The following is a 57,671-nucleotide window of genomic DNA, read 5'->3' as shown; positions in this document are numbered from 1 at the left end:
AACATGGTAGCCCTTCTTGATCGCCTTATCGGTCACTTTCTTTACTTCCGAATACATATCCTCATTGGTCTTTTTCAAATCGTAGGCCACAACCATGACCAACTTAGGTTCTTGCAATAAGGAATCAGCGTAATTAACGCCCGCTTGTTCTATGGTAAAATCATGGATCGGCGGCTCGTAACCGGCCTGTACCTCCGTAGTCTCAACATCAACAAAATCACCATCGACCTGCGGATAGTCACCTTGCGTAACGATTACCTTGTCTTCACCATTGACCTTAAAACGCCAGGCATAGTCATAAATAGGCTTAGGGGCATCTTCGGGCACCGTCATACCCTCAACAATATTGGCCCCGATCTTATAAGGTCTAAAATCGACGACCGGCAAGTGATTGAGTACATAATTACAGTACAAGCCACAGATGACTACCGACGTCAAGGTAACCACGCGTAAGGTATTGGCGCCAAAAATTGGTTTTATATATTTTCTACCTACGAAAAGAACCACGATAAGTACCAAAAGAACAATGTCTTTGGTAAACGATTCCCAAGGTGTCAGTTTAATGGCATCGCCAAAACAGCCGCAATCGGTAACCTTGTTGAAATAAGCCGAATAAAAGGTAAGAAAGGTAAAGCCGATAATCATAAGCAGTAAGCTCCATACCGTAAATTTCACCCTAAAACCCACCAAGAGCATAACCCCCAACAACACTTCAAAGATTACTACAAAAATAGAAATGGCCAAAGCATGTGGCTCAAAGAACGGAAGATCCAAAACCCCCTGACTAAAATATTCCTCCAACTTAAATGAGAAACCTACGGGATCGTTCAACTTGATAAAACCACTGATAATGAATAAGACACCAACAAGTATTCGGCAAAGGCCCACTATATATTTCATACTATCCTTTTGTATTTTCGTCGAGATGAATCATGGCAAAAACGGCATAATTGACCATATCTTGGTAATTGGCATCAATGCCTTCGCTCACCAAGGTTTCCCCCTTATTGTCCTCTATCTGCTTTACACGCAATAATTTTTGCAGAATAAGATCGGTCAAGGAGCTCACCCTCATATCGCGCCAAGCCTCACCATAATCATGGTTTTTGTTTTCCATCAAGGTTTTGGTAATGCCGGCATGCTTATCAAAAAGCGCCACCGCCTCTTCGGTAGTTAGATCGGGTTGGTCTACCACTCCCCTTTCCAATTGAATCAGGGCCATAATCGAATAGTTGATAATACCGATGAACTCTGAGCGCTCGCCTTCATCAACTTTGCGCACTTCATTTTCTTGAAGGCTTCGGATGCGCTGTGCCTTAATAAAAATCTGATCGGTCAAGGAAGGTAATCTTAAGATACGCCAAGCACTACCGTAATCTTTCATTTTCTTTTCAAAGAGGTCTCTACAGGTTTGAATTACCCCATCATATTGTTCGGAAGTCTTTTGCATGGCTATCCTTTCTAATTTGCGTAAATTTCACTCAAAATTTTGAATTGTTCAAAGTTCGTGTTTTAAACTTGGTTAATCAAGGGATACCGCTTCAACTTTATCATATATGACCCTAAATTGCAAAGGCCGCTTAATCGACCTCTCTAGCCCAAAAATAATGGGCATTCTAAACCATACACCCGATTCGTTTTACGATGGTGGAAAATATCGCGATGCGAAAGCCATTCTAAAACAGACTGAAAAGATGCTGAACGACGGTGCCACCTTCATCGACGTCGGCGGTTACAGTTCGCGCCCCGGGGCCGATTACGTAAGCGAAGAGGAGGAACTTAAACGCATGCTTCCGCTGACCCGACTCCTGTTAGACCACTTTCCTGAAATCATCTTATCGATAGACACGTTCAGGAGCAAGGTGGCATCAGCATGTCTCGATTCCGGTGCGGCCATCATAAATGACATCTCGGCAGGCAAGCTCGACCCCAACATGCTACAAACGGTAGCCGAGCGCCGCGCCCCCTACATCATGATGCACATGCGAGGCAATCCGCAAACCATGCAAGAACAAACGGCGTATGACAATCTTTTAGTCGATATCATCGCCTATTTTTCGGAACGAATTGCCGCTGCAAAAGCCTTGAGCATGATCGACCTTATTATCGACCCCGGTTTCGGTTTTGCCAAAACCCTATCTCAGAATTATGAAATCCTCCGGAAGCTGCCCCTTTTCCAGACCCTAGAACGCCCATTGTTAATAGGGATCAGCAGAAAGTCGATGATTTACAAAGCACTTGAAACCGATGCAAAGAACGCACTCAATGGCACAACCGCCCTTCATATGGCCTCATTATTGGCCGGTGCCAATATTTTAAGGGTTCATGACGTTAAAGAAGCCTATGAATGTGTTAAACTTGCAGAACGATTAAAACCTGAATAAAAATTTAAGGGATTTTGCTAATTTTACAAAAACACCTCCGATATTGGATTTTCTAGATTTTTTAGAATTTAAGGTTACCGACGTTCTCGATATTTTTCTGGTAGCGGTGCTGTTGTACTACATATACAAGTTGGTACGGGGCTCCGTGGCCATCAATATTTTTATTGGCATCGTAATCGTTTGGGGTTTTTGGAAACTCACCGAACTTCTCGGCATGGAAATGATCAGCAGTATGGTCGGTGCCTTTATGCAAGTAGGGTTGATTGCCTTGATCATCGTGTTCCAGCAAGAAATACGAAAATTTCTTTTGATGATCGGTTCGACCAATTTCGCCAACAAGCGAAACTTTATCAAACATTTTAAATTTTTACGCCAAGACGGTGCCAGCGTTAGCGTAGACGTCGATGCCATTCTTGCCGCATGCAAAAAAATGAGCTCTACCAAAACAGGGGCCTTGATTATTATAGAACGGAACAACTCCCTTGATTTCGTAAAATCGTCAGGAGACAAAATGTACCTAGAAGTCAACAAGCCCATTCTAGAGAGCATCTTTTACAAAAACAGTCCGCTCCACGATGGTGCCGCCGTCATTGAGAACAACTATATTGTAGCTACCCGGGTTATTCTACCCGTCTCGAACGAAAGAAACATTCCACTTCGTTTCGGTCTTCGCCATAGGGCCGCTGTCGGCATTACCGAAAAAACCGATGCCCTGGCCCTGGTTGTAAGTGAGGAGACCGGAAACATATCTTACATAAAGAATGGGAAATTCACCGATTACGGCAGTATAGACGAACTCATCGGAATCATTAAAGACGACCTGATAGAATAACTAGGCCACTTCTTCGGCAAGAAACTGGGCTTCATAAAGGTTTTTGTAGTATCCGCCTTTCTTCAGCAATTGTCTGTGCGTACCCGTTTCCACAATCTTACCCTCATCCATTACAATTATCTTATCGGCCTTTTTGATCGTAGCCAAACGGTGTGCAATAATGATCGAAGTCCTTCCCTCCGTTATTTTTTCCGTAGCTCTTTGTATCAATTGCTCAGAATAGGTATCTACCGAAGAGGTGGCCTCGTCCAAGACCAAAATACTGGGATTGCTTACATAGGCTCTCAAAAAGGCTATCAATTGACGTTGTCCGCTCGACAGCATAGTCCCCCTTTCCTTTACATTATAGTTATAACCACCTGGAAGACTGGTTATAAATTCGTCTACCCCGATTTGTTTGGCCGCCGCCATTATACGGTCAAGGCCGATCGACTCGTTCTTGAGCGATATATTATTCTCAATAGTATCCGCAAACAGGAACACATCTTGAAGTACAACGGCAATTTTCCCCCTTAAGGAAGCAAGACTAAAATCCTTTATATCGATCCCATCTATCCGGATCGTTCCGGAGTTGATCTCATAAAAGCGATTCAACAGGTTGATAATGGTCGATTTCCCGGCTCCCGTAGCCCCTACAATGGCCACTGTCTCCCCTACTTCGACCTCAAAGGAAATACCATGTAAAACTTCCTCATCCTCCAAATATCCGAAATGTACATTCTCAAACTTGATATTGCCGCGTACATCATCTTTGACAATGGTACCGACATCTTGAATATTGCTTTGGGTATCCAATATCTTGAACACCCTATTGGCCGCTACCATACCCATTTGTAGGGTATTGAACTTATCGGCGATTTGCCGCAACGGACGAAAAAGCATATCGATCAACAGAATAAAGGCGAACAAGGTACCGAGTTCTTCCTTGGAAAGATTGGATACATTTTGGAGCCCCCCGTACCAAACAATGAGTCCCACTGCAATAGACGAAACGATTTCCGCAATCGGAAAAAAGATGGAGTTGTACCAAACGGTCTTCAACCAAGCATTTTTATGTTTTTCGTTGATGACCCTAAATTTTTCACTTTCGATTTTTTCACGGGTAAAGAGCTGAACGATTTTCATACCCGTAATCCGCTCCTGCACAAAAGAATTGAGGTTGGAAACCTGTAATCTTACCTCGGCAAAAGCCACCTTCATAGCCTTCTGAAACAGACGTGTCGCATAAAGGATCAAGGGCAAGATGGCAAAAACTATGAGGGCCAGCCTCCAGTTCATTATCAGCATTACCACTGCGGCCACCAACATTTTCAACAAATCGGCTACGATTACAAAAAATCCTTGGCTAAAAATTTCACCGATCCGCTGCATATCGGCAACGGCACGGGTAACCAAGACCCCTAGGGAAGAGCTATCGAAATACTTCATCCGAAACCCCAACATATGTTTGAAAAGGTTGATCCGAATATCTTTGATAACCGATTCTCCCAGCCAGTTGGCATAATAGTTAAAGGCAAGTTGACAGCTTACTTGGCCGAGCAAGACAACGCCCATAGCAATGGTCAACCACATTAATTTTTCTTGATCGCCCACCTTAATGGCATCGTCGACAATCTTTTGTACGATAATCGGTGTCATTACCGCAAAGGCAGAAAGTAAAATAGCCGCAAGGGCCACCCCGTAAAAGGTCAACCGATAAGGTCGGGTATGCGCCAATAAGCGTCTGAACAACCGAATATCAAATGCTTTTCCCGAATTTTTATCCATGCTTTTTCGTAATCTTTTTGGGGTATAAAACAGAGGTCAAATATAGCCCTTTTGCCGGTACCGATGGGCCGGCATTACTTCTGTTCCTGCTATTTATGATTGATTTAACATCGCTTAGGTCGATTTTTCCCATCCCTACTTCCAAGAGCGTCCCCACGACCGCACGCACCATATTTCTCAAAAATCGATCAGCGGTTATGGTAAAGACGAGCCGGTCGCCCTTCATTTCCCAAACCGCTTTTTTAACATCGCACAAATAGGTTTTTACATCGGTATTCGATTTTGAAAAGCATTCAAAATCTTCAAACTGCAAGAGAAGTTCGGCAGCTCGGTTCATACGATCTATATCCAACCGATGTTTTACGTAGTACGCAAAGTCGGTATAAAAGGGGTTCTTCCCCTGCACCACCCAATACTCATAGGTTCGTTCCTCGGCATCAAAACGCGCATGTGCCTCGGCAGGCACCTTAAAAACATCGTGTACGGCAATGGCTTCGGGAAGAAAAGCGTTCAACCGATATACCAACCGTTGTAGATCGGCAATCCCCTCAACGTCAAAATGGGCATACATTTGTTTGGCGTGCACCCCAGCATCGGTCCTTCCGGCACCGACCAAGGCCACAGGCTCTCGCAACAGGGTAGAAAATGCTTTTTCAAGAACTTCTTGCACCGTTATGGCGTTCGGTTGGTTTTGCCAACCGTGATAGTCCCTGCCCAAGTATGAAAATTCAACGAAATATCTCAACCGAAACCTTTAATTTTGTGAGCCTCAAAGATACTTTTCTTTGACCAAACAGAACAATGCCACTAAAAATATTGACAAGGCCGAAGTCCTATCACCTAATTTTCACGAGACCACATGACCAAAATTCTATTGCTTTCCGACACGCATTCACATATTGACGACACCATTTTAAAATATGCCCGTCAAGCGGATGAAATATGGCACGCAGGCGATATCGGTAGTTTAAAGGTAACCGACACCTTGCGGAGCATTAAACCGCTAAGGGCCGTTTACGGAAATATTGACGACCACATCATTCAAAAGGAATTTCCGTTGAACGACCGTTTTTTCTGCGAAGGTGTAGAGGTGCTTATGACCCATATCGGCGGTTACCCCCCGAAATACAACGGCAGGACCCGCGACATCATCAAGGCCAAGCCTCCCAAGCTGTTCATTTGCGGGCATTCGCACATCCTTAAGGTTATGATGGACCAAAAGCTTGGCGTACTCCATATGAACCCAGGCGCCTGTGGCAAACACGGCTTTCACCAGGTTCGCACCATGTTACGGTTTGTTATTGATGGAACGGATATAAAGGACCTAGAAGTAGTAGAACTCGGAAAACGATAAATAAAAAAAACCCGGTAACTACTCCGGGTTTTACGCACTAATACTACTAAGATGTTAGGTTTATCGTAGACGATCAACAGATTTTACAAGATCCTCATCCTTCTTGATGGCCCTATTGGCAAGAACCAGAAAAACGATAGAAATAATAGGAATCAGCATCCCAATACCCTTCTCCGAGACCGAAATCTCTCCGGATAAATTTAGCGACCGGTAAACGAAAAATCCTAGTAAAAAAAGATTCAATATCATGTTCAATCTGTTCATCACAAATTGATTTTTCCTGTTTTTGAACATCACTATGGCAATAAGCGCCAATAATGATGAAATATAAAATGTAAGCGAAATAAAGATTTCATGGCTCGCAAAAATCTCGTTTCCTTCCGCATCAGACCAGAGATTCACCCAGAACGGCAGTACTCCCGCTACTAATACAACTATGAGCAAATAAACTGTTTGTATTCTTTGAATCATTGCCTAAACTCCATTTTACTCCACAAAAATACACGTCTTTTTGAAAAAAATCGATGTCACAAGCAAAATAATTCGTAATATTGTGAGATTATTAGTTATTACACTTACCTATTGGGAAATCTTTCCCTCGTAATACTCAGATAACAATTCACTTCTTATCAATACAAGAGACGTATAATTTATATCCTACTTAATGTTTGAAATTTCAGATTTAAAAGCAAAAAAACTGCCTGAATTGCAGGAAATTGCCAAAGGCCTTAACGTGCCAAAGTTCAAAACCCTAAAAAAGTTGGACCTTGTTTATCAAATCTTAGATGTACAAGCAGCCAATCCTAAAGTTGTAGCAGAAGTAACCGCTACAAAAACAGAGGAAAAACCCAAACCTAGAGCACGTAAACCAAGAACGGCAACCGAGACCAAAAAACCGACAACCAAAGCTTCCGCTCCCGAGAAAAAGGAAAAAGTAGAAGCCCCGGAAAAATCGGAAACTCCGGAAGGGACACCAGCGGCACCAGCGGCAAAGGCAACACCTACCGAAGTCAAAAAACCTCGCCCAAGACCGGTAAAGACCAATTCCGGCCCTGCAAAAAGGGAAGCCAAGGGCAACCCACAGCACAAGAATCAAAATACCCCCAGCGGTAACTCCAACAACCCCAATAACAACAAGAACCAACGTCACCAAAAAACGACCTATGACAAAAGCAATTTTGACAAGGATCTAAAAAACAGGTACAAAGAGCCCGAGTTTGAATTTGACAGCATCATAGAAAGCGAAGGCGTTCTAGATATCATGCAAGACGGTTACGGGTTTTTACGCTCTTCAGATTACAATTACCTATCATCTCCCGATGATATCTATGTATCACAATCACAGATCAGGTTATTCGGACTTAAAACAGGGGATACCGTTTTAGGAAACGTAAGACCTCCTAAAGAAGGTGAAAAATATTTCCCTTTGATCAAAGTCAATAAAATTAACGGAATCGACCCCCAAGTGGTGAGAGACCGGGTATCTTTCGAGCATTTGACCCCACTTTTCCCCCAAGAAAAATTCAACTTGGCGGACAGACAAAGTAATATCTCTACCAGAATCATAGATTTATTCTCCCCTATCGGAAAGGGACAAAGAGGTATGATCGTATCCCAACCAAAAACGGGTAAGACCATGCTATTGAAAGCGATTGCCAATGCAATTGCCGCCAACCACCCAGAGGTATACCAAATCATCTTGCTGATAGACGAACGTCCTGAAGAGGTTACCGACATGCAACGTAACGTACGTGGCGAAGTCGTTGCCTCTACTTTTGACAAAGAGGCTACCGAACATGTGCGCGTAGCGAACATTGTTCTGGAAAAAGCGAAGCGTCTAGTAGAATGCGGCCATGATGTCGTTATTCTTTTAGACTCCATTACCCGTCTGGCCAGGGCCTACAACACGGTACAACCTGCTTCCGGTAAAGTATTGAGTGGTGGTGTAGACGCCAATGCCCTTCACAAGCCCAAACGTTTCTTTGGAGCTGCCCGAAACATTGAAAACGGCGGTTCACTCTCTATCATCGCGACCGCCCTTACGGAGACCGGTTCAAAAATGGACGAGGTGATTTTTGAAGAATTCAAAGGAACAGGTAACATGGAACTTCAATTGGATCGTAAGATTTCAAACAGAAGGATTTTCCCCGCTATCGACCTTACCTCTTCAAGTACAAGACGCGACGACCTGTTATTGGACGAAAGCACTATTCAGCGCATGTGGATCCTAAGAAAATACTTGGCGGATATGAATCCTGTCGAAGCCATGGAATTCATTGAGCAACGCATCAAACAGACCAAAAACAATGAAGAGTTTTTGCTGACTATGAATCAATAAGTTTTTATTGATTTAAGTAAGATATCAAATTTACAGCATCCCGAATTCCAGTCTACAATCTGGTGTTCGGGATTTTTTTTGATTACCCGCCTTTCCCTTAAAACAAAGCGGAAATTACTACTTTTCCCACCTATTTATAGTTCAAAGATTACGGAATTCCATAAATGAAGATTCAATTATCCGTTTTTTCGGATATCTTTATAGCACAAAAATTTTCTTCCCCCGAATTTTATGTAAAAAAGTAGAACTTAAAAAACTTACATTATGAAAAATTCAAAACAAACTGCGCTTACCTGCGCCACATTCCTTCTTTTCTTGATTTTTACGGGATGCCGGCTAGACGAAAAAGCACAACCCTGCCCCGATTGTCCTTGTGAGACCGTTTTAAACGACAATTACAACAACGGAATCATTCTTCCCACCAAAGCCCACAAGCTCTATGAAAACTACAAAAGCAGACGCGTAGGCCTCATAGAAAACTACGAACGGGCTATGGAAGAAAAAGACAAAGACCCCAAAAAGCCTTCCAAAGAGAAAGCACAGGCACAACATGCCGCAACGGAAAGCAGCAGCGACGATTCCAAACCCGGAAAGTTCAAAGCGGCCCGTTACGTATCTTACGATTACAAAGACATTAAAGCATACTTGGCCTACATCGAGAACGAAGCCAAACTCTCAGGTGAAGAATTGACCACGCTAAGGTTCTATTTTGCCAATTATGCGGATGAAAAAAAATACAATGATGGCAAACCCGTAGTACACCCCAAACAAAATACGATCATAATGTCACCTACCATCAACAAAAATGGAGGCGACCATATGTTCTTTACCATTGACGGCACCGACGGCAAACGGGAAGTGGTACTTTTAGACGACGAATTCAACCCTATAGGACCACGAAAGAGCACAGGGCAAACACCTAATACAAAAAATGAAGCTTCATTTTTACCCGGTTTTTTCTCCGCTTCAAGCGCACCTTTCTACGCAGAGCGAAGTACCACCAAAAATGAAGGCCACTCTCAACCATAAACCCACACATACATTCTTAAATAAAAAACTTACCCTTTGGTAGATTTCGATTTTATTTTACTGAACTCGCTCATCCCCATGTACGCAGTTACTGTGGGCTTGGCATTGCTTAAGTATCCCAAATATTACGAATCAAAGCTTACGTATCTGCCTATTATTTTCATTTACACCTTGCTAAATGAATTATTAGGATACCTAATAAACAATTACCAAGACGAGTTCAGTTTAATTTCAATCGAGACCTATCGCAATTACAATTGGTTTATATACAACACCTACATGTTGGTATTTTACCTATATTTCTATTATATATTCAGGTTCTATATCGATGACCCAAAACACAAAAGGAATATATATTATGGAGGTATTTTCTTTTTAGTTGTCTGCTTGATAAATGCATTCGTCGACAACTTCAGTAAATTGCCGCAAGTATACGCCTATGTTTTCGGGGGAATTATACTCGTTTACAGTACTTTAATGTATTTAAGAAAGTTTTTCTCCATCGATTTACTTTTTAAAACAAAGGAGAACCTTTTATTTTGGTTAAGCAGCGGACTTTTCATTTTTTACGCTGGCTACCTTCCTATCAAAGTCATAAGGTATATCCATACCATTCACGAAACACCGACCCCACCAATCATCAGAAGGATCCATTGGTCGTTGATCATTATAAGCTATCTATTCTTTGTTATCGGTTTTTTAAGAATGAAACGGAGGATGCCCAAATAGAACAAAGGCGATACATAGAAACAAAAAAGCCCTGTCGTAAAGTTTACGACAGGGCTTTTTTTAATAACTTTTAAATCTTACAAAGCAGCTACGTGCTTGGCCAATTTACTTTTTAAGTTAGCCGCTTTGTTATCATGAATGATATTGCGCTTCGCCAATCTATCGATCATACTAACAACGCTAGGCAACAAAGCTTCAGCTTCCTTCTTACTTTCTTCACCACGCAATTTTTTGATTGCGTTACGTGTAGTTTTGTGCTGATAGCGATTACGAAGACGTACTGCTTCGTTTCTTCTGATTCTTTTTAATGCTGACTTGTGATTTGCCATCTTTTTCTAACTTGTTATAATTTTTTAAAATTCCTCTTCCCCAATCCTCATCGAACCTTTTGTAGCCCGTAGGGGAATCGAACCCCTGTTACCAGGATGAAAACCTGGCGTCCTAACCCCTAGACGAACGGGCCAATACATACTCTCTAAATAAGCTCCTGAACTTTAGACTTTACAAACCCTTATTTAGGGGTTTTACCTATCGTTCATTTGCATTTTGTAGCCCGTAGGGGAATCGAACCCCTGTTACCAGGATGAAAACCTGGCGTCCTAACCCCTAGACGAACGGGCCATTGCCTTACGCAATTGCGGATGCAAAAATACAATTATTTTTAACTAACGCAATAGCTAACATAATTTTTTTAATATGCTTTAGCAAAAAGTACTCTTTTTGATGATAATTTTCCCGTCACCATGCACTTTCCCTCCTTGTTTTCAGTACCTAAGGGGATACATCTAATAGTTGCCTTGGTCTCTTCTTTTATTTTCTCCTCGGTTTCCTTGGTTCCGTCCCAATGCGCGGAAATAAATCCTCCTTTTTCTTCCAAGACCTTCTTAAACTCCTCGTAGGTATCGACTTCGGTAATATTATCTTCCCTAAAGGAATGTGCTTTTTGATATATGTTCTTTTGAATATCCTCTAAGAGAAATTCAATTTTAGCTACAACATCGTCCATAGGAACAATCTCTTTCGTCAACGTATCCCTTCGGGCCACCTCGTAGGTACCGTTCTCTAGATCACGCTTCCCTATGGCCAAACGAATCGGAACCCCTTTCAATTCATATTCGTTGAATTTAAAGCCAGGCTTATGGGTATCCCTATTATCGAATTTTACCGAAATACCTTTGGCCCTTAATTCTTTTACCAAGGGAGCGACCTTTTCAGAAATGGCGTCCAATTGTTCCATTCCCTTGTAAATAGGAACGATAACCACTTGTATAGGAGCCAATTTTGGAGGCAAGACCAAACCGTTATCATCACTATGGCTCATGATCAAGGCCCCTACCAATCTGGTTGAAACTCCCCAAGAAGTAGCCCAAACATGTTCTTGCTTCCCTTCCTTATTCGCGAACTTAACATCGAAGGCCTTGGCAAAATTCTGTCCCAAAAAGTGAGAGGTACCGGCCTGCAGTGCCTTTCCGTCCTGCATCAAAGCCTCGATACAGTAGGTCTCTATGGCTCCCGCAAAACGCTCGCTTTCCGTTTTCACCCCTTGAATGACCGGCACGGCCATATGTTCTTCGGCAAATTCGGCATAGACCCGCATCATTTTTTCGGCCTCCTCTATTGCTTCGGCTTCGGTAGCGTGCGCAGTATGCCCTTCTTGCCATAAAAATTCGGCAGTTCTAAGAAACAAACGCGTACGCATTTCCCAACGTACCACATTGGCCCACTGGTTGATCAACAAGGGAAGGTCTCGATACGATTGTATCCATCGCCTATACGTATCCCAAATAATGGTTTCAGAGGTAGGCCTTACAATAAGCTCTTCTTCCAATTTGGCATCGGGATCCACTATAATACCGCTACCGTCCTCGGCATTCTTCAAGCGGTAGTGGGTCACTACGGCGCATTCTTTGGCAAAACCTTCAACGTGGCTCGCCTCCTTACTCAAGTACGATTTGGGTATGAACAGCGGAAAATAAGCATTTTCATGCCCCGTCTCCTTGAACATCTTATCAAGAGCGGCCTGCATCTTCTCCCAAATGGCAAAACCGTAAGGTTTGATTACCATACAACCACGAACACCTGAATTTTCGGCCAAGTCGGCCTTCACTACGAGCTCGTTATACCATTTGGAATAATCCTCGCTGCGCTTTGTCAAATTCTTACCCATTATATTTAGTTTGGCACAAAACTTGTGCTTATGTTAGCAAAATAATTGGGTAAAACTACTTATTTTTACTATGTTCAACAATAAAAAATTGCACCCATGATACATTTACCATCCCGCAGTAAAATCCATCACATTGCACTTTGCACCGTAATCGGCATTGTTGCAGCATCTTGCGGGTCGTACCAATCGGCCTCGTACTATGACAACGACGGAATTTATTCCAGCGACACCCAAGTCAGTGTAGAGCGCCGATCTAGGCCTCAACAGCAACAAGAACAGAATGAGGACAATGTGTATTCCGAATATTTCGGGCAGCAAGCCGACCAATTCGATCAAATGCTCGAAGGTGAAATTTTCACCGACATCGACTCTTATTCCAGTGAATCGGCCCAAGACAGTGTTTCGCAAGGCCAGTTGACCGATTATTACAAAAACGACAATGATTATGCAGGTTATGCAGGATGGGGTGACAATGCGACCAGTGTAAACATCAACATTTACGACAGCGGATGGGGTTACGCCGGATACGGATGGGCTTCGCCATGGATCGGATGGGGGGGCTACTATGGCTATGGTGGTTATTACAACCCTTGGAGATACCGATACAGTCCTTGGGGATGGGGAGGTTACGGATATGGATACGGCGGATTCTACGGTGGCTACTACGGTTACCGATGGGGCGGCTATGGCACTTGGTGTCCTCCTTACGGATACTACAGTGGATACAACAATTATTCGTACAGAAACCGACACTACGCATATAACCGCGGCAGAAGAGGTTACTACAGCAATACCAATGCCATTTCAGGAAACAGTTCAAGATATACAAGAACCGCGGCGACAAGCCGTAGTAGCAGGGCCACACCTAGATACTCCGCCAATGGTTCGTCTAGCAGAACAAGCAGAAGCTCGGCAACGGGCACTTCTAGAAGCTATAGCAGCAGCCGATCCTCAGCAGCTTCAAGAAGAAGCGTAGGTGTCGACCAAAACCGTTCGTACAGAACGAGCCGAAGCACCAGGGCCACCCCTACGTACAATTCTTCATCTAGAAGCAGTACCTACAGACGCAGCACCTCTTCCACACCCCGTACCTCTACCTATAGGAGTTCGGGCACAAGATCGAGCAGTGGCAGCACCTACAAGCGCAGCTCAACGCCCAGAACCAGCACGTACAGGTCGTCAGGCTCAAGTAGAAGCAGCTCGAGCAGCGGAACCTACAGAAGCTCTAGCAGCTCTTCAAGAAGTTCAGGAAGTACAAGATCTTCTTCCGGATCAAGCTCTAGATCATCTTCAAGTCGTAGAAACTAAGTCCAAAATCAGAATAAACTTACTCTAAATTTGCTAGGAATGAGAAAATACATAACATTCATAGGGCTGTTGGCATGTGTTGTCGCAAGCGCCCAAAACATTGACGACGTCTTACGTTACAGTTCCGAAAACATTCAGGGCTCGGCCCGATTTCAGGCTATGGGAGGCGCATTTGGATCTCTGGGAGGCGATTTATCGGCCCTCAACATCAATCCCGCAGGTAGCGCCGTGTTCAACAACGGCCTATTCTCCGTATCGGGAACGAATTATTCCAATAAAATCGATTCCGATCTTAACGGTAGCCTAAATTCAACATCTTCCAACAATTTCGACATCAACCAAATCGGTGGGGCTTTTGTATTCAAGTCTACCGATGCCGACAGCCCATGGAAAAAACTGACTTTGGCGCTTAACTATGACTTGGTTCAAAATTTTGATTCCCGTTCGGTTACCCAGGGAAGAAGCAACCAAGGTGTAGATAATTACTTTTTAGATTTTGCCGAAGGTATCGAATTGGACCCCCTAAAGTTAAAAGCAAACGAAACCCTCGGTGATGCCTATTTAGCCATAGGCGCCACGAACGGACTCAACTTTGCCGGCCAACAGGCATTTTTAGGTTTTCAGGCAGGTATTATCGACCCGGTTTCCGATACCGAGGACAACACCAGCTATTTTTCAAATGCCGATTACGACGATGTCAACCACGATTTCCGTCAAGATATCACAGGATACAACAGCAAGTTCACCATAAACGGGGCAACACAATACGGACAGAACCTTTACTTTGGTGCGTCATTGAACTTTCACACCCTCCGTTACGAAAGACTGAACAGGTATAGCGAAACTTTCAATGAAAGAGGAAGTGGCACAGCTAGGTACATCGATTTTGACAACCTCCTCATAACCGAAGGTTCCGGCTTTTCCCTAAGTTTGGGTGCTATTGCCAAAGTCAACGATTTCCTACGGGTGGGAGCCAGTTATCAATCCCCTACTTGGTATCGCCTAACGGATAATTTCTCTCAGGGAATAGATTCAAATTTCCCCAATAAAGAGAGCAGTTTTCAATTTTTCAACCTGAATTACATCAACATATTCGATTATCAGATCAAGACTCCCGGAAAACTTACCGGAAGTATTTCCGCCGTATTTGGTAAAAGCGGACTTATAAGCTTTGATTACGGATACCAAGATATGTCTAACGCCCAACTAAGACCTACCAGCGACGCAGGTTTCGCCAATGAGAACACTTATATTTCGGAAACCTTGGGTGCCGTTTCAACCATTAGGGTCGGTGGAGAATACCGAATTCAACGCGTAAGCCTTAGGGCCGGATACCGCTATGAGCAAAGCCCTTACGAAAGTGGTGACATCATAGGCGACCTTACAGGAATCTCTGGAGGCATTGGATACAGCTTTAGAAGAAGCCGATTAGATTTGGCCGTAAGCCGAAGCGAACAAGATAGGTTACAGTACTTTTTCGATACCGGAATCAATACCGCCGCATTGTTAAACAACGTAAATACAAACGTTACCTTGGGCTATACCCTAAATTTCTAAGGAAAGTATTACTATATCGATTTGAAAGTCCGGCCGATGTCGGACTTTTATCGTTTTAGGGCAAAATAAGACTTGGTCAATTTAGCCACTTCTATACCGTTTTCCGGTTCTGAATATTCAAGCCTGAACCAGTATGTAGACGAGGGCAAGGGTCTTCCGTTCAGTGTTCCGTCCCATTCCGAATTGGTATCCAACTGAGCCAAGAGCTTGCCAAAACGGTCAAAAATAAACACCATCGGATTAGCCAACTCCTCTATCCCCTTAATATTCCAGGTATCGTTGGCCCCGTCATTGTTAGGAGTAAAAAACTTAGGATAGCCTATCACCAAAAACTCGGTAGGTTCACTTGTGCCACATCCGTTCTTATCGTTGATTACCACGGTATTTACTCCAGGCGGAACATCATTAAAAACCGGGTCATCTTGAAATTCCCCCTCATTAATGGAGTATTCATAATCCCCATCACCATCAACGAATATTTCAATATTGTTCATATCGGGATCCAACGATAGGTTCGAGTTCAATGTTTCAACACGATCAAGCACGGGTATTCCGTAGAAAGTAATCAGAATATCATCATAAATATGACCTCCCGCGGTGGTTGTAATATCGACAAAGTATCTACCTGAATTCGGACTTGACACGTTTATCTCCGTCGCCGAAGGACCCGAGCCCAAGGTACCATCTACCGTACCATCATCATCGTAGTCAACAGACCAGGCTACATTGGTAAAATCAGGACCTGCCGGGGAATTCAACATACTCAAGGTAATATCTGGGTCACCTTCACATGCAATAATATCCAAGCCCAAAAACTCATCACGCAACGTACAATCCAAAGCCGTATCCTTATCGGACTGAACCGAGCTACCCGTAAAGGTGAGCATAAAAGGCTCTGGATCGCCATCAAAATTGGTGTTGAAATTATTAATCAAGATATAGTACATCTCACCTGCCCTCACATCTAAGTACTCATCGTAGGTATTTAGGTTCTGGGTGGTAGAAGGCACCCCTTGCTGTCCGTTTTCAGGGTTGACGCCCAATCCTGTGAATCGGGTATTGTTAACCTCATAATTACAGCGAATAGGGTCGACCGCTCCGGTAGTAATATCGGTACAATCGACATCGGGCCCATAAACGGCAAAATCCCATTCGGCCGTAGGCGATCCCGAACCACTGACCGGCAACGCCTCAATATCAAAACCCACTTGGCCATCGGTGCCCGCCCTAAAGACAAACCACGAGGTATTATGTTCGATATTGGCTTCGCTAATGCTTCCTTTTTCGAGACATCCGCTTTCGGTAATGACCTCTGGATCGAAATCATCTATAGCTCCCGTGCCATCGGCGTACCCCATAATTGGGGCATCGGCACATACAGGAATAGCGGTTCTGCAGTCAGCTGAATTTTGTGCTTGAATTTCTGTGGCATAAAAAAACGCAACACAGAGTACTGATAGTAAAAAGCGCATAGGTAAAGGGGCTAAAACAATATAACTAGATAACTCAGGAACATTGATTTTAGTATGTTTAAACAGAAAAAACAGGTAGTTTATCGATAAAATGTCGCTTGCCCCCACAAAAAAATACGGCTAGCGTTTCAATGAAAAATGGTTGTTGATATACTTGGCCGTTACCGTCTGGCCCCTAGCATCAACATAGGTAAGTTTAAACCAATAATCCGATTCGGGCAAGGGCCTACCTTGCCAATAACCGTCCCATTCAAGATTTGACGGCTCCAACTGGGCCAAGAGTTTGCCCATGCGGTCAAAAATAGAGATTAAGGGCGAATTCAATGTTTCAACCCCGACAATACCCCAGAGATCGTTGACACCGTCTCCATTGGGGGTGAAAAATTTAGGAAAGCCCACAACCACAATTTGCTCGCTTACGGCCCCGCATCCTTTGGGGTCATTCACACTTACCGTATGCATGCCCGGGCTCACCTGGTAAAAGGTGTTGCCGGTCTGATACGCCCCTTCGTCTAATCGATATTCATAATCGTCCGATGTATCGACCAAGACCGTAACGGTATTATTGTTTTGAAGGTCGTTGATTTCCATTCCCGTAATTTGGGGCGGCCGTGAGATATAAACCGTTACATTTTGGGCCCGACTGCAACTCAAGCCCGATTGCGTATGGGTGACAGTCAGTTTATATTCGCCCGCTTCGGAAACCGTAAGATTCGGTGTAGTCTCCCCCGTACTCCAGAAATAGCTATAATTGGCATTCGGTGAAGACGGACCGATAACGACCCCAGTATTGGACTGACACAAAAATACTTCCGATGGAAAATCGATGTCGGGGGTCTGTAAATTGACCAGTTCGAATTGCTCCGTCACATCAAAGCACTTTGAATTCCCCACAGATGTAAGTCGCACATAAATCGTTTGGGAACCCGTTGGCACCCCGTATTGTTTAGGCAAGGCATTTACCCCGTTCATCGCGTCGGGGAAAGAAGCGTGATAACTTACTACAAAATCGTCTGGAGATTGTCCGCCAAGGGCCTCCACGTCCTTTTGAGACAGATCGTAGACGGATAGGGACGAACAAGAAGCATCATCGGAAACCGCTCCAGTAACGGGACGTTCGGAAAAATGCACTTGAACTTCACTAATAATCGTTTCACTAGGTCGTACGACCTCCACCCTATAGGTCGCAGAGGCATCAACACGGTACTCGGGATCGTGTTCCCCTGCAATCTGGGTAAAACCGCTGCCCGTATCTACGTACCAATTATAGGCAGTCGCTCCTGAGGTCGTAGCGTTCAAATCGACGATATCGCCCTCACAAACCGATTGTGGCGGCCCTAGAAGGTTATTTATTATGGAACAATCCAAAGCGTCATAAGGGTTTGTAACAAATATGTGTCCTGAAAACTGAATTGAAAAGCCCGAATTATTGTTGCTGAAATTGTTAATCATAAGATAGTAATCTTCCCCTGCGGTAACCTCAAGCCAATCTTCATATTGTACGTTTTGGGTATCGCCGGTAGGATCCTCCCCCACCCCTACAAATCGATTTTTATCTTGATTGTCAAAAAAATTACATCGTATGGGTTCCCCTAAGTTATTGCAGTCATTGGATTTGTACAGGGCAAAATCCCAATCTTCAAGTGTATCGATTCCTATATCGAATCCTAATTGTCCGGAGGCCCCGGTTCTAAAACGATACCAAGCCGAGTTCGATTCAATGGCCCCGCTCAAGGTTTGCTCTAGACACCCAGTGGTAACCGCGCTGTTAAAGTCATCTATTCCAAACCCCGTGGTCCCCCCATTGACGGGAGTATTGCTGCAAATAGGAACGGCATTGCCACAATCTGGGGAAACTTGTGCCCTTACGACGCTCGTACCCAAAAAGAACAACACAGACCACAAGATAATAAAACGACTCATTTCAACAGGTTATACCTTAATAGTATAAAAGTACCTTGTTGATTTTCTTAACACCAATTTATGTTGTGTATCAGGACATATAGAACGTAAAGTGCCATATTATGTATATCTTTGCACCTCGTTTTACTTAGCACGAAGTGTAATGTATCGAAACTTTTTAAGACGAATTGGGCATTAGAAATGCCAATAGATATAAGCAGATGAAAATTGACAGTACTTTGGAAAAGCAATTTGAAGATATGGGAAACGACCACGTTTCCGCATCGGAAGATACACCTCTACGTGAAGACGCGTTCGTGTTGAGCGATGATGAGAAGATCAAAAGAATACAAGGAAGCATACGCGAAGTAATGCTGACTTTAGGCCTAGACCTTGATGACGACAGCCTCAAAGGCACCCCGAACAGGGTTGCCAAGATGTTCGTAAAGGAAATTTTTGGCGGACTCCACCCCGACCGAAAGCCCAAATCATCAACTTTTAGTAACAAATATAAATACGGTGAAATGTTGGTGGAGAAGAACATAACGCTCTACTCTACATGTGAACACCACCTTTTGCCCATAGTAGGCCGCGCGCATATCGCATACATCTCAAACGGAACGGTAGTGGGCCTCTCTAAAATGAACCGAGTTGTCGATTATTTTGCCAAAAGACCGCAAGTTCAGGAACGATTGACCATACAGGTCGTTAGGGAGCTACAAAATGTTTTGGGAACCGAAGATGTTGCCTGTGTGATCGACGCCAAGCACCTTTGTGTGAACTCCCGTGGCATACGCGATATCGAAAGTAGTACGGTAACCGCTGAATACGGCGGCAAATTCAAGAATGAAGCCGTACGCCGCGAATTTTTAGACTACCTTAACCTGGATACCACTTTTTAATAGCGCAAGCCTAACATGCAATTGTACCAGCAACAAACGTTAAAGATTTACAATTCCCTCTCCGGTAAAAAAGAAGTTTTCAAACCTTTAAACGAAGGCCATATCGGCATGTATGTCTGCGGTCCAACGGTCTACAGCAATGTTCACCTGGGCAACTGCCGTACCTTTATGTCGTTCGATATGATCTTTAGGTACCTGAGACATTTGGGGTACAAGGTGCGCTATGTACGTAATATAACCGATGCCGGCCACTTAGTCGACGACGCCGAAGACGGGGAGGATAAAATTGCAAAAAAAGCAAGATTAGAGCAGTTGGAACCTATGGAAGTCGTACAACGCTACACCATAGATTTCCACAATATTTTAGAACAGTTCAATTTTTTACCGCCCAGCATAGAGCCCACGGCTACCGGGCACATCATCGAACAGATAGAGATCATTAAGGAGATTCTTGAAAAAGGACTTGCGTATGAGGTAAACGGTTCGGTCTACTTTGATGTCAATAAGTTCAACGAGAGCCACGATTACGGCAAATTAAGCGGCCGGAAATTGGAAGATATGATTGCCAACACCCGTGAATTGGCCGGTCAAGATGAGAAAAAGAGTCCGCAAGACTTTGCACTCTGGAAAAAAGCCGAGCCACAGCACATTATGCGCTGGCCTTCGCCATGGGGAGATGGTTTCCCCGGCTGGCACCTTGAGTGCACGGCAATGAGCACCAAGTATTTAGGCGAGACCTTTGATATTCACGGTGGTGGTATGGACCTGAAATTCCCGCATCACGAATGTGAAATAGCACAGGCGGAAGCCTGTTATGGCCACTCGCCCGTTCGATATTGGATGCATGCCAACATGTTGACCATGAACGGCAAGAAAATGGCAAAATCGACAGGGAACAATATTTTACCGGGTGAAATATTTACCGGAGAGAACAACATCCTTAGCAAGGCCTTTTCCCCTTCCGTAGTTCGCTTCTTTATGATGCAGGCGCATTATACCAGCATATTAGACTTGAGCAACGATGCCCTTTTGGCATCGGAAAAAGGGTTCAACCGCCTAATGGACACCCTTTCCGCCTTGAAAGGATTGGAAACCGGATCAAGCAGTGATTTTGACGTAGAAGCGTGGAAGCAGCAATGCTACGACGCCATGAACGACGATTTCAACACACCTATACTTATCGCCAACCTTTTTGAAGCGGTCAAGCATGTAAACTTGATCAAGGAGGGAAAAGAAAGCATTACCGCAAACGACAAGGAAACCCTTGCCCACACCTTGAACGCATTCGTTTTCGATATTTTGGGACTGGAACAAAAAGGAGGAAGCACCGAAGATGCAGGAAAGCTTTCCGGCGTGGTAGAACTATTGATCGAACTACGAAAAGAAGCTCGTGAAAATAAAGATTTTGCGACCTCGGATAAAATCCGTGACCAATTGGCAGAACTTGGTATCCAACTAAAAGACGGTAAGGAAGGCACCACTTTTAGCCTCTAAAATTTTACTGCACTACAATGGTTCGCTCTGTGCTTTTGCTTGGTAATCACTAGGCGAAAGATGCTGTCGTGCCTTGAATACGCGGTTAAAATACGAGCGGCTTTCAAAACCACATTCCAAATAAACGTTTTTAATGCTTCGTTTCTTGTCTTGCAGAAGGCCTACGGCCAGTTTAATCCTTTCGTTATTGATAAACTCTATAGGCGAAATGCCCAGTTCGGTCTTGAATACCCTATAGAAGTGAGAGGGACTAAAACAGGCCTTACTACTCAGATCTTCCACATTTAATGGCTCGTGAAGATGTTCCCTTATATAGCGTATGACCGAAGCCAACCTACTATTGCTACTGAGCTGCAAGGTCGAATTTGAATAGATCTTACGCTCATTGGTCTGTAATATACGTATGATCAACTCACGCAGCATATTGTCAACAAAAAAATCTTTGGAAGGGTGATTTTCGGTAAACAAAAACAGAAGCCGCTGTAAAATCTGAAAAATACCCATGTCATTTACAAAATGGAAATTGTAATCCATCAGTCCCCATTCGCTTTTATCGTGCTTAGGCATGTTTTCGTTCATCAGTTGCAACACCTTGTTTATTTTATCCTCGGAAATGGCCAAGGCCAGGCAACGGGTGGGGTTTTTACGCATTGCTTCCGGAAAATCGATGCACATGGTTTCATTAGAAGGAAGCACCAAGGATTCCCCTGGTAAAAAATCGAAAGATTCATAGTCCCTTAGATGCATTATTTTCTTCCCCTCGACCATACTCGCCAATACCGGCTGATCAAACTTCAACAACACCCTTTCGGCCTGCTGATGTGTCTCAAACACATGTAAGGCGGCATTATTGAGCGTATAGGAGGTTTGGTTCTCGACCAATGATTCCAGCTTTCGGTTCGAAAGAAATTTATCCGACAATCCTATCATAACAGAACAAGTATCAATTTTCCCCATTAAACACTAAGAAATATACAAAATAAGAGCCAACAATGTATCAATTTAACAAAGAATGATAGAATCCGTCACATCAAAGGTAGAATCGGTCAGACAATTGGCCCTTAACTCCACTACATTTAGAAAACTATTTCTATACACCTGATAAACAGGTATATAATCAAAGAACATACGTATTAACTTAATCCTTTAACCATGAGCACACAAACAGTAGAACACAATCTTCTTCAAAAGCCAAAGTTCAAAGACCAATATGAAAATTACATTGGCGGAAAATGGACTGCACCAGTAAAAGGCGAGTATTTTGACAACCTTTCGCCTGTTGACGGCAAGGTATACACCAAAGTAGCACGCTCTACTTCGGAAGATATTGAATTGGCCATCGATGCCGCATGGAAAGCCGCCCCCGAATGGAACACTTCCTCGGCCACTACAAGAAGTAATATGTTACTAAAGATTGCCGACGTTATGGAGCGCAACCTTGAAACCCTAGCAAGAGCGGAAACCTGGGACAATGGAAAAGCTATTCGCGAAACCACTGCGGCCGATATTCCTTTGGCCATAGACCACTTTCGTTATTTTGCAGGAGTCATACGTGCCGAAGAAGGTTCGGTAAGCGAATTAGACTCCAACACCGTAGCCTTGAACGTTACCGAACCCTTAGGTGTGGTAGGTCAGATTATCCCTTGGAACTTCCCTCTACTTATGGCCACCTGGAAGTTGGCCCCGGCCTTGGCGGCAGGTAACTGCGTTGTTTTAAAACCTGCGGAACAGACCCCTGCTGGAATTATGATCTTAATGGAGCTCATTGACGGCATCCTTCCCGCGGGCGTCTTGAACGTTGTGAACGGTTTTGGAGCCGAAGCGGGGAAACCCTTGGCCTCAAGCCCAAGAATAAGCAAAATTGCATTCACCGGAGAGACTACCACAGGTCAGCTCATAATGCAGTACGCCTCTAAAAACATCACGCCCGTTACCCTAGAACTGGGAGGAAAATCACCTAATATCTTCTTTGAAAGCATTATCGATGCCGACGACGACTTCTTCGACAAATGTTTGGAAGGTGCGGTAATGTTCGCATTGAACCAAGGGGAAGTATGCACCTGTCCCTCAAGAATGTTAGTACAAGAAAGCATTTACGACCGCTTTATGGAAAGGGTCATCGAACGTACCAAGGCCATTAAACTAGGGCATCCCTTAGACCCAACGACCATGATGGGAGCACAGGCCTCAAACGACCAGTACGAAAAAATATTGAACTATATCAACATAGGCAAAGACGAGGGCTGCGAAGTATTGACCGGTGGCGAAGCCGCATATAACGAAGGCCTTGAGGGCGGCTATTACATTCAACCTACCATTCTTAAGGGCAACAATAAGATGCGGGTGTTTCAAGAGGAAATTTTCGGACCCGTCGTCTGTGTCACTACCTTTAAAGACGAAGCAGAGGCCATAGAAATCGCCAATGACACCTTATACGGCCTTGGCGCGGGAGTCTGGACACGTGACACCCATCAGGCCTATCAAATATCAAGGGCGGTGCAAGCCGGACGCGTATGGGTCAATTGCTACCACTTGTATCCTGCACACGCTCCTTTTGGCGGATACAAAAAATCGGGTATCGGTAGGGAAAACCACAAAATGATGTTGGCCCACTACAGACAGACCAAGAACATGTTGATTTCATACGACAAAAAGGCCATGGGCTTCTTTTAAGATGAAAACACAACGCGTTTTAGTTTCGGATGAAGCCAAAGAGGTCATTGAAAAATTGAAGCAAACCCACGGTAAGCTCATGTTCCACCAAAGCGGTGGATGTTGTGACGGGTCTTCCCCCATGTGTTTTAGCGAAGGTGAACTCATACTCAACGAAACCGATATTTGGCTTGGCAATATCGCCGATTGCGACTTTTACATGGCCAAAGACCAGTTCGAGTATTGGAAACACACGCAATTGACCATTGACATCACCGAAGGAAGGGGAGCCAGTTTCTCTTTGGAAATCCCCTTAGGTGTGCGTTTTGTGGTAAAGTCACGATTGTTCTCGGAACAGGAAGCCCTTGACCTTCAACCCGTGCACCACGCTTAAACCCCATAACACGGTTCAGTGTCACTAAAATCCGCATTTAAAAATGCGGATTTTTTTTTATGGACCAGTTCCGGGCTTCCGGATAAGGGTATTGGTTAAATTGTTGTATTTTTATATCCTTAAAACCCATCGTCTTGGCATTATCCCTAAAAAAAATAATGATAACCCCTTTCGTCTTTTTGGTCAGGTTCTATCAAGTCGCCATCTCCCCATACACCCCGGCAAGTTGCCGTTACTCCCCAACATGCTCACAGTATACCCTCGAGGCCTTAAAAAAACACGGACTTTTTAAAGGAGGATGGTTGGCCATTAAACGAATTTTGAGCTGCAACCCTTGGGGAGGAAAAGGCTATGACCCAGTGCCTTAATAATTTAAAAATAAACTAGGGGCAATTGACGGGCAAGAATCCCTGACCGCTTTCCCTCCTTTGATATCAATTTTAAGGACAGCAAGGCATATCGGCTATCTATTTTATTATCTTAGTGCTCTTAAAACTACTTCTCATGTACTTTTTAGGAATCATTTGGAATCCGAACGAAACACTTTTCACCCTCGGTCCGTTACAGATAAAATATTACAATTTACTTTGGATTACCGCCTTCGGTTTAGGCTGGTATATCATGAAGCGTATTTTTACCAACGAGAACAAAACGGTAGAGCAGCTAGATTCGCTCTTTATCTACACGGTTCTTGCCACTATGTTGGGAGCGCGGCTTGGCCACGTATTTTTTTACGATTGGCCGTATTACCAAAACCACTTGCTCGAAATACTTCTTCCTATTCGCGAGAATGCCTCAGGTCAGCTTTTCGGCTTCATCAATGGTTATGAATTTACTGGTTTTACCGGCCTTGCCAGCCATGGTGCCATCATAGGTGTGCTGATCGGAACCTATCTTTACCAAAAGAAATTCCCCGATATGAAAACCCTTTGGCTACTGGACCGTATGGTCATACCGTTTGCCATTGGCGCCTTTTGTGTACGATTGGGCAACTTTTTCAATTCAGAGATCAATGGTAAAATCACCGATGAATCTTTTGTTTTTGCTACAAAGTTCATTCGCGATTCCGATGATATGCACCCCTCCAAAGCCTTGGCCATTACGCAGGAAAAAACGGTAAATGCCGCTTATGCCGCACTGGAGAACAACCCGAAATTTGCCGAACAATTGGCGCAGATCCCGTACCGCCATCCGGCACAATTGTATGAAGGGGTTGCCTATATCTTTGTTTTTATCCTTCTCTACTACCTCTACTGGAAGACCGATAAAAGAAATCGCACTGGATATCTTTTTGGCCTATTTTTAGTTTTGCTTTGGACGATTCGTTTCTTCGTAGAATATGTAAAGAAAAGTCAGGGTGGTTTCGAAGAGAGCCTCGGACTACTATCGACGGGACAATGGTTGAGTATTCCGTTTATTTTTATCGGACTCTACTTTATGTTCCGACCGACAAACAGCAAATCGTAACCCATATTAATTATCCATACCCCCGAAACATCGGATCGAGGTTTTACTAAAATAGCCTCCTTCCCCAACTATCGAATTTAAGCGCTACCAAAATGAAGCACATTAAAATCAGTTTGTACCTTATCTTAACGGTATTTGTTTTTCATTCCTGTAAAGAAGAAACTAAAAAAGTCGTCAAAGCAGAGCCTGTAGTCTTTAAAAAAGAAGGCGAGCTATCTATTTTCAAACAAAAAACGGATAGTTTGATCGCTTCCTTCGATATAGAAATTGCGGAGAGCGAATACGAAACCCAAACCGGTTTAATGTACCGCAAAAGCATGAAGCCCGACCGTGGCATGTTGTTTATCTTTCCGGAAGTGGCCGGGCATTCGTTCTATATGAAGAATACCGAGTTTCCTTTAGACATCATTTTCATCAAGGAAGATATGACCATTGCCAATTATCACGAAAACACCCAACCTTTGAACGAGTCGAGCCTACCTTCGCAAGGAGCGGTACAATACGTACTTGAATTGAATGCCGGTCTTGTTCAAAACTTCGGCATACAACCAGGCGACAGTATTGCCTTCACAAAATTATGATTGCAAATGGATTTACTTTTGGAAAAGGAAACTACCGAGCGATTGCTATTCCGAAAAGTACGCCCCTCCGATTTTGAAACCTGGTTACCCTTTCACCAAGACAAACGTTCTTCAGAGTTTTGGGACGGATTGCCATCTGACCCAAAAGTGGCCTGTCAACAACAGTTCGACCGAATTTTTGAACGCTACGAAAAGCAACTGGGCGGCATGAATGCCCTTATCTCAAAATCGACCGGAGACTTTATCGGTCTGTGCGGACTGCTAAAACAGACCGTAGACGATATTGACGAATTGGAAATAGGGTACTCCATTCTCCCCAAATACTGGCAACAAGGCTATGCTACGGAAGCAGCCCGGCAATGCAAGGCCTATGCCACAAAGCATCAATTGGCCCCTTCGTTAATATCCATAATCCACGTAGACAATCTACCATCTCAAAAAGTAGCGTTGAACAACGGTATGCACCTAGAGAAGACCACGACCTATAATACCAACCCCGTACATATTTTTAGAGTCTTTATATGAAACAAATACTTCTAATTTTAAGGGATAAATCGGAAGTACTCCATTCCTTCCATAAGCCTCTACCTATTCAAATAAAATTACTGCATATTATGGACAATAGCGATAGGTAAAGTAATCACAAATTCAATATCCAATAATTCCATCTTATCCAATAATCCTGCATTTGGCCCAGAGTTTCAATCAAAAAAGCTCCTTGTTTATGCACGGTTGGAACGGATTGCATATCTTGTAGGACTTTCTTTTAAAAACACGGAAAGTTATTGAAGTATTTTTTTAAAATGAGCTAAAAGTTCCCCTACCACTAAATGAAGAACTACACAAAGATCCTGATATCCTGTTTTTGTCTTTTTTTGTTCGCCCTTGCCTGTACCAAGGAGGTAGGGCTTATCACCGAGGTAGAGTTCGAGCTCAGTGAGCAGCACACCGCCGAGGGCTATGTGAACCAAGGGCTTCCCAGCACCTTTACCATCGTTCCCGAGGAGGTACTGGAGAACTACGAATACACCATCACCTATGAGGTACTCGACGGCGAGGGCCATTTCGAGGACATGGAGGGCAACCGTTTGGAATCCGGGAAGGGGTGGCCCGTATCCGAGGGCCTTTCCGCGCCCTTGGTCTACATGGGCTCCAAGACCGGCGGACATAGGGTAAAAATAACCGGGGCGAACAACTTCGGGATTTCACAGGATATAGAGGTCACCTACGAGCTCTCCGATGTACCGGTGGTCTGGGAGGCCTCTAGCGAGCTCTCCGAGCTCGAACTGGAAAAACCGGTGGACGTTTCACTCGTGTTCGAAAGGCTGGACACCGACCTAGAGGTCGGCTACCAGGCCGTATACGGGTTCGGTTCGGGCGCGGGAAGCCTCGGACCTTCGGAGGAGAACGGTTACGCCCCAAAGGGGGAATACGGCCCTATCGTTCCCGGTACCTATCCGCTGGTCTTCACGCCTTCGGAGATAGGTCCCCAACAACTGGTCTTCACCCTGCGCGACAGTAACGGACAGGAAATCGAGGCTAGTGTGGACTTCAACGTGGTGGATTTTATAGAGGTGATATCGCTAACCCTTTCGAGCCAGGATACGATCAAGATGAAGCTCGGGGACGAGATCCCCCCTGCATTCACCTTCGACCCGCCCAATGCTAGCGATCAGGAAGTAACGGTGGTCTCCAGTGACCCCGATGTCGTTTTTATAGACGAAAACAATGTCTGTATCGCCGTAGGGCTAGGCATGGCGGAGGTTACGGTAACCTCCGTTTCCAATCCCGATGCCAGCGATACGGTCACCGTAGAGGTGATCCCCCCGGACAGGGTCCCGGTAACGGGCATTTCCGTTTCACAGGCGGACCCCGGTGCCACGGGAGCGCAGCGCCAACTGATGGCAACGGTCCTTCCCGATAATGCGACGGATCCGGCCGTGAACTGGTCCTCAGGCGACAATACCATAGCGACCGTGGACGGGAACGGTATCCTGACCGGTCTTTCCGCGGGAACGGTCACCATAACGGCCACCTCGGTCTCCGACCCAGAGGTCAGCGGAAGCATCCTTGTCGAGATCACGGGGGTATCGCTACAATCGGCGAACGACATAGAGGCCTTCGCCCTGAACGGCCAGATCGAGACGGCAACGATAGATACGCAGGCCCATACCGTTTCGGTGACCGTTCCCGAGGGCACGCCGCTGAACGTAGCCCCCGTACTGTTGATAGTCTCGGAAGGTGCCAACGTGGCACCGGCCCTCTTGCAGGCACGCGATTTCACTTCCCCTGTGGAATATACCGTCACATCGGGCAACGGTACCGAACAGGTCTGGACGGTAACGGCCAAGGTACTGGTAATGCCCGTTGCGGGGGATACCGATATCACAGCCTTTGGACTTCCCGGACAGAACAGTTCCGACATCGATACAGAGAACCATACAATAAGCGTCAATGTACCCGACGGAACAAATCTTAACGTAGCCCCTCAGGTACTGGAAATCTCCCCCGGGGCGACCGTGGCACCGGCCATCGACCAGGTCCGGGACTTCTCAGGTGCAGTTACCTATACGGTGAGTCCCGAGACGGGAACGCCACAGGTATGGACGGTGAACGTGACCGTATCCCAGCCCACGGGGAGCGACCTGAACGCGATAACGGGCTTTGCGCTCCCCGTTCAGAACAGTGTGACCATAAACGATGTAGACCATACCATAACGGTGAACGTACCGAACGGAACGGACCTGAACGTAGTTCCCGCCCAATTGGATATTTCCACCGGGGCCAATATCGAACCCGGTCCGGCCTCGCAACAGGATTTCAGCCAGCCCGTGAACTACACCGTGACCGCCGGGAACGGTAGCCCACAGGTCTGGACCGTGAACGTTGACGTTGCCCCGAACCAACCTCCCATTGCCAATGACGATACGGCCGTAGTGGAACTTGGGGAAACAGTGCGCATCGATGTCACGGACAACGATACCGATACGGATAACCCGAATACCGACCTTGTAATATCCGGTGCTCTTGGTGTACAGCCCATAAATGCAGGTTCGTTTACAATCGAAGGACAGGAAATAGTATTCACCAGTTCCGGTGATTATACCGGAGATGCCACGTTCGGTTATACTATTAACGATGGAAACACGGGCAACGATGATTCTGCAGTAGTTACAGTAACGATTTTTGAAACGGAAGTCAAGCTTACTGACGTAAGTGTTACACCTACCACGGCCACGATAACTGCGGGGGAGGGTACGGACCTAACGGCTACGGTATTGCCTGCCAACGCATCCAATCCTAGCGTAAGCTGGTCTTCATCGAATCCCGCCGTTGCTACGGTAAACGGGACGGGACGGGTAACGGGTGTTTCCGCAGGTTCAGCAACTATTACGGTAACCTCGCAAGATGGCACCAATTTAACGGCAACCGCTACTATAACGGTAGAAGCTGCCACAGTAGGTGTTACTGGCGTAAGTGTCGCACCTACCACGGCCACGGTAACTGCGGGGGAGAGTGCCGACCTAACGGCTACGGTATTGCCCGCCAACGCATCCAATCCTAGCGTAAGCTGGTCTTCATCGAATCCCGCCGTTGCTACGGTAAGCGGGACGGGACGGGTAACGGGTGTTTCCGCAGGTTCAGCTATTATTACGGTCACCTCGCAAGATGGTACGAATTTAACGGCAACCGCTACTATAACGGTAGAAGCTGCCACAGTAGGTGTTACTGGCGTAAGTGTCGCACCTACCACGGCCACGATAACTGCGGGGGAGGGTACGGACCTAACGGCTACGGTATTGCCTGCCAACGCATCCAATCCTAGCGTAAGCTGGTCTTCATCGAATCCCGCAGTTGCCACGGTAAGCGGGACGGGACGGGTAACAGGTGTTTCCGCAGGTTCAGCCATTATTACGGTAACCACGCAAGATGGTACCAATTTAACGGCAACCGCTACTATAACGGTAGAAGCTGCCACAGTAGGTGTTACTGGCGTAAGTGTCGCACCTACCACGGCCACGATAACTGCGGGGGAGGGTACGGACCTAACGGCTACGGTATTGCCTGCCAACGCATCCAATCCTAGCGTAAGCTGGTCTTCATCGAATCCCGCAGTTGCCACGGTAAGCGGGACGGGACGGGTAACGGGTGTTTCCGCAGGTTCAGCTATTATTACGGTAACCACGCAGGACGGTAATTTTGAAGCAATCAGTGTCATAACGGTGGAGGCGGCCACGATAGACGTTACAGGGGTGAGTGTTACACCGACTACTACCACGGTAACCGTAGGGAGCGGCACCAATCTAGCAGCTACGGTATCACCAGCCGAGGCATCTAACCCTAACGTAACGTGGTCTTCATCGAACCCCGCCGTTGCTACGGTAAACGGGACGGGACGGGTAACGGGTGTTTCCGTAGGTTCAGCTATTATTACCGTAACCACGCAGGACGGTAATTTTACAGCTACCAGTAATATAACGATAAGACCAGTGCCAGTAACAATAACATATAATAAAGATACTGGTGAATACCGGGCACCAGCTGGGTCAAGAGTTACAGTCACACTTAGGTCAGAAGGTACTGGTAAAGGAAATGCGACTGTATCAGGAGGTGGAGGTTCAGCAGATACTTCATGGAACGGACGAGATGATACTATAGAATTTAGCAAAGTGGATACTTATGAATTTACAATGCCGCCAAGTGGAAGGGTAACTTTTTCGTCCAATCATAGACAAATATTTGGTAGTTCGAATTCGAGAGTTACAATTGGTAATAATCAAGGATCCACTAAAGGTTTTACAGTACCAGTTAACGGTGGTATACCCTGATAATTCTTTAAAATTTTGAAATTGAATTATTTGATTGTGATTTATTCCGTTGTCAATAACACCTCGAATCATTCTTGGAATAAGAAAAGGAACTGCGAAAAAATCAACTAACATAACTCCAAATATTCTTACACTTCACAAGTAGAGAATAAGCATGTCTTATGACCAGGTTTTCTGGTTTCTCAAGGGAAGAGTCATGTTTGAGAAGCTGCATGCCATAATAGTGCGCAGTCTTGAGAATATCGTTGTCCTTTACAATATCTGCTATCTTTGGCTTAAGTACTCCGCTTTCTTAGGGACCCATAATATCTCCTATCCCCCTTAGTTTTAAGCCGACTTCTGCAATCTCAAAACCATCATTGGTTTGTACCATGGTCTGCAGTCGGATTTTTGCTTCGGAAGAAAGTTTGTGACTTGTCATAAGGATACAAAAACTCTGATCAGCACCTCTAATTACACGACCGCGAAGCTGATGTAGTTGCGAAAACCCAAATTGTTCCGCACTCCCAATGGTCATTACCGCAGCTCTTGGAACGTTTACACTTACTTAATACTGACTTCAAAGCCATACTAGCGAGATATCATTGCATATATAACTTATGTTCAAAAACACCAGCTTATCTGGTTAATAATTTCTATAATTCATACAAAGAACATATCTTCTCAAAAAAATGGCTTTGAACAATGATATGTATTTAGAAAAACCTACATCATAACAATAATACTTTACATATTTTTAGAGTCTTTATATGAAACAAAAACATTGGGCCATATTTACCGGCAACACCTCCCAAAAAGAAGAATTGATCGATAGCCTACTCGAAGGACCGCTTCCTAAAGGTTTTGACGAACTAAAACACCTCGAAGGAAGCCTTTTATCGAAATTGGCCGTCGAAGGTTTTATCGACAAGGAAGACCGCCATGGCAGCAAGATAATTACATCGGATACCCCGCAAAGTTTAAAATCGATGTCTAGTGGTGAACAGAAAAAAGCTTTATTGAAACACATTCTCAGCACCCAACCCGATTTTATCATTCTAGACAACCCCTTTGACAACCTCGACACCACTGCACAAGAAGACCTCAAAACGAAGCTGAAGAAAGTTTCGGCACATACCCCCATGATTCAACTATTAAGCCGTAAAACGGACTTATTGCCCTTTGCCAACACCTTTGCCAAACTAGAAGGCAAAAATCTGGTTTTTAGCGATACCATAGAATCCCTATTGAAGCAGCAGGAAAAACAAGTTTTTGCCGATGACATTCCCCTACCCATCGATTCGTACAAAATTGAGGGTGAAACATTGATCGAATTAAAAGGCGTTGGGGTGACCTATAGCGACAAACCCATTTTAAGAGATATCGATTGGCAAATCAAAAAAGGGGAATTCTGGGAACTACGGGGCCGTAACGGCAGCGGAAAAACCACCATATTATCAATGATAACCGGAGAAAACCCAAAAGGATACGGACAAGAACTCTATATTTTCGGCCGTAAGAAGGGCACCGGGGAAAGCGTTTGGGAAATTAAAAAGCGCATAGGCTATTTTACGCCCTCCATGACCGATAAATTTACCGGCTACCATTCGATCAATCATATGATCATATCAGGCCTTAACGATTCTATAGGGCTGTACGTACAACCCACCGAAGCACAGTTGCGCGCAGCAAAGGAATGGTTACAACTTATTGGGCTATGGCACATAAAAGACCAACTTTTTCACGACCTGTCAATGGGCCAAAAACGATTGGTCATGTGCGCCAGGGCCATGATCAAACATCCTCCGTTGCTTATTCTCGACGAACCTACCGCGGGTCTCGACGATGAAAGTGCCGCGCTTTTTGTAGCCTTGGTGAATAAATTCGCCAACGAAAGCAATACTGCGGTCATTTTTGTCTCACACCGAAAAGAACCCGGACTAGAAGCCGAATTCATCTATCAGCTAGAAAAATCGGAAACCGGGTCAACAGGTCGCATACTGACTTCTTAAAACCAACTCCCTCTCCATTACCCAAAAAAATTCCTATAAATATAAAAGCCGTTTGCAGTAGCAAACGGCTTTTATAATCAATTGAGCTAGTTAGTTCATAACCCCTCAAATATTGAGAAATTTATTTTTCCGCCTCGGCATTGTCCTTAACCAGACCCCCTGCCCTTGCGGTTTTGTTCAATGTGTCATACATCACCGGTGTAGCGATAAACAATGAAGAATATGTACCAACAATAATACCTATTATCATAGCGAACATAAATCCTCTAAGCGATTCCCCTCCGAAGATGAATATGGCCAACAATACTACCAAGGTAGTCAAAGACGTATTCAACGTACGGCTTAATGTACTGTTAAGGGCCAAATTGATGTTGTCGCCTCCGCGCCATCCTCTCTCACCAATAATCTCACGAATACGGTCAAAAACAACCACGGTATCGTTCAAGGAGTATCCGATTACGGTCAATATTGCTGCAATGAAGGCTTGGTCGATTTCCATGTTGAACGGCATAACCGTACCGAACAATGAGAAGATACCCAATACGATCATGACATCGTGAAACACTGCCGCTACCGCTCCTAAAGAGAATTGCCATTTACGGAAACGGAACAAGATATACAAGAACACTACCGCCAAGGAGCCCAAAATGGCCAAGAAAGCGTTATTCTTAATATCATCGGCGATAGTAGGTCCAACTTTTACAGATTGTAAAATACCTATGGATTTATCACCGGAACCAATTTTAAAGCTCTGCTCGCTAATACCGTCTGGAAGGTATTTCTGCAAGGCAGTATATAATTTATTCTGAATCTCGTTATCTACTTCAATACCCTCTACATCTACTTTGTAAGGTGTGGTTATCTTGATTTGGTTGGCATCACCAAATGTTTTTACATTTGTTCCACTACCAAAGACATCGTTTAGTTCGGAAGCAATTTCAGAAGCACTAACCGCTTGCTCAAAACGCACTTGATACGAACGTCCCCCAATAAAATCGACCCCTTGCTGTAATCCGTTCGTCAATAAAGAGAAAACACTTACCCCTACCAATATAGCAGAGAAGATATAGGCCATCTTTCTTTTGGAAAGAAAATCGATATTGATATTCTTGAAAAGATTTTTGGTCAATCCGGTCGAGAATTCAAGTGTACGTCCCTTACCGTCAATATACCAGTCTACCAATAGACGAGTAATAAATATGGCGGTAAACAACGAAGTTACGATACCAATAAGTAGGGTTGTTGCAAAACCCTTGATCGGACCTGATCCGAAGATAAAAAGGATAATTGCAGTAAGCCCCGTTGTAATGTTAGCATCGAGAATAGAAGAAAGGGCATTGCCAAAACCATCGGCCACGGCCAAGGACTTTCCTTTTCCTTTACCCAGCTCTTCCTTAATACGTTCAAAGATCAGTACGTTCGCATCCACAGACATACCAATGGTAAGAACGATACCCGCGATACCCGGCAAGGTCAATACCGCACTTAAGCTGGTCAAGACCCCGAATATCAATAGAATGTTCAACAACAAAGCTATGTCGGCAAAGCCACCGGCCTTACCATAATAGAAAATCATCCAGACCAATACAATGGCCATGGCAATCATAAACGACATAAAACCACTATCAATAGCCTCTTGCCCTAAAGATGGACCTACCACCTCTGATTGAATGATCTCAGCCGACGCCGGTAATTTACCGGCACGTAGTACGTTGGCAATGTCTTTTGTTTCGTTCACCGTAAAGGTACCTGTAATCTCTGAACGACCTCCCGATATAGGCCCCGAGGAAACACCAGGGGCAGTATATACCTTATTGTCCAATACAATGGCGATACCGGTTCTGTTGTTATAGGCATCACCTGTAAGCTTCTCCCATTCCTTGGCTCCTTTGGTATTCATGCTCATAGTAACCGCAGGCTTCCCGTTCACGAACTCATCACGTGCATCGTTCACCACATCACCACTGATTCTTGGAGTACCGTCCCTGTTCGACTTTAAGGCATACAGTTCTACTATTTCAGAACCTTCGGTAGGTCGCTCCCATAAAAACTTGACAAATTGCATACTAGCAGGAAGCAATCTCCTAATTTCTTTCATTCTTAGGTAAGAACCGATTTCGGCCGTATCTTGAATAGCGGCAACACCAACGGCATAACTAGGCGCCCCTAATTGGAATTTATCGAACAACGGATTACGCTGACCGGCAATATCCAATGAATCTTGGGAAACATCGGAAAGAAGCGAATCGAGTTCAGATTCCTTTTTAACCGGTTCGTCGGCCTCATCGGTATCGACCAATGATTTTAGCGTTTCATTGGCCTGAAAAAAGAAGCCTTGTAGCTCAGGGTCGTTAGGTTGGTAGGTTTCCCAGAACTCAAGTTGTGCCGTACTGGACAACAAGTCTTGTGCACGGGCAATATCCCTGGCACCTGGCAATTCCACCAAAATACGTCCTGAATTACCCTCACGTTGAATGTTGGGCTGTGTTACACCAAAACCATCGATACGCTCGCGAAGTACTTCAAAAGCGGATACGATAGATTCGTCAATTTTTCTTCGGATGATAGGCTTAACCTCATCATCGGTCATTTGAAAATTAACCTCACCGCTCAACTCTTTATTCGCAAAAATATCGGGAGATGCTAGTTTTGTATCACCTCTAATTTTGTCAAATGCATTGAAAAAAAGTTCGATAAATGTATCGTCACTGTTTTTCGAAGCCGCTTCAGCGTCGGCCAATGCCTTGTTGAACACAGGATTTTTGGTATTGTTCGCCAAACCTTTCAAGATATCCTTAACGGAAATCTGCAAGGTTACGTTAATCCCCCCTTTAAGGTCAAGCCCTTTGTTCAGCTCTTTTTTCTTGGCTTCGTTATAATTGGTAAAACCAAGTATCGACTGATCTCCGATCGAGTCTAAATACCTAGCTTCTAATGCTTCGCGCTTGGAAACATAATTCTCTTCAGCATCTGAAATGCGGCTTTCCGCATACCTTTTTGCCTCGTTTTCTACCTTACCACCTATAAAAGTATAGGATAGTTGATAGATACTTACTAGCCCAAAGAGTAGGGCAAAAAGCTTAATAAGTCCTTTATTCTGCATTGGTTACGTGAATTAATTGCGTGCTTTTTATAACAGCGTGCAAATATATGATTTTCCCATAGGAATTGACAATATATTTAGAGTTATTGTAAAATGAAAACATCTGCCCCAGAAATATTTCCGGAACAGATGTTAGAGTTTCATACGACCCAGCGACTATAATTCTAAAAGCCCGTTGGTCTTTTTCACACCTGCCGCGCTTTCTTGCATTTTTGCCTTTTCAGCATCGCTTAAAGGAATATCGACTATTTTTTCGATACCGTTTTTACCCAACACAACAGGTACACCTATACAAATATCGTTAAGGTCGTATTCACCTTCCAATAAGGTAGAACATGGAAAAATCTTTTTCTGATCACAAGCAATAGCCTGTACAAGTCCAGAAACGGCAGCACCTGGCGCATACCATGCACTCGTACCCAACAACTTTGTTAAAGTAGCCCCACCGACCTTAGTGTCTTCGGCCACTTGCTGTAAACGGTCTTCAGACAAGAATTCGGAAACACGGATACTGTTTCTTGTAGCGTGAGAGGTCAACGGAACCATACCCGTATCACTGTGCCCACCTATTACCATACCATCAACATCGGAAATCGGAGCTTCCAAAGCTTCGGCCAAGCGGTATTTAAAACGTGCACTATCCAAAGCACCGCCCATACCTATAATTTTATTCTTGGGAAGACTTGTAGTCTTGTGTACCAAGTAGGTCATGGTATCCATAGGATTACTTACCACGATCAAAGTTACATTAGGTGAATGCTCCACAAGGTTGGCCGATACCGTTTTTACGATTCCTGCATTGATACCTATCAATTCTTCACGGGTCATTCCTGGTTTTCTAGGGATACCGGAAGTAATTACGGCTATATCACTATTGGCCGTTTTGGAATAATCACTGGTTACACCTGTAATTTTGGTATCGAAACCGTTTAACGATGCGGTTTGCATCAAGTCCATTGCCTTACCTTCGGCGTATCCTTCCTTGATATCCAACAAGACCACCTCAGATGCAAAATTTTTAATGGCTATATACTCGGCACAGCTTGCACCTACTGCTCCTGCCCCTACTACGGTAACTTTCATTTGTTATAGTTTATTTATTATTAAAGACTTTTTTTGGCCTTTTGATTTGATACCAAACCAATTACACTTGACATCAACTGCCAAAGAACCGATTTAGACCGAATAAAATCTAAATTCTCAAAAGGGTTTCCAAAAATAAACAATCTCAAAAGAAAACTACCGTGAAAATTAGGTTAAATGGCAGAAATATCTTCGACGAAATACTCGGTGAAATGCACTCCTGTTAAAATTAAATGCGCTTTAACGAAGAATAAAGCCTTTTGTTGCCGTACGTCGAATTATAGCAATAGGAGTTTGCAATTGGGCGTTCTTAAAGTATAAAATCCCCTAATCACCCAAAAAAACATCACAATGAAAAAAGTCTTTTCATTATTAGCAATAATAGCCATCATTCTCGCCAGCAACTGCTCACGGATTCCCGAAAACGACAATCCCGTAATCGGTATTTGGTCAGATATTGAAGTGGCCCCGGCCAGTACGACCGCAAAGTCGCAAACCGTACGAAAAGAATGGATATTCAACGACGCCTACTTAGGTCGCTACCACCGAAAAATAAACGGCAGTATCACCTTTAAGACGGATTTTAAATGGAGTTACGAGAATGACAAATACATCATATCTTATCCTGGAACGGACATGGAAGACCAAGTACTCTCCATGAAATCTTCGGAAGAAGGCAATACCTTGGCCGATGCCATCGGTAATGTAATAGCCGTTCGGGAATAACAATTTTACTAGGTTTCAAATACGCTAAAGCCATATTCTTAAATGAATATGGCTTTTTTAATATCCCTACTTTCCGCTTCGACCGAAATATACACACTGCCGACAAACGATGGCCCCACCCGATAACCGCAGGATGTAGACCACAATGACAAGCCGCAAGAACACAAGCCTACAACAATAAATTATCCAGCCCAATAACTCGAGAAAGCCTCAAGGCGCTACCCCTATCGAACCGAGGAAATGCCAGCACATCATCGGTAAACCACCTAAAACCCCATCCTTTTTTCCGTACAACAGAGTAAACAAGGTAAGGGGACCCGAAATCGCATCCTAGGTTTAGGGGTGTAGCAATACCCCTAAAACAGTTCGTCCGCCAATTGGCGGACGAATATTTGTTGTAAAAAAACCTAATTCCTATGCGTCAATATTCGCATAAACGGCATTTTTCTCGATAAATTCCCTACGAGGAGGAACTTCATCGCCCATCAACATGGAGAATACCCTATCGGTTTCGGTTGCATTGTCTATTGTAATCTGACGCAAGGTCCTAAACTCAGGGTTCATGGTAGTATCCCACAATTGCTCCGCGTTCATCTCACCCAGACCTTTATAACGTTGAATACTCACACTTCCATTATAACTATCGGCAATTTCATCACGCTCCTTGTCAGACCAGGCATAACGTTTCTTTGAACCTTTTTTCACCAAGTACAATGGCGGGGTCGCTATATAAACGTGTCCACCTTCTATAAGCTCTCGCATATATCTAAAGAAGAAGGTCAAAATCAAGGTTTCAATGTGACTACCGTCAACATCGGCATCACACATGATTACCACCTTATGGTAACGCAGTTTTTCAAGGTTCAACGCCTTGCTATCATCTTCGGTACCTATGGTAACCCCCAATGCGGTGTAAATGTTCTTTATTTCCTCGTTTTCAAAGACCTTATGTTGCATAGCCTTTTCAACGTTCAGAATCTTACCCCTCAAAGGTAGGATTGCTTGAAATTTACGGTCACGGCCCATTTTTGCCGTACCCCCCGCAGAATCCCCCTCGACAAGAAAGACTTCACATTGTGCAGGATCTTGTTCGGAGCAATCCGAAAGTTTTCCGGGCAGACCACCTATACTCATAACGGTCTTACGTTGTACCATCTCACGAGCTTTGGTAGCGGCATGACGCGCCTGTGCGGCAAGAATTACCTTTTGCACGATAACCTTGGCATCATCAGGATGTTCTTCCAAATAATCGGACAACATCTCGGACACCGCCTGCGAAACCGCCGAAGATACTTCCCGGTTTCCTAATTTAGTTTTTGTCTGGCCCTCAAACTGAGGCTCGGCCACCTTAACGGAAACGATAGCGGTAAGACCTTCCCTAAAGTCATCTCCCTGAACCTCGAATTTCAACTTCTCGAGCATTCCCGAAGCATCGGCATATTTTTTCAAAGTAGTCGTCAGCCCCCTTCTAAAACCAGAAAGGTGCGTACCCCCTTCATGTGTATTGATATTGTTTACATACGAGTGTAGGTTTTCGGTATAACTCGTATTGTAGATCATGGCCACTTCAACAGGAATGTCGTTTTTCTCGCCTTCCATTGAAATCACACTCTGGATCAAAGGTTCACGATTGCCATCTAGGAACTTAACAAATTCCTTAAGACCTTCATCCGAATAAAAGGTTTCGGAAAGGAATTCACCTTTCTCGTCTTTTTGCCTTCTATCGGTGATACTGATAGTCACACCTTTGTTCAAGAACGAAAGCTCTCGCATTCGGTTCGCCAAAGTTTCGTAACTATATTCTATGGTTTGCTGAAAAATTTGATCATCGGGATGAAAGGTTACCATGGTCCCCCTTTCTTCGGTCTCACCGATACTCTTTACGGGATATAACGCTTTTCCGCGCTCGTATTCCTGCTCCCAAATCTTACCATCCCTATATACGGTCGCCTTCAACCTATCAGAAAGGGCGTTCACTACGGAAACACCCACCCCGTGAAGTCCCCCGGAAACCTTATAGGAGTCTTTATCGAACTTACCACCGGCACCGATTTTGGTCATTACCACCTCAAGAGCGGAGATACCTTCCTTTTTATGTAAGTCCACTGGAATACCCCTACCGTTATCACGGGTAGTAATGGAGTTATCTTCGTTTATGATGACATGGATTGTATCACAATGACCGCCCATAGCTTCATCTATGGAGTTGTCAACCACCTCATAAACCAAATGGTGAAGACCTCTAACGCCTACATCACCGATATACATAGATGGACGCATACGCACATGCTCCATTCCCTCAAGGGCCTGGATACTGTCCGCCGAATATTGTTTTTTGTTTTCTTCCTTATTTGCTTCTTCGCTCATAAAATTAACTGGTTGTTAGACTTAATTTTTGGCAATCTCACAAATATACGCATAACCCCATAGAATATAGGGCTGTGACACAGTTATAACCCCTAAGTTATCAACAAAGATTGTGGAAAATTACAATCACGGAAAACCACTTTGAACTATATGGTTTTAAAGCCTTTGTTTCCCGGATTAAAATCAAAAAAGCAAAGGTTTCGGCCATCCATCAGAGGCTACATCTTTTTTACCCCTTGATGAAGACCGACCCCTACCGGACCTATAACCGTAAATAAAAAGACCTGCCGGCACTTATAGCGCAGCAGGTCATTTCCTAGCTAATTAAATGATTATTGTCCTAATCTTTTCTAATAGGCGTCATCGTGAACGTTTGCCACAGCCCTACCGGATGGATCGTTCATATTTTTAAAAGCTTCATCCCACTCAAGGGCGATTTGGGTGCTACAGGCCACCGAGGCTTCCTGAGGAACACATAGGGCCGCTGCATCGGATGGAAAATGCGATTCAAAAATAGAACGGTAGTAGAATTCCTCTTTCGATGTCGGTGTTTGGACAGGGAAGCGGAACTTGGCATTGGCCAATTGCTCATCGGTCACTTCTTCGTTCACGATTTCCTTTAAGGTATCGATCCAACTATACCCAACACCATCTGAAAACTGTTCCTTTTGACGCCACGCCACGCTTTCGGGAAGCATATCCTCAAAAGCCTTTCTGACCACCCATTTCTCCATACGTTCGCCATTGATCATCTTATCTTTAGGGTTGATACGCATGGCCACATCCATAAATTCTTTGTCTAGGAAGGGCACACGACCTTCAATACCCCAAGCCGCAAGCGATTTGTTGGCACGGAGACAATCGTACATATGCAATTTACTTAGCTTACGTACCGTTTCTTCATGAAACTCTTTGTCGTTCGGCGCCTTGTGGAAGTACAGGTATCCACCGAAAAGTTCATCGGCCCCTTCACCGGAAAGTACCATTTTTATACCCATGGACTTGATGACCCTAGCCATAAGGTACATAGGCGTAGAAGCCCTAATGGTAGTTATGTCATAGGTCTCTAAGTTATAGACCACATCCTTGATGGCATCTAACCCTTCTTGGATGGTAAATTTGATTTCGTGGTGTACCGTACCGATATGATCCGCCACTTTTTGGGCTGCCGCCAAGTCAGGCGACCCCTCAAGACCTACAGAGAAAGAATGCAACTGAGGCCACCAAGCATCGGTAGTGTCACCGGACTCGATACGTTTCTGAGCGTATTTCTTGGCAATGGCCGAAGTAACCGAGGAATCGAGCCCCCCTGACAACAACACACCATAAGGTACATCGGACATTAATTGACGGTGTACCGCCGCTTCCAAGGCCTCCTTGACCTCTTGAATGCTAGTTTCGTTTTCCTTTACGGCATCGTACTCCATCCAATCCCTTGAATACCATCTTTTGAACTCCCCATCCTCACTGCTCAAATAATGCCCCGGAGGAAAAAGTTCTATTTTGGTGCAGGTACCTTCCAAAGCTTTCAATTCCGAAGCTACATAGAACGTACCGTTCTGATCCCATCCGATATACAATGGAATAATTCCCATATGGTCACGGGCCACAAAATAAGAATCGTTCTCGGTATCGTAGATGGCAAAACCAAATATACCGTTCATCTCATCAAGGAAATCGGCTCCCTTTTCTTGGTAAAGGGCCAAAATCACCTCACAATCGGATTCGGTCTGAAAATTATACTTTCCGTCGAATTGCTTCCGCAATTCCCTATGGTTATAGATTTCGCCATTAGCGGCCAAAACCAATTTATTATCTTCACTGAACAAGGGTTGCTTACCTGAAGCGGGATCAACAATGGCCAGACGCTCATGGGCCAATATAGCCTTCCCATCTGCATAAATACCACTCCAATCCGGGCCACGGTGACGAATTTTTTTAGACATCTCCAACAACTGGGGTCTTAAAACATCTGAACTTTCCTTTAAATCAAATGCACATACAATTCCACACATAACGCTTTGTTTATTTCTAATTTGAAAGCAAAAATGCAACTAAACTTTCATTTATAAAACACAAACACCACTAATGATTTCATATTAACACATAAAAACCCATTTCAACTTAATTATATTATTCTTTTGGCCGATTTCTTTTAAAAATCATCTTTTCTGTAAGTACTATTAATTTTAACGACTTTTTAATTGATTTTACCTTGAATACTAATTAGATTTATCACAAAACAAACACAATTATGAAAAAAGCACTTTTTGTAGCCTTTATGGCCCTTACGATGACCGTTTCAACCGATGCTATTGCGCAGAAATTCAGCGGATTGGACAAAAGCCCGATGGATATGGCCTCTTACCCTACCGATTACAAGATTTCCGAAAAAACGGTACGTATCATCTACAGCCGCCCACAGCTAAAGGGTCGTTCGCTATCTGAACTTACCCCTGCAGGAAAAGTATGGCGTACCGGCGCCAACGAAGCAGCGGAAATCACCTTTTACACCGACGTAGTTTTTGGCGGAAAACAAATCAAAGCGGGATCATATTCCATCTTTACCATACCTGGGGAAAGCGAATGGACCGTTATTTTGAACAAAAACCTGAATCAATGGGGTTCCTATTCGTATGATGAAAGTGCCGATGTTGCACGTGTTAAGGTTCCTAGTTCCAAAGATTCGAATTCCTTGGAAGAATTCTCCATCGCTTTTAAAGAAGCAGGAGCTGGTTTTGAAATGGTAATGGGATGGGACAAAACCCGAGTGGCCGTTCCGATTGCCGGAGCAAAAATGTAATTACACCTGAAACCTGACAATAAGAAAAGCCGAAGTAGTTTACTTCGGCTTTTTTATTTTTAATGTAGCCGTTTCCCGGCGATATAGGTCTGTTCCACCTTGATTTCCGGTACTTTTTCTATGGGCACTTCCATAAGATTATCGCTATAGACGACAAAATCGGCAAACTTCCCCACTTCTACACTCCCCTTCTCATCTTCCTCAAAGTTGGAGTAAGCTGCCCATAGGCTCATCCCCTTTAAGGTTTCCTCCCGGGTCAGAGCTTCTTTGATCCGATAGCCCCCTTTGGGGTAATCTTCCAAATCTTTTCGGGCTACCGCAGCATAAAAGGTAAGAAGCGGATTCACCTTTTCCACGGGAAAATCGGTACCCAGGGCAATGGTTCCCGCTTTATCCAACAAGGTCTTATAGGCATACGCCCCTTTTTCGCGTTCCTCCCCAATTCTATCCTTAGCCCAGTACATATCACTGGTAGCGTGCGTAGGTTGCACGGAAGGAATAATACCATTCTTAAAATAATCGAAATTTTCAGGAGATATAATCTGCGCGTGTTCTACCTTCCAGCGCCTATCTTTTTGGCCTTTTAGCGCTTTCTCATAAGCCCTCAAAACCACCACGTTGGCCGAATCGCCAATAGCATGGGTGTTCATCTGGAAATCGGTTTTGGCAATAGATTGGGCGAGATTCTCTATTTGGGACACCGGCGTAACCATGGCCCCAAAATGACCGGGCATATCGGAGTAAGGTTCCCGCAAAGCGGCACCCCTAGACCCCAAGGCCCCATCACCGTATACTTTAACCGAGCGCACATTTAAACGTTCAGTCTTATAGGGCTTGCGTTTTAAATAATACTTTAAGTTACTTTCCCACGCGCCTATCATAGCATACACCCGAATGGACAGGTCTCCGGTCTGATGAAGACTGTCGATGAGCTCAATAGCCGATCGATCAAGTCCCGCATCATTTACCGTGGTAAGACCATAATCCAAACAAATACGTTCCGCATCCTTTAGGGCCTTAATTCGGTCGGCCATATCCCCAGCGGGGATTACGGCATAGACCATATCCATAGGGTTATCGACCAATACCCCTGTCAACTTTCCGTCTTGCTTAACGATTTCACCACCTTCGACCTTGGTATCGACACCAATACCCGCCCTATCCAAGGCCTTTTGGTTGACCAAGAGCGCGTGCCCATCGATTCGGCTTAAGGCTATAGGGGTATCGGGAAACAGGGCATCTAGTTTTTCCTTGGTCGGAAATTCCTTGACCTCCCAATCATTTTGGTCCCAACCCGCCCCTAGAATAAAATCCCTAGGCCGGCTTTCCTGAAAGGCCTTGACCTTTTCAAGTACCTCATCATAGCTCTTGGTTCCGGTCAAATCGACCACCTGTTGTTTTTGGCCCAATCCGTAAAAATGGCAATGGGCATCAATAAGCCCGGGAGTTATCGTTTTCCCTTGGGCATCTACTATAGTATCGGAAGTATATTTTTCTTGGATTTCTACAGAAGTTCCTACGGCTATAAACTTTCCGTTTTGCACGGCAAAAGCTTCGGCCTTGGTAAATCCACTATCTACCGTATAGACATTGGCATTGACAACGATTAAATCCACCTTATCCTTGGCAGGTTGGAACCCCATAAGACAGAGGCATGCCAGAAGCAATATTTTTTTCATAACCCAGTGTGTTTTAACCCTATAAATATACACATTATCAGGTTGACCACTAGGCCACTTAAAATTCGAGAGAACCTACATCACTTTCAACCTATCGGCCTTTATGCCAAAAGTGCCGTCAGCGGAAGTATAGGTTCCGTTCAAGGTATCACCTTTTACCGTGAGCTCCACATCAAAAGTAACACCTTCATAAGTGAACTTAAAACGAATGGTACTTCCCGATACTTTCACATTTTGACCAAAAACATCGGCTTCCTCAAACTTGACCACCACCTTGTTCTGTCCGTTTTCCTCAAAAATAGCGAGTCCTCCCCTGCGATATTGTTCAGGAGCGCTTTCCGCAGTATAGCCCCATCTTCCGTGAAGTCCGTTTTCTTGCACCGGAAAAACCATAATCTCGAACGGATTATCAACAATTGTGGGGTTGGCTACACTTAGGGTAGGTACAAGCAAAGCACCGGCCAATAGGGCAAATAGATTTTTCTTTATAACTCTCATATCTTCCATGGATGAATTTCATTAGGCCCCGTTCTAAAAGGAGCCTATCTAACTAAAACGAACATATGGTCCTTATTATTTTGTAGATCGCGATTTAGCCTTTTCTGCCATTTTCACGTAAATGAGTTTTTTACGGCCCTTTGAATCTTCGCGTCGTTCCACTTCTATTGATTTTATGGAGCTTATCAATGGGGTTAACTTTTGAAAACCATAGTTCCTAGAATCGAAATTCGGCTGTTTTTTCTGTAAAAGACTGCCCACATCGCCTAAAAAGGCCCAACCATCGTCATCGGCCACATCGTCTATAGTAGAGGCAATCAAGCGTATTTCCTTGGCCGTTATCCTATCGACATTACTCTTTGCCGTTTTTTGATTTTTTGTACTGACGGTATTATCTTCTTCCTCTTCGTCCTTTTTAAGGATCTCAATGTATATAAACTTATCACAGGCCACAATAAAGGGGTTGGGTGTTTTCTTTTCCCCTATACCAAAAACCTGCATTCCCGCTTCGCGCAATCGCGTGGCCAAACGTGTAAAATCGCTATCACTGCTCACAAGACAAAAACCATTGACCTTGCCCGAATACAAAATATCCATGGCATCAATGATCATAGCCGAATCGGTAGCGTTCTTACCCTGGGTATAGCCATACTGTTGAATGGGGGTTATGGCATTTTCCAAAAGCACGTTTTTCCACTTTCCAAGACGAGGGTTGGTCCAATCCCCATAAATACGTTTTATCGTAGGGTTTCCATATTTGGCAATTTCCTCCATCATTTCCTTAACATAGGCCGAAGGAATATTATCACCATCTATAAGTACCGCAAGATTTAAATCCATATTCATTTTCTTTATTGCAAGATACATCGATTCTTTCAAAAAAACGAGACAATGCCACATCGAAAGAAGGGCGTCAATGAATTGGCCCTCATCTTGCTTATAATTAGGTTTTAAAGGGCTTCTTTGTTAAGTTTGATACATTCAACACCATATACACCTCCATCATGAAAAAATCGGTAAGCCCATTTTTTGTAACGACTATTTTAATTTTTGTGTTTGCCTTTTCTGTACAGGCCCAAGGGCAAGACCTCCAATTTTATCAATTAAAAACTTATTTTCTAAAGGACAGCCATCAAGAGAAAGTGGTCGACCAGTATTTAAAAGACGCCTACCTACCCGCCTTAAAGAGGAGTGGAATCGAAAACGTCGGGGTCTTCAAACCTATTCCCAACAAAGAAGATTCCGAGCTTAAAATATATGTACTGATACCTTTTGGCTCCCTTGAGCAATTTTTGACCATAGACCCTATGATCGCCCAAGACAAAAGCCATATCTCGGCCGGAGCCAACTACATTAACGCCTCCCACGACAAGCCACCATACGAACGTATCGGCTCAACCCTGATGAAGGCCTTTTCAGAAATGCCGACCATGAAGGCAAGTGAAATCACCGGCCCCAAAAAAGAACGTGTATACGAACTGAGGAGCTATGAATCGGCTACCGAGGCCTTATTTCAAAACAAGGTAGACATGTTCAATGCCGGAGGGGAAGTGGAACTTTTTGAATCTTTGGGCTTCAATGCCGTTTTTTATGCCGAAGTTCTGTCGGGCGACCGTATGCCCAACCTTATGTACATGACCACTTTCAAGGATATGGAATCAAGGGATGCCCATTGGGATGCCTTTAGAACCGCAAAAAAATGGTTAAAACTAAAGGCCGAACCAAAATATCAGAACAATGTAAGCAAGGCCGATATTATGTTACTCTACCCCACCGACTATTCCGATTATTAGAAAAAAAGTATAAATCAAGGCTTGGGGCCACGGATAACAAATTCGACCCTTCTGTTTCGTTTCCTTCCTTGGGCCGTAGCGTTACTGGCTATAGGTCGCTTGCCACCATACCCCTTCCAAGTCACCCGATTTTTTTCGAGTCCCAAATGAAGGAGGTAATCGGCCACCGCCTTGGCACGCCTTTCGGATAAGGACCGATTGTACTTTTCACTTCCTACGGTATCGGTATACCCGTTTATTGAAATACTCAAATCCTTATGTTCAGAAAGGTGGGAATAGACTCTGCCCACCTCTACTTTGGCGGCTTCAAGCAAGACAGCCTTATCGAAGGCAAAAAGCACGTCTTCAAATACATGGATCTTATCTAATTCAAAAGTTTTTGACGCCTTACCCACAATAGGGAGATCCACCTCTACCTTATCGCTCCGGTCTTCCACTACCTCTACCATATCAACATAGTAATAGGCCCCTTGTTTGGCGTTTCGTTTCGTCTGAAAAAGTCGCGTTCGGGAATTCCCCTTAAAGTTCCCCATAATCAAGTACTTTTCCGAGCCTTTTGCCTCAAACCGTGTATGCACCAATATCCAATCTTGGGTGTCGGAATAAAAATTGGAATAACCAATTTCGAGGTAGTTATAAACGTTATTCTTTTGCTGGTACAAGCGTTTTTTAGACAGTTCCTTTTTTATAGGAAGGGCAATTTTTTTGTTCGAGAAAAGCACCCCGAATTCCTTGACGGCAAAATCGGAACGTTCGGCCAAACTCACATAGAAGGAGACCTGATACCTAACCCCTTTGCGCAAGGTCTCTATCAATTCAACCTGAAAATATTCCCTGTAGTCATCGGGCGCGAACAAATAAAGTCCGGCATAACCTTTTCCGAAGTTTGCGGGTTGCACCCCATTAAAGTTCTTAGGGGTTCCCATTTCCGGGCTACAGCTATTAAAGTAATCGGTGGAGCCCGCAGTGGGCGTAGACCAACCTTCCACATCCGTACTAAAGTTACCGAGGTGCCCAGGGCAGTGCAGAAAGTTTTCAAAACTCGGATTAGGCACCAAATTTTGTGACCGTAAAGGAAGTGAAACACACATCCCAAGCCAAAGAAACATCATCTGCCTTAGTGGAAATCGGGCCATTTTAGCGCATTTAAATCTACCCTAAAATAGAAAAATAAAAAGTAGTGGATTTAGACGTCACAAAAACACCTTGTCCAAACGCGCTATAGGCGACAAAACTATTTTAGTCCAACGAGTCTATATAGGCCTGTATGAGGTCTACGCCTTCCGTATGCAATTCGGAAACCCCTACAAGCGGCATTGACGGACCATAACCGGGATCGGTTCCCACGCGAGATCGGATATCTTCTTTGAAATCTTCGATATTGCTTTCCGCATAGGAGGCCTCATATCTCAGGTCAGGTCGAAGTCCCTCGTTTGAAGAATGGTATCCCCCTGGCTGGTGGCAATGCGCACAATTGACATCCATATACGCCTTGGCACGCTCCTCAAGCGTAAAAGAATCATCGATCCAATCGGGAAGCGTTTCGATTTCCGCAACCGAAGGTGCCCCAGAAAGCAGGCCTCTGTCAATAAAATTCTGTAGTTGGTTTTTACCCTTGTAAACAAAGTTCAAGTTTCTCGCTTTTGGACCAATAGGCACGGTAGTACTGTTCAAGCCATGACACTGGGTACAATTGACCGAGTACGGCACCCTATACCCTACTGACTGGTTCTCTCCCTCACTATCGACCCAACTTACTTGTACCGTGGGGGCCTCAACACTTAAAACTGCTTCGGTCTGGGCTTCGTTCCAGAGGTAATTGCCCATGCTCCAAGCACCGTTAGTCTTGATCAACACACGGGTTTCAATTATTTTTTTTCCTAGGGACGGATCTCTTTCATCGTTATAATAGAAGAAGGTCTTACTGATTACGGTACTATCAGGAAATTCCAAAAGGCCTTCCCCATTGTAAGTCATTTGCTCCCCTTCAGGAAGCGATATGGTCCGGAATTTCTGGGCATAATCGGTATACAGCGGCGTAGTCAAACTGTATTCATAAGATGTATTATTAGGAATCAAATCGGCTGGGTTGCCCCTAAATATTTTTAAGTCGGCCAAGGTCGGAAGAAAATCGGCGACGGCATATACCGTATCGTACAAGTAGGGATTGCTACCCGATGTAGCCTCATCACCGTTATTTACACCATCATCATCGCAGTCGGCATTTTTCCATATGCCATGTGCCGCATTGTAACCGGTATAATCTTCATTTTGCACGGGATCACAAGGATCGTTTTTATCGGTTCCGTCAAGGTCTTCCTGAAAATCAAGAACCCCATCACCATCGCTATCGGTAATTTCGTTTACATAGGGATCCGTACCATTGGCCAGCTCATCGGCATTCGTAATTCCATCGGTATCGCAATCGCCACTCAACCAAATACCATTATTGGCATCGTAGCCCGTGTAACCCGCTCCCTGTTCGGGATCACAGGGATTGCTCTTACCAGTGCCATCGAGAAGCTCTTTCTGATCCGAAATACCATCACCATCGGTATCGATATCGGAAGTGGTTGTCGTATCATCGGAGCCACAAGCGGCAAGCGCCACCACCAAAGCCAGACTACCCAAGCGGGCTACTTTCCTTTTAAAGGATAAACTAGAAAAAACCGAAATAGCGTACAGAGCTATCGATTCACTGAAGTGGTTGCGGAGCATGTTCAATTTTCTTTAAGCAATACTACCAAAAGTAGCTAATCTGGTATGAACCAGTGCAGTCCATAGACGAGAGCCTAAAAAAAATCGGTCGAATACACTTTACCGTATTTCACAAACGGATTACAAATCGAATTTATAGGTCAATCCCCCCATAACCTGCAATCCCTGAACGGGATAGTTGGCCCAACGTTGGTAGTTATTGTTGGCGATATTCGCCACCTTCAAGAAAAAGGAAAGTTGGTCGTTCCAGCGGTATCCGACATGAAAATTTGCATCAAAATACCCGTCTAAGGTAATCGGGGTCGCGAAAAAGTCGGCAGGGTTGCCACTGGCCGTAGCAATGGTAGCGACATCATCCCTCTCCCCTACATAAAACAGGTTTGCACCAGCATACCATTTTTCGCCGATCTGATAATCCATAAACAGCGAACTGGTTAGGTTGGGCAAGTTCCAAGCGGGGTTATCGGTTTCGGTATTATAATTAAAGTATTCTACGTTGACCCCTAAGGTAAAGTTGCGGTTCACATCGACATTCAACTCCCCAAAAGCCCCAATGGTCTTGACATCATCATAGAACACCTCAAAGGAGTTACTGTAATAGTATCCTTTTTCATCGGTTCTTGCATCGTTTCTAGGGTTGAGCTTATAAAGCGCCTTTCTGTTTTCGGTAGTATAACTAAGTTTTGCATTATAGCTCAAATTAGGCAAAATCTGACCTTTTAGACCTACATAGGCATCATATTGCTTATCGGTAGGAACAATGGTCAAAGTCGGCGACACGTAGGGATTGTCTTCCACAAAACCGTAATAGGAGTTTTGCATCAAATCCCCCTCTACCCCACCATACAATATGGCCATATCATCCAACAATCTATAAGATGCGGTGACCGCGGGATAGATATAAAAATTACCGTCGCTGTTTTCCATATCAAGGCCGTAAACAAGGTTCACCCCTAGGTTCAAGGAAAAATCCGCGTTGGCCAATGCCAAGCTCGGGCTAATACCTACTTGAAGGTTGCTGTAATCTATTCCGGGCGTATTGACGGGGTTATTCAGACTGGCGTTTTCGAAACTACCGCTCACATAATCGACCTTAGCTTTGATTCCTAGGTTTTCCTCGGCTACGGGAAACGAAAAGCCGGTTTTGAGAACGGCCCTGTTTTCACCGGATTTCACGGCATCCCAAAACCTTCGGTACTCTAGTTTTGCATTTTCAAAGTACGAATCCTCTACATTGATGTGCCCCGATGCTTCAGCCATATAATAATTTTGACGTTCATCGATGGCCTCTACCTCTTCTTTGGTAAAAGTAGCATCGGGAATACCGTACCAATTGTACAATTGGTGCTGCGCCCCAATGTTTACGCCCCAATCAAAATCGCTATCGCGTTTGGTATAAGTGGCGTCTAGCTCAGTATTCGAATAAATATTGTCTAGGGCCACACCATCAATATCGCCACGGGAAGAATTATGCCCCAAGCCCAATGTGTAACCAGACTCGCGGTCGATAGTCCTACTGGTGTAAAACTTTCCCATTAAATTGGCAGGGTTGCCCACCCCGGCCGAAGCATATGAATTGTACAATACGGGCGGCGGGGTTTTCTTTACGGCAGAAGCCTTACCCTTTGCCGGGGTAAAGGTCGAAGCCACCGGAACCGAAAAAATACTATAGTTTATCTTTTTCTTTTGCAAGACGATGGAATCGTTAAGATTGGGCATGGTCTTGATTTTAAAGGCATCGTTGATCGTTGGCGTATAGGCCTTGGTAACGGTAACGGTTTCAGTACCTATATCGTCTTTTTCCTCTTCTTGCGCCATGGCAAATTGAAAGACACCGGTAAGAAAAATAAGGCTAAGCTTTATATGTTTGTGCATTCTGTGTTCTTTTTTGAATTTACACCTGTAAAACGAAGCCGGTTCTATAGGGCCCCGTTCAAATTCAATTTTCAATCGTGTTTAATCTATTTTCAATTTCAATCGGTTCTCACTGATGAATTGCTCTTGGCCTCCTTGGCTTTGATAATCGACAATTCACTTTTGGCTTCCGACACAATTTCGGCATACTGGCCGAAGTTGCCGATTACGCTATCTAAAATATAGGTCGCCTGATATGCATCTCCCAAGGCGTAGAAGTTCTTGGCCATAATGATCAAGCCTTTTCCGCCCCATTCCTTATAGCCCGAATAGTCTTTCGCCAATTTCTGGACAGATATGTTCGAGTTCTCATAATCTTGGGCCTTGCTCTTAAAATAGGCATCGTAGTAAAGGGCTTCGGCCGCCGTTGCCCCCGAGGCAATTTTCAACACATCGGCATAGGCCTGTTCGGCCTTGGCCTCATCGCCCGTGGCAATGGCCGAACGCGCTATCATGATCTGTGCGTCACTTTTAATACGGTTATCGATGATCGGTGTAGCCAATACCTTTTCCGCATAGGCCAAGGTTTTATCGTAATCCTTTTGTTCGTAGTAGCCCTTCATAAGGTTCGACTGGGCAAAGGTTCGGTTTTGCTGAATGTCGGCTTGGCTTTCCAAACGCTGCAAATAGGGCAATGCCGTTGCATAGTCTTGTTTCCCGATATAAATTTCACAAACCCTGGTCAAGGACTGCTCTGCAAACTCACTGCCCAATTTATCGGCAACGAAGGTGTAGTAAGGCAATGCCTTTTCCTTTTCGCCCTTTGCAAAATAGAGTTGGGCCAGATTAAAGTTGGCCTTAACCGAATGCAAACCGTTAGGGAATTGTTTGATATAACTCTCATAGCCCTTTATGGCCGCATCTTTTTTGCCTTCCATATTCTGCTTATCGGCAGACTCAAAAGTGGCATTATCGAGCTCACTATCGCTCACCTCAACAAAATCGAGTTTTTGCACCCACTCGCCATACTCATCTACGCGACCTAAATCTACGTAGATCAACTTAGCGGTGGCCACGGCCTGAATCGCTTCTTGGGTATTGGGAAAATTATGTACAACGGACTTAAATTCGGTCAAGGCCTGTTCGTTTCGGTTGGCGTTATAATGAACCAGACCTTGGCGCATCATGGCCTGTGGCACCAACGAGCTTCCCTTGTATTCGTTGATCAGACGTTGGTAAGTCTGAAGTCCCTGCTGTTCCTGCCCCGTAGAGATCAAGGTATTGGCCAACTCAAAGAGGGCGTCATCCTTCAAGCTCGATTTCGGATAGGCCGAAACAAACCTTCGCAACTCTTCGATCTTGGTATCGCGACGATCTACAAAACCATAGCTGATCCCTTTTTGGTACGCAGCGTAATCTTTTTCCGGTCCGGATAAGGAAAGGGCCTTGTTGTAGGTTTCAATGGCCGGCCAATATTTACTTGTTACGAAGTAACTATCGCCTAAACGCAAGTAACCATCGTATAGTTTCTGTGTATCCTTGGATCCCGCACTCGTAAAATTACCAAAGTACGATATCGCGTTACCATAATCCTTCAACTTGAAGTAGGTGTAAGCCAAGTTATAATCGAGCTCTTTATATTCTTCGGTAGATTTCGCCGCCGAATTTTGTTGAAACTGGATATAGTCTACCAAGGCATCGTCATAGTTATTGAGGGCATATTCCGCCTCGGCTTTCCAATAGTTGGCCTTGGCCCTAAAAAGATGGTCTTCGGCACTCGCCAATGACTTTCCTAAGTTCTCGGCCGCAGCTTGGTAATCACCGTTCATAAACAATTCTATCCCGCGGTAATACGCTACTTTTTGATAGGTAGCCTTACTGGCATAGTTTTTATTTTTCTCAAGCAGCTCCATCGCCCCCGCAAAGTTCTTGGAAGTAATATACGAGTCTACCAAAAGCTCTTGCATTTCTTCCCTATGGGCACTGTCAGGATATTTATCCAAATAATCGGTAATAACCTGGGGAACCGGCTCATAGGCATTTCCCACCTCATAACTCAAACGGGCATAGTTCAAATAGGCATCCTTTTGAATCTCTTGCGAGAAATCCATTTGGGAAGCATTTCTAAACGCATTGAGGGCTTCCTGTTTTTTATCTAATTTTAAATAACACTCCGCCAAGTGGTAATAGGCGTTTTGGGAAACGCTATTGGTACCCCCTATGATTTTATTGAACTGTTGTACTGCATTGGCATAGTCGCCCTGCTTGTAGTACGAGTATCCTAAAAGATAGTAATCGGTATTGCTCCACTTCCCCTTTTTGCCCTTGTAATCCTCAAGGTAGGGAACTGCACTGGCATAGTCCTTCAAATTAAAATAGCTCTCCCCTATGATCTTGCTGAGTTCCGATTTTTCTTTACGGTCGCCCTTGGCCATTTGTTTCTTTGCCAAAGCAATGGCCTGATCGAACTTACCCAGTTTAAAGTTCATATCGGCCTGATAATAATCCATTTTTTCTTCAAGAATTTCAGGATCTTGAATTTGGTCAAAACGTTGGTTGGCCGTTTCGTAATCATCTTGCTGATAGGCGATATATCCCATGTAGTACTTGGCCTGAGATCCGTAGACAGGTGAATTTTCAACTTTTTGAAGATAGCTCTCGGCCTGTTTTTGCTTTCCAGAGGAAAAAAGGGAATACCCATAGTTGAAATTGAATTTGTCCATCTCTTTTCGGGACAGCGCCCCTTGATCGACTTTATTGTACCACTTCAGGGCATGCGGATATTTTCCGGTTTCAAAATAATACTCGGCCACGTCTACATAGGCAGAGTTTCTTTTCGTAGAGGTGGGATAATTGGCCACGAAATCTTCCATCAACCTATCGGCCCCGAGCTGGTTCAAACGCACCGCCGCATTGGCCTCATAATAGGCACTGTTGGCCTTGGTCTCTAGATTATCGGTATTTTCCTTGACCTTCGCAAAGATAGATTGTGCCGCTTGGTATTGCTCATTGTTGTAGAGCGCCAGGGCATCTTGATATTCTTTTTGATCGTGAGTGTAAATTTTAGTTTCTTGAGCAACTCCCATAGAAACCATTCCCAGAAAAACAGGGATAAAAGCGGTGATTTTTTTTAGCATAGTGTTCTAACTAGAAATATGTATTACCGTTAATTAAATTAATAACGTTGAATATTGTATCTAAGTATGCGATGCTTCTGTTTTCCCCCTGATTTAAGCACATCACATCGAATGATCTAAAGCCACATCAAAAAACAGACCAAAGAAAAAGATTTTGGCAACGACTGACATAGGTTCGTGATTAACTTATTACTTTTATATCAACGTTAAAAAATCAAAGTTCGAGATTTGAAGGGCACGATAAGCCCCTTTAACGATTGATTAACAAAATTCAACTTAAAAACCGGTACCCCTACGTATGTCAGAAACGATTTTAGAGCTTAAGGATGCAGCTATTTTTCAAAAGGACAGTCTTGTACTGAACGAAGTGACCCTTGATGTAAGAAAGGGCGAATTCGTTTATTTGATAGGAAAGACAGGAAGCGGAAAGAGTAGCTTTATGAAGACCCTCTACGGTGACCTTCCCCTAAAACAAGGCACCGGAAGCATCGTTGGTTTCGACCTCACCAAATTGCGCGAAAAAGAAATACCCTACCTGCGGCGCAAGATAGGCATCGTCTTTCAAGACTTTAAACTGTTGCCCGATAGGAATATCAACAAAAACCTTCATTTTGTTCTCAAGGCCACCGGCTGGAAAGACTCCCATAAAATGAACCAAAAAATCGAGGAGGTACTGAATAAAGTAGGCATGAAGACCAAAGGCTTCAAGTTTCCCCACCAGCTGTCGGGCGGGGAGCAACAACGTGTAGCCATCGCCAGGGCCCTCTTGAACGACCCCGAACTTATCTTGGCCGACGAACCTACGGGTAACCTAGATCCGCAAACCAGTGTAGAGGTCATGAAAGTATTGCAGGAAATCCATAAATCGGGCCGTTCCATTCTGATGGCCACGCACGATTATGCCTTAATTCTAAAATATCCGTCCAAAACCCTGAAGTGCGACGGAAATAAAATCTTCGAGGTCGTACAGCGAGCCGTATAGCACTGTCTACCAACTATACACAAAACCACCATATCCTTACAAAACTACAGGGTATGAGGCCCTCTGTTTCCTTAACTTTAGGAAAGAAGTCTGCTTTTGCCATCTTTATGGTGCGGGGCATGGCCCATTTGCAAATTAACTTTCTAAAACCTAAACGTTATGCCCCATATCAATTTCGCCTGGTGGAACCTTCAGAACTTTTTCGATACCGATGACGACCCGATTTCGAACGACTTTAGTTTTACGCCGGCAGCAGGTTGGACCGAAGCCGTCTTCGACATCAAAAAAGAGCGCCTGGCCGAAGGATTAAACCTCATCTGGCCCAATGAACAGATCGACCTGTTGACCGTTTGCGAAATAGAAAAGGATACCCTACTACAAAGTTTGCTCGACGAAGCCGGCATGAACCACCTCAAAGTAGTATTTGACGCCTCGGGAACAAGTGACCTCAGAGGTATTGATGTAGCCATGGCCTATAACCCCGACAAGCTTACGGTAGTTTCAAGAACCTCACATCTTGTTCATCTTAGGTACCGTACCCGCGATATTTTTGAAGTAGTCTTTAAAATCAATGCCACAAACGAAGAATTTGTGGTCATTGCCTCCCACTGGCCTTCGCGAAGCAGGGGACAATACCATTCGGAACCCCTACGTATTGCCGTGGCCGAGCATATCGCTTTTTTGGTGGAAGCCCATACCAAGGTAGATTCCACTACCTACGAAACGCTCCAGGCCAACAACGACCTGGCGGCCATTCAAAATAAATGGGAAGGAAAGGTACTCGTAGTGGGCGATTTTAACGACGAACCTTTTGACCGCAGTGTGGTACAGCATTTAAAAGCCTCAAGGGACCTTGACAAGGTAAAGGGAGCCACCAACGATTTTGACAAATTTGTACCAACCTATCAGTACCGGAGCAGGGAGACTTTTTTATACAACCTCAGCACTACCCTTCTTAACAAATCGTCATCGGGAAATACGGGCACCTATTTTTTAAGCGGATTGTTCGATGGCACGGTGTTCGCCAACCGCTATCAAATGTTAGATCAGCTCGTAGTAAGCCGCGGATTCTTGTCCGGTAACGGACTTACCGCCGACATAGATACCTTTGATATCATCGATGACCGTACTTTGGCAACCTCTAGCGGGAGACCTAGATCCTTTCAATACAAATCGAAGAAGCCCAACTATGTACCCAAGGGCTGTTCCGACCACCTTCCCTTAAAATTAAAGCTTAACTACTGAGAATCGCGTATAAAGCATGTTGTAATTCCCCGAAACCGGTATCTTTAAAACCAAATAAAAGATTAGCCGTTTTGCCGGCCTCAAGCCTACATCATGATTTTAAAAAAGCAAACCTACAGACCCGACAAGCCAACGAACCCTTTTATCGGGGCGCTGCTGTTTCTGATTTCCATTATCTTACTATTGATTACCGGTCCGATCGGCTTTATTTACGGTATATTTCACAGCCTGTTCACCCGAGGGGCAAAAGGCATTGGCGAATATCTATTGAAAATTGCCATTTCCATTGACCAACTGGGCAATGTTATGATGCAACACGTCCTGAACCTACTTTGGACCAATGAAAACGGCTATAAATTCGGCAATAGGGACGAAACCATTTCAAGTGCCTTGGGCCGTAACAAAAAGTTGGGCACCCTCACCGCTCCCGGAAAACTCATCGACAAAATTCTCGACACCATAGACCCCAACCACTCCCTAAACTCGATCGATTATTATGTAGAGCCTTCCGAAGACATAATAGACCACCTAGGG

45 protein-coding genes, 2 tRNA genes and 1 pseudogene (2 of these 48 only partly in view) are annotated in these 57,671 nt (G+C 44.4%); 24 read left to right on the top strand and 24 right to left on the bottom strand.

Annotated elements, in window-relative coordinates; genetic code table 11:
- Window positions 1-900, bottom strand: partial view of a BT_3928 family protein gene (locus BW980_RS15295; protein WP_076456040.1) — the 5' portion only. 198 nt of this gene lie to the left of the window's left edge; the window shows 900 of its 1,098 coding nt (coding positions 1-900); its start codon is at window positions 898-900; its stop codon lies off the left edge, out of view.
- Window position 901: 1 nt separating this feature from the next.
- Window positions 902-1,450: a DUF1599 domain-containing protein gene (locus BW980_RS15290; RefSeq protein ID WP_076456039.1), complete on the bottom strand. Its 549-nt coding sequence runs from the start codon at window positions 1,448-1,450 to the stop codon at window positions 902-904.
- A 106-nt stretch (window positions 1,451-1,556) separates the two neighbouring features.
- On the opposite strand from BW980_RS15290, the gene folP reads away from it, so the two are divergent.
- Together folP and cdaA are read left to right on the top strand one after the other, a co-directional pair.
- Window positions 1,557-2,384, top strand: a complete 828-nt coding sequence (gene folP, locus BW980_RS15285) for a dihydropteroate synthase (RefSeq protein ID WP_076456038.1) — start codon at window positions 1,557-1,559, stop codon at window positions 2,382-2,384.
- 43 nt (window positions 2,385-2,427) lie between these two features.
- The gene (gene cdaA, locus BW980_RS15280) at window positions 2,428-3,216 is read left to right on the top strand and encodes a diadenylate cyclase CdaA (protein ID WP_076456037.1); all 789 of its coding nucleotides are present in this window, start codon (window positions 2,428-2,430) and stop codon (window positions 3,214-3,216) included.
- Here cdaA and BW980_RS15275 read toward each other — a convergent pair whose 3' ends face one another.
- Window positions 3,217-4,983 carry an ABC transporter ATP-binding protein gene (locus tag BW980_RS15275; RefSeq protein WP_076456036.1) on the bottom strand — a complete coding sequence of 589 codons (1,767 nt, stop codon included), beginning with the start codon at window positions 4,981-4,983 and terminating at the stop codon, window positions 3,217-3,219.
- Window positions 4,976-5,728, bottom strand: coding sequence for a tRNA pseudouridine(38-40) synthase TruA (gene truA / locus BW980_RS15270; protein ID WP_076456035.1), 753 nt, complete (start codon window positions 5,726-5,728; stop codon window positions 4,976-4,978). Before truA ends, BW980_RS15275 begins: the two co-directional genes overlap by 8 nt.
- A gap of 114 nt (window positions 5,729-5,842) precedes the next feature.
- On the opposite strand from truA, the gene BW980_RS15265 reads away from it, so the two are divergent.
- Window positions 5,843-6,337, top strand: a complete 495-nt coding sequence (locus tag BW980_RS15265) for a metallophosphoesterase family protein (RefSeq protein WP_076456034.1) — start codon at window positions 5,843-5,845, stop codon at window positions 6,335-6,337.
- Window positions 6,338-6,397: 60 nt separating this feature from the next.
- Here BW980_RS15265 and BW980_RS15260 read toward each other — a convergent pair whose 3' ends face one another.
- Window positions 6,398-6,808, bottom strand: coding sequence for a DUF4293 domain-containing protein (locus BW980_RS15260; protein WP_076456033.1), 411 nt, complete (start codon window positions 6,806-6,808; stop codon window positions 6,398-6,400).
- A gap of 193 nt (window positions 6,809-7,001) precedes the next feature.
- Between BW980_RS15260 and rho the strand changes: the two genes are divergently transcribed.
- The 3 genes from rho to BW980_RS15245 all read left to right on the top strand — a co-directional run bounded on the left by rho (window position 7,002) and on the right by BW980_RS15245 (window position 10,433).
- On the top strand, window positions 7,002-8,675 hold the full coding sequence (gene rho / locus BW980_RS15255) for a transcription termination factor Rho (RefSeq protein ID WP_076456032.1): 1,674 nt from the start codon (window positions 7,002-7,004) through the stop codon (window positions 8,673-8,675).
- 264 nt (window positions 8,676-8,939) lie between these two features.
- Window positions 8,940-9,704: a hypothetical protein gene (locus BW980_RS15250; protein ID WP_076456031.1), complete on the top strand. Its 765-nt coding sequence runs from the start codon at window positions 8,940-8,942 to the stop codon at window positions 9,702-9,704.
- A 36-nt stretch (window positions 9,705-9,740) separates the two neighbouring features.
- A complete protein-coding gene (locus tag BW980_RS15245; protein WP_139327701.1) occupies window positions 9,741-10,433 on the top strand; it encodes a hypothetical protein in 693 nt (230 codons plus the stop codon).
- 77 nt (window positions 10,434-10,510) lie between these two features.
- Here BW980_RS15245 and rpsT read toward each other — a convergent pair whose 3' ends face one another.
- The 4 genes from rpsT to proS all read right to left on the bottom strand — a co-directional run bounded on the left by rpsT (window position 10,511) and on the right by proS (window position 12,600).
- Window positions 10,511-10,762 (bottom strand): 30S ribosomal protein S20, encoded by a 252-nt coding sequence (rpsT, locus tag BW980_RS15240; RefSeq protein ID WP_013994112.1) that lies wholly within the window; start codon window positions 10,760-10,762, stop codon window positions 10,511-10,513.
- 62 nt (window positions 10,763-10,824) lie between these two features.
- Window positions 10,825-10,896, bottom strand: a tRNA-Glu gene (locus BW980_RS15235).
- Between the two features lie 86 nt (window positions 10,897-10,982).
- Window positions 10,983-11,054 (bottom strand) — tRNA-Glu (locus tag BW980_RS15230).
- A 70-nt stretch (window positions 11,055-11,124) separates the two neighbouring features.
- Entirely contained in the window at window positions 11,125-12,600 is a 1,476-nt protein-coding gene (proS, locus tag BW980_RS15225) for a proline--tRNA ligase (RefSeq protein ID WP_076456029.1), read from the bottom strand.
- 96 nt (window positions 12,601-12,696) lie between these two features.
- On the opposite strand from proS, the gene BW980_RS22355 reads away from it, so the two are divergent.
- Together BW980_RS22355 and BW980_RS15210 are read left to right on the top strand one after the other, a co-directional pair.
- Entirely contained in the window at window positions 12,697-13,908 is a 1,212-nt protein-coding gene (locus tag BW980_RS22355) for a hypothetical protein (protein WP_139327700.1), read from the top strand.
- Window positions 13,909-13,947: 39 nt separating this feature from the next.
- Window positions 13,948-15,465: an OmpP1/FadL family transporter gene (locus BW980_RS15210; protein ID WP_076456026.1), complete on the top strand. Its 1,518-nt coding sequence runs from the start codon at window positions 13,948-13,950 to the stop codon at window positions 15,463-15,465.
- A 47-nt stretch (window positions 15,466-15,512) separates the two neighbouring features.
- On the opposite strand, the gene BW980_RS15205 is transcribed toward BW980_RS15210, so the two are convergent.
- Together BW980_RS15205 and BW980_RS15200 are read right to left on the bottom strand one after the other, a co-directional pair.
- Window positions 15,513-16,937 (bottom strand): T9SS type B sorting domain-containing protein, encoded by a 1,425-nt coding sequence (locus BW980_RS15205; RefSeq protein ID WP_076456293.1) that lies wholly within the window; start codon window positions 16,935-16,937, stop codon window positions 15,513-15,515.
- 120 nt (window positions 16,938-17,057) lie between these two features.
- Complete coding sequence (locus BW980_RS15200; protein ID WP_076456025.1) at window positions 17,058-18,860, bottom strand: T9SS type B sorting domain-containing protein; 1,803 nt, start codon at window positions 18,858-18,860, stop codon at window positions 17,058-17,060.
- Window positions 18,861-19,060: 200 nt separating this feature from the next.
- Between BW980_RS15200 and folE the strand changes: the two genes are divergently transcribed.
- Together folE and cysS are read left to right on the top strand one after the other, a co-directional pair.
- Entirely contained in the window at window positions 19,061-19,741 is a 681-nt protein-coding gene (folE, locus tag BW980_RS15195; RefSeq protein ID WP_013994106.1) for a GTP cyclohydrolase I FolE, read from the top strand.
- Between the two features lie 15 nt (window positions 19,742-19,756).
- On the top strand, window positions 19,757-21,235 hold the full coding sequence (gene cysS / locus BW980_RS15190) for a cysteine--tRNA ligase (RefSeq protein WP_076456024.1): 1,479 nt from the start codon (window positions 19,757-19,759) through the stop codon (window positions 21,233-21,235).
- 12 nt (window positions 21,236-21,247) lie between these two features.
- On the opposite strand, the gene BW980_RS15185 is transcribed toward cysS, so the two are convergent.
- Window positions 21,248-22,165, bottom strand: coding sequence for an AraC family transcriptional regulator (locus BW980_RS15185; RefSeq protein ID WP_076456292.1), 918 nt, complete (start codon window positions 22,163-22,165; stop codon window positions 21,248-21,250).
- 222 nt (window positions 22,166-22,387) lie between these two features.
- Here BW980_RS15185 and BW980_RS15180 point away from each other — a divergent pair, with 222 nt between their 5' ends.
- From BW980_RS15180 to BW980_RS15150, 7 genes are all read left to right on the top strand, one after another.
- Window positions 22,388-23,908, top strand: a complete 1,521-nt coding sequence (locus BW980_RS15180; RefSeq protein ID WP_076456023.1) for an aldehyde dehydrogenase family protein — start codon at window positions 22,388-22,390, stop codon at window positions 23,906-23,908.
- A gap of 1 nt (window position 23,909) precedes the next feature.
- Window positions 23,910-24,281: a DUF779 domain-containing protein gene (locus BW980_RS15175; RefSeq protein ID WP_076456022.1), complete on the top strand. Its 372-nt coding sequence runs from the start codon at window positions 23,910-23,912 to the stop codon at window positions 24,279-24,281.
- 158 nt (window positions 24,282-24,439) lie between these two features.
- Complete coding sequence (gene yidD / locus BW980_RS15170) at window positions 24,440-24,649, top strand: membrane protein insertion efficiency factor YidD (protein ID WP_076456021.1); 210 nt, start codon at window positions 24,440-24,442, stop codon at window positions 24,647-24,649.
- Between the two features lie 136 nt (window positions 24,650-24,785).
- Window positions 24,786-25,748 carry a prolipoprotein diacylglyceryl transferase gene (gene lgt, locus BW980_RS15165; RefSeq protein WP_076456020.1) on the top strand — a complete coding sequence of 321 codons (963 nt, stop codon included), beginning with the start codon at window positions 24,786-24,788 and terminating at the stop codon, window positions 25,746-25,748.
- A 92-nt stretch (window positions 25,749-25,840) separates the two neighbouring features.
- On the top strand, window positions 25,841-26,329 hold the full coding sequence (locus BW980_RS15160; protein WP_076456019.1) for a DUF192 domain-containing protein: 489 nt from the start codon (window positions 25,841-25,843) through the stop codon (window positions 26,327-26,329).
- Between the two features lie 6 nt (window positions 26,330-26,335).
- A complete protein-coding gene (locus BW980_RS15155) occupies window positions 26,336-26,854 on the top strand; it encodes a GNAT family N-acetyltransferase (RefSeq protein WP_076456018.1) in 519 nt (172 codons plus the stop codon).
- A 305-nt stretch (window positions 26,855-27,159) separates the two neighbouring features.
- Window positions 27,160-31,158, top strand: a complete 3,999-nt coding sequence (locus BW980_RS15150; RefSeq protein ID WP_076456017.1) for an Ig-like domain-containing protein — start codon at window positions 27,160-27,162, stop codon at window positions 31,156-31,158.
- Between the two features lie 103 nt (window positions 31,159-31,261).
- Here the strand turns inward: BW980_RS15150 and BW980_RS15145 are convergent.
- A pseudogene (locus tag BW980_RS15145) lies at window positions 31,262-31,705 on the bottom strand (ATP-dependent DNA helicase RecG); the annotation flags it as partial.
- Between the two features lie 202 nt (window positions 31,706-31,907).
- Here BW980_RS15145 and BW980_RS15140 point away from each other — a divergent pair.
- Window positions 31,908-33,149 carry an ATP-binding cassette domain-containing protein gene (locus BW980_RS15140; protein WP_076456016.1) on the top strand — a complete coding sequence of 414 codons (1,242 nt, stop codon included), beginning with the start codon at window positions 31,908-31,910 and terminating at the stop codon, window positions 33,147-33,149.
- 121 nt (window positions 33,150-33,270) lie between these two features.
- On the opposite strand, the gene secDF is transcribed toward BW980_RS15140, so the two are convergent.
- Window positions 33,271-36,252, bottom strand: coding sequence for a protein translocase subunit SecDF (gene secDF / locus BW980_RS15135; protein WP_076456015.1), 2,982 nt, complete (start codon window positions 36,250-36,252; stop codon window positions 33,271-33,273).
- A gap of 156 nt (window positions 36,253-36,408) precedes the next feature.
- The gene (locus tag BW980_RS15130) at window positions 36,409-37,335 is read right to left on the bottom strand and encodes a malate dehydrogenase (protein WP_076456014.1); all 927 of its coding nucleotides are present in this window, start codon (window positions 37,333-37,335) and stop codon (window positions 36,409-36,411) included.
- A gap of 351 nt (window positions 37,336-37,686) precedes the next feature.
- On the opposite strand from BW980_RS15130, the gene BW980_RS15125 reads away from it, so the two are divergent.
- Window positions 37,687-38,061 (top strand): hypothetical protein, encoded by a 375-nt coding sequence (locus tag BW980_RS15125; RefSeq protein WP_076456013.1) that lies wholly within the window; start codon window positions 37,687-37,689, stop codon window positions 38,059-38,061.
- 414 nt (window positions 38,062-38,475) lie between these two features.
- Here BW980_RS15125 and gyrB read toward each other — a convergent pair whose 3' ends face one another.
- Window positions 38,476-40,428, bottom strand: a complete 1,953-nt coding sequence (gene gyrB, locus BW980_RS15120; protein ID WP_076456012.1) for a DNA topoisomerase (ATP-hydrolyzing) subunit B — start codon at window positions 40,426-40,428, stop codon at window positions 38,476-38,478.
- A 350-nt stretch (window positions 40,429-40,778) separates the two neighbouring features.
- Window positions 40,779-42,443, bottom strand: coding sequence for an asparagine synthase B (gene asnB, locus BW980_RS15115; RefSeq protein WP_076456011.1), 1,665 nt, complete (start codon window positions 42,441-42,443; stop codon window positions 40,779-40,781).
- A gap of 239 nt (window positions 42,444-42,682) precedes the next feature.
- Between asnB and BW980_RS15110 the strand changes: the two genes are divergently transcribed.
- A complete protein-coding gene (locus BW980_RS15110; RefSeq protein WP_076456010.1) occupies window positions 42,683-43,231 on the top strand; it encodes a DUF2911 domain-containing protein in 549 nt (182 codons plus the stop codon).
- A gap of 59 nt (window positions 43,232-43,290) precedes the next feature.
- Here the strand turns inward: BW980_RS15110 and BW980_RS15105 are convergent, their stop codons facing one another.
- The 3 genes from BW980_RS15105 to BW980_RS15095 all read right to left on the bottom strand — a co-directional run bounded on the left by BW980_RS15105 (window position 43,291) and on the right by BW980_RS15095 (window position 46,248).
- Complete coding sequence (locus BW980_RS15105) at window positions 43,291-44,910, bottom strand: amidohydrolase (protein WP_076456009.1); 1,620 nt, start codon at window positions 44,908-44,910, stop codon at window positions 43,291-43,293.
- A gap of 75 nt (window positions 44,911-44,985) precedes the next feature.
- Entirely contained in the window at window positions 44,986-45,417 is a 432-nt protein-coding gene (locus BW980_RS15100; protein WP_076456008.1) for a hypothetical protein, read from the bottom strand.
- A 66-nt stretch (window positions 45,418-45,483) separates the two neighbouring features.
- A complete protein-coding gene (locus BW980_RS15095; protein ID WP_076456291.1) occupies window positions 45,484-46,248 on the bottom strand; it encodes an NYN domain-containing protein in 765 nt (254 codons plus the stop codon).
- A 164-nt stretch (window positions 46,249-46,412) separates the two neighbouring features.
- Between BW980_RS15095 and BW980_RS15090 the strand changes: the two genes are divergently transcribed.
- A complete protein-coding gene (locus tag BW980_RS15090; RefSeq protein WP_076456007.1) occupies window positions 46,413-47,201 on the top strand; it encodes an NIPSNAP family protein in 789 nt (262 codons plus the stop codon).
- Window positions 47,202-47,215: 14 nt separating this feature from the next.
- Here BW980_RS15090 and BW980_RS15085 read toward each other — a convergent pair whose 3' ends face one another.
- From BW980_RS15085 to BW980_RS15070, 4 genes are all read right to left on the bottom strand, one after another.
- Entirely contained in the window at window positions 47,216-48,337 is a 1,122-nt protein-coding gene (locus BW980_RS15085; protein ID WP_083690495.1) for an OmpA family protein, read from the bottom strand.
- A gap of 103 nt (window positions 48,338-48,440) precedes the next feature.
- The gene (locus BW980_RS22190) at window positions 48,441-49,919 is read right to left on the bottom strand and encodes a hypothetical protein (RefSeq protein WP_083690494.1); all 1,479 of its coding nucleotides are present in this window, start codon (window positions 49,917-49,919) and stop codon (window positions 48,441-48,443) included.
- A 120-nt stretch (window positions 49,920-50,039) separates the two neighbouring features.
- Entirely contained in the window at window positions 50,040-51,794 is a 1,755-nt protein-coding gene (locus BW980_RS15075; protein WP_076456288.1) for a TonB-dependent receptor, read from the bottom strand.
- Window positions 51,795-51,892: 98 nt separating this feature from the next.
- A complete protein-coding gene (locus BW980_RS15070) occupies window positions 51,893-54,910 on the bottom strand; it encodes a tetratricopeptide repeat protein (protein WP_076456006.1) in 3,018 nt (1,005 codons plus the stop codon).
- A gap of 298 nt (window positions 54,911-55,208) precedes the next feature.
- Here BW980_RS15070 and BW980_RS15065 point away from each other — a divergent pair, with 298 nt between their 5' ends.
- The 3 genes from BW980_RS15065 to BW980_RS22185 all read left to right on the top strand — a co-directional run.
- Window positions 55,209-55,892, top strand: coding sequence for a cell division ATP-binding protein FtsE (locus tag BW980_RS15065; RefSeq protein WP_013994079.1), 684 nt, complete (start codon window positions 55,209-55,211; stop codon window positions 55,890-55,892).
- 159 nt (window positions 55,893-56,051) lie between these two features.
- Window positions 56,052-57,137, top strand: coding sequence for an endonuclease/exonuclease/phosphatase family protein (locus tag BW980_RS15060; protein WP_076456005.1), 1,086 nt, complete (start codon window positions 56,052-56,054; stop codon window positions 57,135-57,137).
- A 93-nt stretch (window positions 57,138-57,230) separates the two neighbouring features.
- Window positions 57,231-57,671, top strand: partial view of an NUDIX hydrolase gene (locus BW980_RS22185; protein WP_083690493.1) — the 5' portion only. It continues 375 nt past the right edge of the window; 441 of the gene's 816 nt are visible here — the first part of the coding sequence; its start codon is at window positions 57,231-57,233; its stop codon lies off the right edge, out of view.

Origin of the sequence: Zobellia uliginosa (genome assembly GCF_900156625.1) — a bacterium.
In the GTDB taxonomy this organism is placed as follows: domain Bacteria; phylum Bacteroidota; class Bacteroidia; order Flavobacteriales; family Flavobacteriaceae; genus Zobellia; species Zobellia uliginosa.
This window is presented reverse-complemented; position numbering and strand designations above follow the sequence as displayed.

Bases quoted from the DNA above. Each gene is read 5' to 3' on its own strand.
- folP (WP_076456038.1), top strand. From the start codon at position 1,557: ATGACCCTAAATTGCAAAGGCCGCTTAATCGACCTCTCTAGCCCAAAA.
- BW980_RS15060 (WP_076456005.1), top strand. From the start codon at position 56,052: ATGCCCCATATCAATTTCGCCTGGTGGAACCTTCAGAACTTTTTCGAT.
- BW980_RS15155 (WP_076456018.1), top strand. From the start codon at position 26,336: ATGGATTTACTTTTGGAAAAGGAAACTACCGAGCGATTGCTATTCCGA.
- rpsT (WP_013994112.1), bottom strand. From the start codon at position 10,762: ATGGCAAATCACAAGTCAGCATTAAAAAGAATCAGAAGAAACGAAGCA.
- BW980_RS15105 (WP_076456009.1), bottom strand. From the start codon at position 44,910: ATGAAAAAAATATTGCTTCTGGCATGCCTCTGTCTTATGGGGTTCCAA.
- BW980_RS15250 (WP_076456031.1), top strand. From the start codon at position 8,940: ATGAAAAATTCAAAACAAACTGCGCTTACCTGCGCCACATTCCTTCTT.
- BW980_RS15205 (WP_076456293.1), bottom strand. From the start codon at position 16,937: ATGCGCTTTTTACTATCAGTACTCTGTGTTGCGTTTTTTTATGCCACA.
- BW980_RS15265 (WP_076456034.1), top strand. From the start codon at position 5,843: ATGACCAAAATTCTATTGCTTTCCGACACGCATTCACATATTGACGAC.
- BW980_RS15065 (WP_013994079.1), top strand. From the start codon at position 55,209: ATGTCAGAAACGATTTTAGAGCTTAAGGATGCAGCTATTTTTCAAAAG.
- BW980_RS15110 (WP_076456010.1), top strand. From the start codon at position 42,683: ATGAAAAAAGCACTTTTTGTAGCCTTTATGGCCCTTACGATGACCGTT.
- BW980_RS15130 (WP_076456014.1), bottom strand. From the start codon at position 37,335: ATGAAAGTTACCGTAGTAGGGGCAGGAGCAGTAGGTGCAAGCTGTGCC.
- BW980_RS15095 (WP_076456291.1), bottom strand. From the start codon at position 46,248: ATGGATTTAAATCTTGCGGTACTTATAGATGGTGATAATATTCCTTCG.
- BW980_RS15185 (WP_076456292.1), bottom strand. From the start codon at position 22,165: ATGATAGGATTGTCGGATAAATTTCTTTCGAACCGAAAGCTGGAATCA.
- yidD (WP_076456021.1), top strand. From the start codon at position 24,440: ATGATAACCCCTTTCGTCTTTTTGGTCAGGTTCTATCAAGTCGCCATC.
- folE (WP_013994106.1), top strand. From the start codon at position 19,061: ATGAAAATTGACAGTACTTTGGAAAAGCAATTTGAAGATATGGGAAAC.
- BW980_RS15260 (WP_076456033.1), bottom strand. From the start codon at position 6,808: ATGATTCAAAGAATACAAACAGTTTATTTGCTCATAGTTGTATTAGTA.
- BW980_RS15125 (WP_076456013.1), top strand. From the start codon at position 37,687: ATGAAAAAAGTCTTTTCATTATTAGCAATAATAGCCATCATTCTCGCC.
- BW980_RS15180 (WP_076456023.1), top strand. From the start codon at position 22,388: ATGAGCACACAAACAGTAGAACACAATCTTCTTCAAAAGCCAAAGTTC.
- asnB (WP_076456011.1), bottom strand. From the start codon at position 42,443: ATGTGTGGAATTGTATGTGCATTTGATTTAAAGGAAAGTTCAGATGTT.
- cysS (WP_076456024.1), top strand. From the start codon at position 19,757: ATGCAATTGTACCAGCAACAAACGTTAAAGATTTACAATTCCCTCTCC.
- BW980_RS15200 (WP_076456025.1), bottom strand. From the start codon at position 18,860: ATGAGTCGTTTTATTATCTTGTGGTCTGTGTTGTTCTTTTTGGGTACG.
- secDF (WP_076456015.1), bottom strand. From the start codon at position 36,252: ATGCAGAATAAAGGACTTATTAAGCTTTTTGCCCTACTCTTTGGGCTA.
- BW980_RS22355 (WP_139327700.1), top strand. From the start codon at position 12,697: ATGATACATTTACCATCCCGCAGTAAAATCCATCACATTGCACTTTGC.
- BW980_RS15175 (WP_076456022.1), top strand. From the start codon at position 23,910: ATGAAAACACAACGCGTTTTAGTTTCGGATGAAGCCAAAGAGGTCATT.
- BW980_RS15075 (WP_076456288.1), bottom strand. From the start codon at position 51,794: ATGCACAAACATATAAAGCTTAGCCTTATTTTTCTTACCGGTGTCTTT.
- BW980_RS15070 (WP_076456006.1), bottom strand. From the start codon at position 54,910: ATGCTAAAAAAAATCACCGCTTTTATCCCTGTTTTTCTGGGAATGGTT.
- rho (WP_076456032.1), top strand. From the start codon at position 7,002: ATGTTTGAAATTTCAGATTTAAAAGCAAAAAAACTGCCTGAATTGCAG.
- BW980_RS15290 (WP_076456039.1), bottom strand. From the start codon at position 1,450: ATGCAAAAGACTTCCGAACAATATGATGGGGTAATTCAAACCTGTAGA.
- BW980_RS15275 (WP_076456036.1), bottom strand. From the start codon at position 4,983: ATGGATAAAAATTCGGGAAAAGCATTTGATATTCGGTTGTTCAGACGC.
- BW980_RS22190 (WP_083690494.1), bottom strand. From the start codon at position 49,919: ATGCTCCGCAACCACTTCAGTGAATCGATAGCTCTGTACGCTATTTCG.
- gyrB (WP_076456012.1), bottom strand. From the start codon at position 40,428: ATGAGCGAAGAAGCAAATAAGGAAGAAAACAAAAAACAATATTCGGCG.
- BW980_RS15090 (WP_076456007.1), top strand. From the start codon at position 46,413: ATGAAAAAATCGGTAAGCCCATTTTTTGTAACGACTATTTTAATTTTT.
- BW980_RS15085 (WP_083690495.1), bottom strand. From the start codon at position 48,337: ATGGCCCGATTTCCACTAAGGCAGATGATGTTTCTTTGGCTTGGGATG.
- BW980_RS15150 (WP_076456017.1), top strand. From the start codon at position 27,160: ATGAAGAACTACACAAAGATCCTGATATCCTGTTTTTGTCTTTTTTTG.
- BW980_RS15140 (WP_076456016.1), top strand. From the start codon at position 31,908: ATGAAACAAAAACATTGGGCCATATTTACCGGCAACACCTCCCAAAAA.
- lgt (WP_076456020.1), top strand. From the start codon at position 24,786: ATGTACTTTTTAGGAATCATTTGGAATCCGAACGAAACACTTTTCACC.
- BW980_RS15210 (WP_076456026.1), top strand. From the start codon at position 13,948: ATGAGAAAATACATAACATTCATAGGGCTGTTGGCATGTGTTGTCGCA.
- BW980_RS15160 (WP_076456019.1), top strand. From the start codon at position 25,841: ATGAAGCACATTAAAATCAGTTTGTACCTTATCTTAACGGTATTTGTT.
- BW980_RS15100 (WP_076456008.1), bottom strand. From the start codon at position 45,417: ATGGAAGATATGAGAGTTATAAAGAAAAATCTATTTGCCCTATTGGCC.
- proS (WP_076456029.1), bottom strand. From the start codon at position 12,600: ATGGGTAAGAATTTGACAAAGCGCAGCGAGGATTATTCCAAATGGTAT.